The sequence below is a fragment of the Streptomyces sp. NPDC056580 genome, from assembly GCF_042793175.1.
Classification (GTDB): Bacteria; Actinomycetota; Actinomycetes; order Streptomycetales; family Streptomycetaceae; genus Streptomyces.
Genome location: NZ_JBHTVE010000008.1, coordinates 388,300 through 432,734, shown reverse-complemented (window position 1 = coordinate 432,734; position 44,435 = coordinate 388,300). Strand labels below are relative to the sequence as shown.

The following is a 44,435-nucleotide window of genomic DNA, read 5'->3' as shown; positions in this document are numbered from 1 at the left end:
GACGCTCGGCTGGGAAACCCCAGCCGAGCGTCTGTCTAAACTGCTCGCCGCCACACGTCAGTGATCACGTGTTGCGACGACCACTGGAATCCGCCTAGAAGTGCGGGGCCTTCGGTCTCCACCTTGAGATGAGACTCTCTGCCACAGATCGGTGGAGCGGGCGTGGGCCTCGGTGGGCCGGTGCCCGGGTCTATTCGGGTGTGCCGGGAGGCGGGCTCACCAACCGCCGCAGTCGGAGCCGACGTCGGTCCACTGGCCGCCCGGGCTGCCCTCGCCGTTGAACAGGTTGCCGAGCACGCCGTTGCCGAAGCCCACGTTGCCGGCGATGTCGATGTTCATGTCGTGGGACTTACAGCCGCCGCCATGGCCTCCTCCCATGGGCTGGGCGGTCGCCGGGGCGGTTCCCATGAATGCGACGCCGCCGATGATCGCGGCCGCGGCAACGGCCGTGCGGAGCTTGCGCATGCGTCATCCTCCTTCGAAATCACAAGAGCGCACCGTCGGAAGATCCACTCGGCGCTCATCTCGAAGCTAGATCGACTTCTCGCGCGGCGCTCATCGGGGAAGCCATCCGGGGGGCGGCGTGCCCTTCCGGCTCCGGTGACCGGCCCGGTCACCGGCACAGGTCACCGGCCCTGGAGGGAGTCCTCGTCGTCGTTGGTGGCGTACGGGTGGACGGGGCTCTCGGCGTCGTAGGGGGTGAACCAGTTCTCCACTCCGGGCGGGGCGTCGTCCAGGGGATCGTGGGCCGGGTCCTCGTCGAGGGTCTCGGTGAACGTCTCGAAGGCTGTGGTGACCTCGTCGGTGAGGAGGTCGTAGAGGTCGGCCGTGACCTCGGCCTGGGTGAGCAGGACCCGCAGCAGTAGCTCCTCGGCCACGCAGTGGGGGCCGGTGAACCGGGGCTGGGTGAGGCGGGCGGTCAGGGTGACCGCCGTGACGGTGAGGCGGCGGGCGAAGAGGACGGTGTACTCGTCGGCGTACTGCTGGGGCAGGTCGTCCAGCAGCATGAAGGTGGCGTCGCTCTCGGCCACCGTGGGCCCGTCCTCCTCCAGGCCGGCCAGGTCGGTGAAGAGTTCGTCCACCAGGAGGTCGATCGCGAAGACGAGTGCGCCGGCGGCGACCTCGGCGGCTTCGCGGGGCACGGTGCGCTCGTGCTCGTCGTCGCGGTAGCCGAATGTCTCGAGGGGGAAGGCCCTCAGGGCTGGGGCCAGGGTGCGGAGTCTGGTGCGCATGGCCTCGACCTCGGCCCGGTCGAGGCGGCCGTGCGCCGGCGCGGGTTCGGCGGCCGCGTGGCGGCGGGCGCGTTCCGCCGGGTCGGCGGGCGGGGCGTCGGGGCCGTCGGCCGCGTCGAGGCTCTCCTGCAGGAGCGCGGAGTTCAGTTCCACCGCGCAGCGGGTGATCTGCCAGTCGGCGAGCGGTTCGGTGCGTTCGAGCAGTTCGGCCACGACCTCGCGCGCGGCGTCCTCCGCGAACTCCAGCGCCGGTGCGTCCACGAAGAGTTTGAGCAGGGCACCTCCGGGATGGGCGGCGATGACGTCGTCCATCAGCTCGATCTCCATGCCGTCCGGTCCTTCGACCGCTTCGAGCGAGTCGAAGCCCTTCCGCAGCAGGAAGATGACGCCCTCCCGCTGCAGGGGGTCGAGTTCCGAAGCGCCCTTGGCAGGGGCCATGGTCACGGTCACCACGTAAGTCACGCCCACATCGTGCCCGAGTCGTCCCACCTCAGGGGAGGGAATACCGGTCCATCCCCTGCGCCGGGCCCCGACCTCGGCTCACTCCCGCCTTCCGCCCGCCCCGCCCTCAGGCCGGGCGCTTGCGCGACGCCGTCTTCTTCGCCGGGGTCTTCTTCGCCGTCTGCTTGGACGAAGTGGCCGAAGTAGCCGAAGCGGCCGACTTGGACGAAGTGGCCGACTTGGACGAAGGGGGCGACTTCGTCGACTTGGCCGCGGATCCGGCAGTGGAGCCGGCGGTCGACTTGGCGGTGGACCTGGAGTTCGTCCGGGACTGCGTGGTCTTCTTCGCGCTGCGGGTGGTCTTCGCCGTGGATTTCCTGGAGTCGGCGGTCTCCTTGGCGGGTGCCTTCTTCGACGTCGTGGCAGTCGACTTCTTGCCGCCGGTCTCCTTCGGCGCGGAGCGGCGCCGGGTGAGCGGTCTGACCTCGGCGTCCCCGGTCTCCTCCGGCGCCGGTCGCTCGCCCCGCGACTCGCGGGCGACGCGGACGCTGTTCTCCAGGGCCGCCATCAGGTCGAGCACCTTGCCGCCCTCGGCGGGCTCGGGTGTCTCGGGCAGGGTCTCGCCGGCCGCCTTGGCCGCGATGACCTCCTCCAGCGCCTCGCGGTACTCGTCGTGCAGGTCCTCCAGGTCGACCTCGCCGAGGGTGTCCATCAGGGCGTCGGCGAGGTCGAGTTCCTTGTCCCGGACGGTGACGTCGCCGTCCGGTGCGACGCCTTCCGGGGCGCGGACCTCGTCCGGCCAGAGCAGTCCGTGCATGGCGATGGCGTCTCCCACCACCCGCAGCATCCCCAGGCGCTCCCGGCCGCGCAGGGCGTACTTGGCGACGGCGACCTTGTCGCTGCGCTTGAGGGCCTCGCGCAGCAGGGTGTACGGCTTGGCGGCGGGGGCCCCGCCGGCGGCCAGGTAGTAGGCCGAACTCATCTGGAGCGGGTCGATCCGGTCGGCGGGCACGAAGGCGACGATCTCGATCGTCCGGGCGGTCGGGATCGGGAGGTGGGACAGGTCCTCGTCGGAGATCGGGATGATCGTCCCGTCGGCGTCCTCGTAGGCCTTGCCGATCTCCGCCTGGCTGACCTCGTGGTCGTCCAGCTCGCACACCTTGCGGTAGCGGATGCGGCCGCTGTCCTCGGTGTGGATCTGGCGGAAGGAGATCGAGTGGCTCTCGGTGGCGTTCACCAGTTTGACGGGGATGCTGACGAGTCCGAAGGAGATGGCGCCATTCCAGATGGATCGCACGTGCCGCGGCCTCCGTTCCGATCGGGTGTCACATGCACCGCATGGTGAAATGCGGGTGTTTGCCTGATTCTCTGGGATTGTCATCTTATGACTCCAATCACAGAGGTGGAGGGCCGGAGGGTCGCGCTCAGCAACCTGGAGAAGGTGCTGTATCCGGAGACCGGCTTCACCAAGGGGGAGCTGCTGCACTACTACGCGACCGTCGCCGACGTGATGCTGCCGCACCTGCGGGACCGGGCGGTGTCGCTGCTGCGCTACCCGGACGGGCCGGACGGGCAGGTCTTCTTCACCAAGAACGTTCCGCCGGGTACGCCCGACTGGGTCATGACCGCCGAGGTGCCCCGGTCGGAGGGGCCGGCCCGGATGCTGCTGGTGCAGGACCTGCCGAGCCTGATGTGGGCGGCGAACCTGGTGGCCGAGTTCCATACGCACCAGTGGCTGGTGCAGTCGCCCGACGAGGCCGACCGGCTGGTCTTCGACCTGGATCCCGGGGCGCCGGCGACCATCGTCCAGTGCTGCGAGGTCGCGCTGTGGCTGCGGGAGCGGCTGGCGGCGGACGGGATCGAGGCGTACGCGAAGACGGCCGGGTCGAAGGGGCTGCACCTGCTGGCGGCGGTGCGGGGCAGTTCGCCGGAGCGGACGAGCGAGTACGCGAAGGCGCTGGCGGTGGAGGCGGAGAAGGCCATGCCGCGGCTGGTGGTGCACCGGATGACGAAGAGTCTGCGGCCGGGGAAGGTGTTCGTGGACTGGAGCCAGAACGCGGGGCGGAAGACCACGGCGGCGCCGTATACGGTGCGGGCGCGGGTCGCTCCGCTGGTTTCCGCGCCGGTGACGTGGGGGGAGGTGGAGGGGTGTCGGGGGGCGGAGGAGTTGGAGTTCTCGGCGGGGGATGTTCTGGGGCGGGTGCGGGAGGTGGGGGATCTGATGCGGGGGCTGGTGGAGGGGCGGAGGGTCGGGCAGTTGCCCTAGGGGTGGTGCCGGGGCGGGGGGGGTCGGGCGGTTGCCATAGGGGTGGTGCCGGGGCAGGGGTTCGGGCGGTTGCCGTAGGGGCGGTGCCGGGGCTGGTGTGCGGGGGTGGGTGGCTCGGGGGTTGGTTCGCCCCCTCCGCCCCTTCCCGTCCCTGGGAGGGGACTCCGTCCCCTGTGACCCCTGCTGGGGGCTGCCGCCCCCAGGCCCCCGCTTCGGCCCTGGACGGGCCTCGTCCTCAAACGCCGGACGGGCTGACAGCCGGACCCCGTCTTCATGGCGCCGGACGGGCCGATGACGCCGGCCTCGGCGCAAGGTATCCGGACGGGCTGACGGTGCCGGCCCCCGCCTTCCTAGCGCCGGACGGGCTGGCAGTTCTGGAGTCCCTCTACAACCTCGCCCACGTCCCCCGGTCCCGGGCCATCGCGTGGAGGGCCTCGGCGTCTGCCGGCTTCAGTACGGCGCCCAGGTGGGCGAGGGTGGGGAGGTCCGTGGTGGGGAGGATGCGGATGCCGCGGGGCGGAGCTGGGGTGCGTATGTCGGTGGGGTCCAGGAGGGCGAGGAGGGGGTGGACCTCGGCGGTCAGGGCGTAGGAGGCGCGGTCGGCGTTGGCGCGGAGGCGGCGCAGGACGGGCTCGGGGTCGTGGCGGCCCAGGGTGACCATCGGGTCGGCGACCAGGACCCGCTGCCTGCGGGCGTACAGGGCGTGTACGGCGAAGAGGCCGCCGGGGCCGATGAGCAGGTGGTGGACGCGGTCGCCGCCGGGGAGCGGGAGGGAGTGCAGGACGTGCCAGCCGGCCCCCTCCAGGCGGTCGAGGGCCTCGCCGGTGGCCTGCTCGGCGGCCAGGGCGCGGCGGCGCGGGTCGGGGCGGAGGCGGTGGGCGGGGCCGGGGTCGCGGTCGAGGGCGACCAGCAGGGCCTCGCCGGGGCGGTTGGGGGCGAGGTCGTCGTCTGGATGGAGGGCGAGCCGGGCCAGTTCGGCCGGGGTGGGCACCGGGGGCGGGCCCACGGTCACCGGGGCGGTCAGGAACGGCTTGAGGGCGTCGAGCACGTCCGCCTCGCGGCTGGTGGCGATCAGGTTCACCCGGCCGGTGTCACGGTCGTACCAGGCGACGTTCGCTCCGTCGGGGCCGCAGACGTAGAGGCGCTCGTGGCCCTGTTGCCGGGCCGGCACCACCCGCAGTCCGTTCATGCCGCCTTCGCCGCCCATGCTGCTCGCGCCGCCCATGCCGCCATGCCGCTCACGCCGCTCGTGCCGCCCATGCGCGCATCACCCCCTGACCATGGGAACAGGCGGGCGCGGCCACGGCAAGAAGACGGTCGGACTCGGCGGACGGGTCCCGGTCCGAGGGGGCGGGAAGGCGCAAAAAGGACTTTCCTACGAGTTACGCATTAGGGTGTACCGGCCCCGGCGTCCCCGTCGCCCTCGCCGTCCCCCGAAGCGCCAGAAGACCTCAGAAGTCCGAGAAGCAGGAGCCCCGTGTCAGTCCGTAGGCCAGCCGGTCGTACCGCACGTGCCGCGGCCGTCGCCGCCCTGCTGTCGGTGGCGGCGGCCGGCTGCGGGGACCGGGGCGGGCTGGAGGCCGCCGGGGCGACGCCCACCGCGGTGAGCCCGGCACGGCTCTGGCCGGATCTGCGTCCGGCGTCCAGCCCCGCGTACCCGTACGCGGTGGCGACCCGGGAGATCGTCAAGGGCGTCCCGGTACCCGGCGACGACATCCGCAAGGTCGATCCGGTGGACGTCGTGCGGGCGGAGATCGCCGCGCACCCGGACGACTATGGGTCGAAGGGGGCCCACCACGCGACGGTGGACCGGGTGCGGGAGTGCGAGCCGGGCGGGGTGCCGGCGCGGTGTCCGCTGCTCAAGGCGTACTACCGGGATCTGACCGGGGACGGCCGGAACGACATGACGCTCGGGTTCCGGCTCTACCCGACCAACCAGACCGCGGTGCGGGTCTACACGGTGGAGAAGCACCGGCTGGTGCAGGTGCTGAGCGACAACGACGCGATCATCGGGGTGGAGCTGGCCGGCCGGGCCCTGATCGAGCGCTCTCCGGCCGGGACCGCCGGGTACGAGTACCGGACCACCTGGGTCTGGGATCCGGACCGGCGGGCCATGGTGTTCTCCCGGGACGAGTTCCTGCGCACCGGCAGGGTCCCGCACGGCCACAAGCCGTCCCGGTCGCCGGCTCCGTCCGCGCCGGCGTCCGCCCGCGGCTCCGCGAGCGGTGGCTGATGAGGCTCGCGCTGCCCCGGTGGGCCGGGGCGCTGGCGGTGAAGGCGGCCGTGTTCATCACGGTGATGAGCTGTGCGCTGGCCGCGTTGCTCGGGGTGCTGGTGCATGTGTCGGTCACCAACCAGACCGTCGGCCGGGCCCGTGACCTGGCGCTGTCCCGGCTGGACGACGCGACGGCGGCTTACGAGGCCGGGGACGCGCTGCTGCCGGGCGCCGGGCTGGATCCGGAGGGGCTGCCCGGGCGGCTGCGGACGCTGGCGGTGGCCGGGAAGCGCGGCACGATGGTCTCCTCGCACCAGGGGCGGCCGACGATGTGGGCGGCGGGTCCGGCCGACGGCCACCGGGCGCTCGCCGTGGAGGTCGACTACTCGCAGCAGGCCCGGACGATCGCGGGTCTCGACCAGTCGATCCTGTGGTCGTCGGCGCTGGCGATCGGGGCGACGGTGCTGGTCGGCGCGTTCGCGGTGAGCCGGGTGACGCGGCGGCTGCACGGCACCGCGCGGGTGGCCCGGCGGATCAGCGCGGGTGATCTGGACGCCCGGGTGAACGACCCGCGGGCCCAGGATCCGACGCGGCCGCAGGACGAGGTGGCCGCGGTGGCCGCAGCGCTGGACTCCATGGCGTCCTCGCTGCAGGGCAAGCTGCTGAGCGAGCAGCGGTTCACCGCGGACGTGGCGCACGAGCTGCGCACCCCGCTGACCGGGCTGCACGCGGCCGCCGAGCTGCTGCCGCCGGGGCGGCCGACCGAGCTGGTCCAGGACCGGGTGGCGGCGCTGCGCACGCTCACCGAGGACCTGCTGGAGATCTCCCGCCTGGACAGCCGGCGCGAGCGTCTTGAGCTGGACTTCGAGGAGCTGGGCGCGCTGGCCGGGCGGGTGGTCCGGGCGTCGGGGACGGACACCGAGGTGCGGGTCGTGCGGGACGCGCGGGTGGAGACGGACCGGCGGCGGCTGGAGCGGGTGCTGGGCAACCTGGTGGCGAACGCCCACAAACACGGGCGGGCGCCGGTGGTGCTGACGGTGGACGGTCCGGTGGTGACGGTGCGGGATCACGGGGACGGTTATCCGCAGTACCTGGTGGCGCACGGCCCGCAGCGCTTCCGCACCGAGGGCGGCGCCAAGGGCCACGGGCTGGGCCTGACCATCGCGGCCGGGCAGGCGGAGGTGCTGGGCGCCCGGCTGACGTTCGGCAACGCCGTGGACGGGGGCGCGGTGGCGACGCTGACACTGCCGGAGGCGTGAGCCCGGCACGGAACCCAGGCCACGGGTCCGACGCGGGCGGCGGACCGCTGCCGGAGGCGTGAGCCCGGCGAGAACCCGGCACCACCGTTCCCCCACAGGCCGCGGACCACTGCCGCAGGCGTGAGCCCGGCGAGAACCCGGCACCACCGTTCCCCCACAGGGCCGCGAGACCACTGCCGGAGGCGTGAGCCCGGCGAGCACCTGCGACCACGGGTCCTACGCGGGCCGCGGACCACTGCCGCAGGCATGAGGCCCACGAAAACCCGGAACCACCCTTCCCCCGCAGGCCGCCGACCACTGCCGCGGGCGTGAGGCCGGCAAGAACCCGGAACCACCCTTCCCCCCACGGCTGCGGGCGGCCCGGGATTACCGCCGGCCGCGTCGTCCGTGACCGTGACCGGCCGCGCTCGGGCGGCGGAGCCGGTGGTGTCCCGGACCCGTGCACCCGGGCGTTCCGCCGCTCGGGGAGCCTGCCCGGCCGGACTGTCCTGTTTGGGTAAGTTCCGCACATGACCAAGGCCGGAACCGCAGTGGCCGAGCCCCGGGCGCCCGCGCACGGGGTGCGGCTGCCCCGGCGCCGTGGCGTCGAGCTCGCGCTGATCGTGCTGGCCGTGCTGCTGTCCGTGTACGGCTACTGCGCGGTCGGCCTGGCCAGGAGCGGCAGCGTGCCGCCGGGGGCCGCCGGCTACGGCGCCGGGCTGAGCGTGCTCGCACTGTTCGCGCACCTCGTGGTCCGCAAGCGGGCGCCGTACGCCGATCCGCTCCCGCTGCCCATCGGCGTGCTGCTCAACGGGCTCGGCCTGGTGCTGATCTACCGGTTGGACCTGGAGACGCCGGGCGACCGGGCGGCGCCGGCCCAACTGGTGTGGTCGACGCTCGGGGTGGGGCTGTTCATCCTGGTCGTGCTGATGCTGCGCGACCACCGGGTGCTGCAGCGCTACTCCTACGTCTGTGTGGTCGCCGCGCTCGTCGCGCTGCTGCTGCCGATCCTGTTCCCCGCGGTGAACGGCGCGCGGATCTGGATCAGGATCGGCGGATTCTCCATCCAGCCGGGCGAGTTCGCGAAGGTGCTGCTCGCGGTGTTCTTCGCCGCCTATCTGGCCGCCAACCGCAACGCGCTCGCCTACACGGGCCGGCGGCTGTGGCGGCTGCAGTTCCCGACCGGGCGGGTGCTCGGCCCGATCGTGGCGATCTGGCTGCTCAGCGTCGGCGTGCTGATCCTGGAGCGGGACCTCGGCACCTCGCTGCTCTTCTTCGGCCTGTTCGTCGTGCTGCTGTACGTCGCCACCGGCCGCACCGGCTGGATCGCGGTGGGGCTGCTGCTCGCCGTGCTCGGCGCGGTCGCCGTCGGCCGGCTCGAACCGCACGTGGGCGGCCGGATCGAGGACTGGCTGCACCCGTTCGCCACCATCGAGGCCGGGCGGGGCCCCAACCAGCTCTCGCAGTCCCTGTTCGCCTTCGCGGCGGGCGGGGTGCTCGGCACCGGCCTCGGGCTCGGCCACTCGGTGCTCATCGGCTTCGCCGTCAAGTCGGACTTCATCCTGGCGACGGCCGGGGAGGAGCTGGGCCTCGCCGGTCTCGCCGCGATCTTCCTGCTGTACGCCCTGCTCGTGGAGCGCGGCTACCGAGCCGGTCTCGCCCTGCGCGAGCCGTTCGGGCGGCTCCTCGCGGTCGGGCTGGCCTCGCTCCTGGCGCTGCAGGTGTTCGTGATCGCGGGCGGGGTCACCGGGCTGATCCCGCTGACCGGCATGGCGATGCCGTTCCTCGCCCAGGGCGGCTCCTCGGTCGTGACCAACTGGGCGATCGTGGCGCTGCTGATCCGGGTCAGCGACTCGGCCCGCAGCCAGTACGACGGGCGGGAGGCGGCATGAGCGAGGGCCGGGCGGAAGGCCGTCGGGCCGGGCGCGGCCGGCGGGGACCCGCGGCCGGGCGCGAGGGGCGGGCGGCGGCGTGACCGGGTACGGCGGCGGACGGCCCATGACGAGGTACATCCGGCACTCCTCCGCGTTCTGCGCCCTGCTGCTGACGGCGCTGCTGGCCAACGCCGCCCGGGTGCAGGTGTTCCAGGCCGGCGTCTACGAGGGCAACCCGGCCAACCGCCGTGCCACGATCGCCCGTTACCAGCAGCCGCGCGGCGACATCCTGGTCGGCGGTGAGCCGGTCACCGGTTCCACGGACACCGGGGAGCAGCTCCGCTACGAACGCACCTACCGGGACGGCCCGTTGTACGCCCCGGTCACCGGGCACGCCTCGCAGCTGTACGGCACCACGTTCCTGGAGGACGCCGAGGACGGGGTTCTCTCCGGCGCCGATCTGGCGCCGCTGCCGCTGTGGACCGACGTGACGCGGGGGGCCACCTCGGGCGGCGACGTCCTCACCACCCTGTACCCGAAGGCGCAGCGGGCGGCGTTCGACGGGCTGCACGGCCGCAAGGGCGCGGTGGCCGCGATCGAGCCGGCGACGGGGCGGATCCTGGCACTGGTGTCGACGCCGTCGTACGACCCCGCGGAGCTGTCCGGCAACAGCGAGGCGGCTGCGTCGGCGTGGGCCCGGCTCAACCACGACCCGGAGAAGCCGATGCTCAACCGGGCGGTGCGGCAGACGTATCCGCCGGGGTCGACGTTCAAGGTGGTCACCGCGGCGGCGGCGCTGGACGCGGGCGTGGTCCGGGACCTGGACGCGCTCACCCGCTCCCCCGACCCCTACCGGCTGCCCGGCACCAGGACCCGGCTGACCAACGAGGCCGACGGCTGCCGGGACGCCTCGCTGCGGGAGGCGTTCAAGTGGTCCTGCAACACGGTGTTCGCGAAGCTGGGCGTGGACGTCGGGGTGACGGGCATGTCGGGCACGGCAGGGGCGTTCGGCTTCAACGACAGGCGGTTGCGGGTCCCCTTCGCCGTGTCCCCCAGCACCTTCGACACCCATGTGGACAAGGCGCAGCTCGCGCTGTCCTCGATCGGGCAGTACAACACCCGGGCGACTCCGCTGCAGATGGCGATGGTGGCGGCGGCCGTCGCCAACGGCGGACGGCTGCGGACGCCGTACCTGGTGGAGGGGACGTCCCGCCGGGGCGGCGAGGCGCTCTCCGGCAGTGGGATGCGGCCGGACCGGCAGGTGATGCGCCCGTCGACGGCCGCGCTGATGAGGGAGCTGATGACCGACGTGGTGCGGGAGGGCACCGGCACCAACGCGGCTATTCCGGGCGCCGTGGTCGGCGGCAAGACCGGCACCGCGCAGCACGGCCTCGGCAACGCCGGTGTGCCGTACGCCTGGTTCATCTCGTGGGCGCAGGCGGACGGCGACCTGGAGCCGAAGGTCGCGGTGGCGGTGGTGGTCGAGAACGCCTCGGCGGACCGGGGCGAGATCAGCGGTGGCGGGGACGCGGCGCCGATCGCGAAGGACGTGATGCGGGCGGTTCTCGGCTTGTGAGACGGGGGTACCGGTCGCGGCGACGGTCGGCATAACGTCCGGTCATGACGGATTCGGGGGCCGTGCACCAGCTCGCCCAAGTGAACATCGCCCGGCTCAAGTATCCATTGGACTCACCGCAGTTGAAGGACTTCGTCGACGGTCTGGACCCGGTGAACGCGGTGGCGGACGCCGCGGACGGCTTCGTCTGGCGGCTGCAGGGCGACTCGGGCAACGCGACCGACATCGCCTTCATGGGCGACGCCTGGCTGATCGTCAACATGTCGGTGTGGCGGGACACCGACGCGCTGGGCGCGTTCATGTACCGGGGCCTGCACCGGGAGTTGCTGTCCCGGCGCCGGGAGTGGTTCGAGCGTCCCGAGGACGCGGTGACGGCCCTGTGGTGGGTGCCGGAAGGGCACCGTCCCGATGTCGCCGAGGCGGAGGAGCGGCTGCTGCACCTGAGGGCGCACGGCCCGACGCCGTACGCCTTCACGCTGCGTGCCTCGTTCTCCGCCCCGGAGGGGACGGCGGTCAGCCGGCCGGCCTGATCATCTCGGAGCGGATTCTCAGGGCGTTGCGGGCGGCGGTGTCGAGGTCGATGCCGGCGGTGTCCTCGCGCTGCAGGTCGACCTCGCCCACCACGGCCGCCGTGTTGCCGTCCGCCCAGGTGCAGACCGGATAGGTGATCGTCGCCAGGGCCTGCTTCTGGGTGAGCACCTCGCAGGTGACGGTGGTGTCCGCGCCCGCCGGGGTGACGTCCCGCGGGGGCTCGGTGACCGTCACGCCGTCGGCCTCGCCGGCGCCCTTGAGCATGCCGCTGCGGACGTCCGCCTCGTTCTTGAACCTGCCGTACATGCCCGAGACCAGCAGCATGCCCTTGGTGTCGTCGCCGCCCGGGCTGTAGCGGCCGACCACGGCGCTGATGTCCTTCGCGTCCCAGGCGCCGTCGGCCTCGTCCTCGACCTTCTGCCCCTCGGTGCCGGAGAGGTCCTCGGCGAGTCGGTACTTCTCGTCCAGCAGCTTCTGGGGCAGAGCCAGTTCGTGCTCGGCCTCGGGGAAGCCGCTCTCCGACGCCGCTCCGAGCAGCACGAGTCCCGCGATGCCGGCGGCCACGACTCCGCCCACGATCCCGAGCACCAGACCGACCCGGCTCTTCCTGGGAGGCGGGCCCATCGGCGGCACGCCCCACGCCGGGTAGGGCTGCTGCGGCGGGTAGGGGGCGCCGTACGGGCCGGGGGGCGGCGGGACCTGCGGGGGCTGCTGACCGTAGGGGCCCGGAGGCGGCGCAACCTGCGGGGGCTGCTGACCGTAGGGGCCCGGAGGCGGCGCAACCTGCGGGGGCTGCTGACCGTACGGGTGCTGCGGCTGCTGGGGCGGCGGAGGCATGGACACGCCAGAACGGTACTGCACAGGGGTGTGGGGCTCAGGCCTCGGCCGCCCCCGACTCGATGGCCTCCTCCACCTCGGCCACCCGTTCCCGCTCCTCGGCGGCGAAGCGCTCCGCGTCCAGCCGCTCGGCGATCTCCTCGTCCTGCGCCATGAGCAGGTCCAGGCCGGCGTCACCCATCTCCAGGACGCCCATGTCGGCGTAGGCCTGCCGGAGGCGCGGGCCCCACAGGCCGATGTCCTTCACACAGGGCACGATGCGGCTGAACAGCAGCTTGCGGAAGAGCCTGAGGAACTCGCAGTCCTCGCTGATCCGTTCGGCCTCGGCGCGCGGGATGCCGAAGTTCTCCAGCACCTCGACGCCGCGCAGCCGGTCCCGCATCAGGTAGCAGCCCTCGATGACGAACTCCTCGCGCTCGCGCAGTTCGGCGTCGGTGAGCTGCCTGTAGTGGTCGCGCAGCGCCATGCGGCCGAAGGCCACATGCCGGGCCTCGTCCTGCATGACGTAGGCGAGGATCTGCTGGGGCAGCGGCTTGTCCGTGGTGTCCCGGATCATGCCGAAGGCGGCCAGCGCCAGTCCCTCGATGAGGACCTGCATACCGAGGTAGGGCATGTCCCAGCGGCTGTCGCGCAGGGTGTCGCCGAGCAGGGACCGGAGGTTGTCGTCGATCGGGTAGAGCATCCCGATCTTCTCGTGCAGGAAGCGGCCGTAGACCTCGGCGTGCCGGGCCTCGTCCATGGTCTGGGTGGCCGAGTAGAACTTGGCGTCCAGGTCGGGCGCCGACTCCACGATCCGCGCCGCGCAGACCATCGCGCCCTGCTCGCCGTGCAGGAACTGGCTGAACTGCCAGGAGGCGTAGTGCCTGCGCAGCTCGCCCTTGTCCCGGTCGGTGAGCTTCGCCCAGTGCGGGGTGCCGTAGAGGGACATCGCCTCCTCGGGGGTGCCGAGCGGGTCGTACGGATCGACCTCCAGCTCCCAGTCGATGCGCCGCTGCCCGTCCCACTGCTTGTCCTTGCCCTTCTGGTACAGGGCGAGCAGGCGGTCCCGGCCCTCGTCGTACTCCCAGGTGAACCTGGCCGCGCCGCTCGCGGGCACCTGCCAGGGGGAGTCTCCCGGCTCGTCGGTGTACAGGTCGTGCGTCGGCATACTTCGCAGGCTCACACGCGCGGGCCGGGTCAACAAGTCGTGCGCGAGGGATTGACGCGCTTGCTGACAGGCAGTCTTATAAGAAGCCGAACGTACCCCCGGGTAACGAGGTGAGGGAGCCATGACGACCCTGACGGAAGCGGACGCGCTGGACGGACTGCGCGACGCGCTCGGCGTGCTCAAGGACCGCGAACAGGTGGCCGAACGGCTGCTCGCCTCTTCCGCCAAGCACTCCTTCGACCCGGACAAGGAGCTGGACTGGGACGCGCCCTTCGAGGAGGGCAAGTGGTTCTGGCCGCCCGAGCTGGTCTCGCTGTACGACACGCCTCTGTGGAAGCGGATGGGCGAGGAGCAGCGGATCCTGCTCTCGCAGCACGAGGCCGCCGCGCTGGCCTCGCTCGGCATCTGGTTCGAGCTGATCCTCATGCAGCTCCTCGTCCGGCACGTCTACGACAAGGCGGCGACGAGCGCGCACGTGCGGTACGCCCTCACCGAGATCGAGGACGAGTGCCGGCACTCGAAGATGTTCGCGCGGCTGATCTCGCACGGCGGGACTCCCTGGTACCCGGTGAGCCGGGCCCACCAGAACCTGGGCCGGCTGTTCAAGACGATCTCCACCACGCCCGGTTCCTTCACGGCCACGCTGCTCGGCGAGGAGGTGCTGGACTGGATGCAGCGCCTCACCTTCCCGGACGAGCGGGTGCAGCCGCTGATCCGCGGCGTCACGCGCATCCACGTGGTGGAGGAGGCCCGGCACGTGCGGTACGCGCGTGAGGAGCTGCGGCGCCAGATGCTGACGGCGCCGAAGTGGTCGCAGGAGTTCACCCGGGTTACGTCCGGCGAGTTCGCGCGGGTGTTCTCGGTGGCGTTCATCAACCCCGACGTCTACACCAACGTGGGTCTGGACAAGCGGGAGGCGATGGCGCAGGTGAAGGCCAGCGGGCACCGGCGGGAGGTCATGCAGACCGGAGCCAAGCGGCTCACGGACTTCCTGGACGACATCGGCGTGCTGCGGGGCGTGGGCCGCCGGCTGTGGCAGTCCTCCGGGCTGCTGGCCTAGGCGGGCACGGGCGCGGGGGGCACCCCGCGCCCGCTCGCGCGCGGCGTGCGGTGGGCGGGGTGCGAGCGGCGTGCGGGTACGGGCGGGTGTGCCCGTGCCTGCGCGACTTCTTCACGGTCCGATTACGCTGCTTGGCATGACCCCGCAGGCCGCCACCCCCGCCTACCGTCGGCTCAGTGTCGAGGAGCGGCGCAGCCAGCTGCTCGACGCCGCCCTCTCGCTCTTCGCCCACCGTGCGCCGGAGGACGTCTCGCTGGACGACGTGGCCGAGGCGGCCGGGGTCTCCCGTCCCCTGGTGTACCGGTACTTCCCCGGCGGCAAGCAGCAGCTCTACGAGGCCGCGCTCAGGTCGGCCGGCGAAGAGCTCCAGCAGTGCTTCGACGAGCCCCGGAACGGCCCCCTGCTGCCCCGCCTGTCCCGCGCGCTCGACCGCTACCTGGCCTTCGTCGACCAGCACGGCACCGGCTTCAGCGCGCTGCTGCAGGGCGGCAGCGTGGTGGAGACCTCCCGCACCACGGCCATCGTGGACGGCGTACGGCGGGCCGCGGCCGAGCACATCTACAGCCACCTCGGCGTCCGCTCGCCGGGTCCGCGCCTGCGCATGACGGTCCGGACGTGGATCACGGCGGTGGAGGCCGCCTCGCTGATCTGGCTGGACGAGGACAAGCAGCCGCCGGCCGGGGAGCTGCGCGACTGGCTGGTCGAGCAGTTCGTGGCCGTGCTCACGGTGACCGCGGGCCGGGACCCGCAGACGGCGGACGTGGTCGGCGCGCTCGCCGAGGAAGGCTGAGGACGGTCCGTGAAGAGCGAGGACACTCCGTTCGAGGGCGGGCCCCTGGACGGGCGCGTGCTGCCGGTGCTGCTGGGCGTGACCGGCCACCCCCCGAAGACCTACCGCGTCCCGGTGCAGGACGCGGCCGGCGGCCCGCCCGCCGTGCTGGTCTACCGGCGCGAGCCGAGGGGGCACAGCAAGCGGCTCGGCCTGGTGCGGGGCTGGAAGTACCGCTACGACCCGGAGGGCGCGCCCGAGGAGCGGCTCAGGTGGCCCTGGACCAGGCCGGGCGGAGCGCCCTCCCGCAAGCCGGACGACCCGTCCGGGTGAGAGCGTTGGGCCGTCCGGCCCACAATCGGCACACAAGCCCATGAACACGTCTGAATATCACCGTGCGGACGCGGACGGAGGGTCCGTCCGCTCCGTACCGGAGGTGATGACGTGTCAGCAGTGCTCCTGCGCCTGGCCTGTACGGCCGCGATGGCGGCCCAGGCCGCCCTCGCGCCCGCGCCGGCGGTGGCAGCCGCGCCCGTACCGCAGCCGCAGCAGTCGGTGTCCCAGCTGCTGACGGACCTTCAGCGGCTGTACCGGCAAACCGAGGAGGCCACCGAGTCCTACAACGCGACCGCGGAGCGGCTGAAGCGGCAGCGTGCGGAGGTGACCCGCCTCGACGGCGAACTGGCCCGCGCCCGGCTCGCGCTGCGGGGCGGCCAGGGCGACGCGGGGCGCCTGGCCCGGCAGCAGTACCAGAACAGCAGCGACCTCTCCCCCTACCTCCGTCTGCTGCTCGCCCGCGACCCGCAGCACGCGCTGGACGAGGGCCATGTCATCGGCCGGCTCACCCGCGAGCGCGCCGAGACCGTGGACCGGCTCACCGACGCCGAGCGGAAGCGGGACGCGCTGGCCAGGGCGGCCCGCAAGGCGCTGGACGAGCAGCTCACCCTCACCGGGAAGCAGGGCAGGCAGCGCGCCGACGTCACGGCCAGACTCCGCCAGGTCGAGCGGCTCCTCGCCTCACTGACCCCGGAGCGGCTCGCCGCGGTGGCCGCGCTGGAGCGCACCGGGATCGACCAGGCACAGCTGCGGCTCGCGGCCTCCGGCGCCCTCGGCGACGACAGACCGCCGTCCGGCGAGGGCGACCGGGCCGTGCGCTACGCCCTGTCCCAGGTAGGCAAGCCGTACCAGTGGGGAGCGCAGGGCCCGACGTCGTACGACTGCTCGGGTCTCACCTCGCAGGCCTGGGACCACGCCGGCACCCCGATCCCGCGCACCAGCCAGGAGCAGTGGGCCCGGCTGCCGAAGGTCCCGCTGAACCGGCTGCGCCCGGGTGACCTGGTCGTCTACTTCCCCGGCGCGACACACGTGGCGTTGTACGTCGGGGACGGCCGGGTCGTGCAGGCGCCGAGGCCGGGCCGGCGGATCGAGATCTCCCCGCTGGCGTCCGCTCCGGTCCTCGGCGCCGTACGCCCGGACGGTCCCCCGCGGGATCAGGCGACGGAGGCCAGGTAGGCGTTCGTCTTCTCGGGGTCGTAGAAGAAGTTCTCGAAGTCGGCCGGGTCGTTGAAGGCGTTGGCGAACCGGTCCGCGACGGGCTGGAGCTGGCCGGCCGCGCCGATGAGGTTCAGGACGTGCTCCGGCGGCGGGGCCAGCATGGCGTTCGTCCACTTGGTGACGTGCTGGGCGGTGGCCCAGTACCGGTCGAAGGTGGCGCGCATCCAGTCCTCGTCGAACGGCTTGTCGCCCTGCTCCAGGATCGAGGCGAGGTACGCGGCGGCGCACTTGGACGCGGAGTTGGACCCCTGCCCGGTGATCGGGTCGTTGGCGACGACCACGTCGGCCACGCCGAGGACCAGGCCGCCCGAGGGCAGGCGGCCGACGGGGTTGCGCACGGTCGGGGCGTACCGGCCGGCCAGGGTGCCGCCCGCGTCCGTCAGCTCGGCCTTCGTCGCCCGCGCGTACTCCCACGGCGTGAACTTCTCCATGAGACGCAGGGTCAGGGAGAGGTGTTCGGCCGGGTCCTTGACGCCGTTGAAGACGTCGAGCGGGCCGCCGGGGACGCCCTCCCAGAACAGGATGTCGGCGCGGCCGGAGGTGGTGAAGGTCGGCATGATGAACAGCTCGCCGACCCCGGGGACGAGGTTGCAGCGGACCGCGTCGAAGTCCGGGTGCTCCGGACGCGGGCCGAGCCCGTGCACGTAGGCCACCGCGAGGGCGCGCTGCGGCTCGCTGTAGGGGGAGCGCTCCGGGTCGCGGGCGAACATCGAGACCAGCTCGCCCTTGCCCGCGGCGACCAGGACCAGGTCGTAGGCGCGGGAGAAGTAGTCGAGGTCGCCGACGGCCGCGCCGTGGATGACGAGCTGGCCGCCGCGCTGGGCGAAGGTCTCCATCCAGCCGGCCATCTTCACCCGCTGGTCGACGGACTGCGCGTACCCGTCCAGCTTGCCCACCCAGTCGATCGCGCGCTGGGAGGGGCCCGGGTCGAAGGAACCGGGGGCCGCGACCGAGACGCCGAGGCCCTCGATCCGCGGGGCCTGGGTCTCCCAGAAGTTCAGCTTGAGGTCGCGCTCGTGTCCCAGGGCGGTGTCGAACATGCACTGCGTCGACATGACCCGGCCGGAGCGGATCTCGTCCGCGGTCCGGTTCGACATCAGGGTGACCTCGTAGCCGTGCGACTGCAGGCCGAGCGCGAGCTGGAGTCCGGACTGGCCGGCTCCGACGACGAGTATCTTCCGCATGCGGGTGGTGCTCCTAGGTCGGGACTACTCGGGGGTTTCGTCCAGCGCGTGGCCCACCAGGGCCAGGAGGGTCTCGATGGCCGAGATCCGGCGCCGCGCGTCCATGATCATGACAGGGATGTGCGCGGGTATGGTCAGCGCCTCGCGTACGTCCTCCGGCTCGAACAGCTCACTGTCGTCGAAGTGGTTGACCGCGACGACGTACGGCAGTCCGCAGCTCTCGAAGTAGTCCAGTGCGGGGAAGCAGTCCTTCAGGCGGCGGGTGTCGGCCAGCACGACGGCGCCGATCGCACCGCGCACCAGGTCGTCCCACATGAACCAGAACCGCTGCTGGCCCGGCGTGCCGAACAGGTAGAGCACCAGGTCGTCGTCGAGCGTCAGGCGGCCGAAGTCCATGGCCACGGTGGTGGTCGACTTGCCCGGCGTGGCGGTGAGGTCGTCGGTGCCCTCGCTCGCCTCGGTCATCAGCGCCTCGGTCTGCAGCGGCGTGATCTCCGAGACGGCCGTGACCAGCGTGGTCTTGCCGACGCCGAAGCCGCCCGCCACCACTATCTTCGTGGCTATGGGGGCCTGCGTGCGGTCCTGCTGCCAGGCCTTCAGATCCTCGTCGGGTTCGCTGAACCCGGCGACGAGGGGGGCGACGCCCGTGGCGTCAGAGACGGCGGAGTCCACTCAGCACCCTTTCCAGCAGAGCGCGGTCCGGGCGGCCGGTGCCGTGACCGGTGCCGGTGCCGTACACACGGATCTTTCCCTGGTCCGCGAGGTCGCTCAGCAGCACGCGGACCACACCGAGCGGCATCTTCAGCAGCGCGGCGATCTCGGCCACCGTGCGCATACGGCGGCACAGTTCGACGATGGCCCGCATCTCCGGCATGACCCGGGTGGTGAGGGAGCCGTTCGTCAGTTCCTTGCGCTCCTCGGGTGCCTCCAGCGCGGCCACGAAGGTCTCGACGAGGAGGACGTGGCCGAAGCGGGTGCGGCCGCCGGTGAGCGAGTAGGGGCGGACGCGGGCGGGTTTGCGACCGCCGCCGCGCACCGGGAGCTTGTTCGGCGTGCCGCTCATCGGGCGCTCCCCGTCGACTCGGCTTCCAGGGACTTGCGCAGCTCGCTGCGGAGTTCGGGGGTCAGGACGTGGCCGGCCCGGCCGACGAAGAGCGCCATGTGGTACGCCACCACGCTCATGTCGCACTCCGCGGAGCCGTGCACGCCGAGCAGCGAGCCGTCGCTGATGGACATCACGAACAGGCTGCCCTCGTCCATCGCCACCATCGTGTGCTTGACCCCGCCGAACTGCATCAGCTTGGCGGCGCCTACGGTGAGGCTGCCGATGCCGGAGACGATGGTCGCGAGGTCGGCGGCGGAGCCCTTGGGCCCCTTCACCGGGCGGGACCGGCGGGTCTGCTCGGCGTGGCCGGGGTCGGACGACAGGAGCAGCAGGCCGTCCGAGGAGACCACGGCGACGGACTGGATTCCGGGGACTTCCTCGACCAGGTTGGTCAGCAGCCAGTGCAGGTTGCGTGCCTCCCTGCTCAGTCCGAAGGTACTGGGCGCGGTCAACTGCTTGCCTCCTCGACGGTGCCCCCCGTGGTCTCATCGGTACGTTCTGCGATCTCCGCCTCGACGTCCCGGTAGCCGGCCTGCGCTCCCTGGCGGAAGCCGCCGAGCCTGCGGCGGAGGGCTTCGGCGTCGACGGACGTGCCGCGCCGGCGGGGCTGGTCGGCGGCGGGAGCGGTGATCTTGGGTGTGCGCTTGGGCAGGCCCTTGCTGGTGACCGCCTCGTCCTCGGTGGCGGCGGATTCGGTCCCACCCGCACCACGCGTGGTGTTGTCGTCGGCGGGAGCGGGCGGTCCCGGTGGGGCGTCCTCGCCGTCGGCGGCCGCCGGCTGCGTGGCGACCTCCGGGAGCAGCAGCTCCATCGTCGTCTCGGCGAAGGTCTCCGCGGGCTCCTTCGGCCTGGTCACGGCCTCGTCGGCGGTCCGCTCCTCCGCCTCCGCCCGCGTGTGCACCTCGGTGTCCTCGGCCGGACCGGCCCCGGCCTCCGCCTCGGCCCGGGCCTTCGCTTCCGCCTCGGCCTCCCGGGCCGCCTTCTCGGCGAGGGCGACCAGGGGGTCGGTGTCCTTGGTGCGGGCGTGCAGGACGTTGGAGTTGGCCTCGGCGTCGGCGCCGGGGAGGGAGAAGCTCTGGGTGTCCGAGAGGCCGGCCGGGCGCGGGGCCGCCGCCGCGGGGGCCTCGGCGAGCAGGGTCCGGGGCAGGACGACCACCGCCGCGATGCCGCCCTGCTTCTGCTCGCGGAGCTGCACGCGGATGCCGTGGCGGTGGGCGAGGCGGGCCACGACGTAGAGGCCGAGGCCGAGGCCGTCCTCGCCCTCCTGGTCGTAGGGCGACTCGGGGTCGAACTCGGAGAATCGGGTGTTGAGGCGGTCCAGGCGGTCGGTGGCCATGCCGATGCCCTCGTCCTGGACGGACAGCATGACCTCGCCGGACTCCAGCAGCCAGCCTGAGACCTCGACGGACAGGTCCGGCGGGGAGAAGGAGGCGGCGTTCTCCATGAGTTCGGCGAGCAGGTGGGAGAGGTCGTCGGCGACGAAGCCGACCACATGGGCGTGCGGGGGCAGGGCGGCGATGAGGACGCGCTCGTAGCGCTCGATCTCGCTGACCGCCGCGCGGACCACGTCCACCAGCGGGACCGGGCCGTGGTGCTGCTGGACGTGTTCGGTGCCGGCCAGGACCAGGAGGTTCTCGCTGTGCCGGCGCATGACGGTGGCGAAGTGGTCCAGCTTGAAGAGGGTGGAGAGCCGCTCCGGGTCCTGTTCGCGCTCCTCCAGGCCCTCGATGACGGCCAGTTGCCGCTCGACCAGGCCGAGGGTGCGCAGGGCGAGGCTGACGAACGTGCCGCCGATGCTGGTGCGCAGCCGCTCGATCTGGGCCGCGCTGGCGTCGAGTTCGGCGCGCAGTTCCTCGCGGGCGTCGGCCATCTTCTGCCGCTGTCCGACCAGGTGCTTGCGGTCCGTCTCCAGGGTGGCCACCCGCTCCTGCAGGGCGGCGGCGCGCGCGTGCAGGGCGTTGACCGAGCGGACGACCTGGGCGAACTCGTCGTTGCGGCCGGTGAAGGCGACCGGTTCCTGGCCGGCCGCGTCCTCCGCCTCGGCCAGCCGGGCCGAACCGCGGCGCAGCACCGACAGCGGACGGGTGAGGGTGCGGGCCATGGCGGTGGCGACGCCTACGGCGAGCAGCATCAGGGCGCCGAGGACGGCGATGCGGATCTCCAGCGCGGTGACGTCGTCGTCCCGGAGCCGCTCGAGGTCCTCGGTGCGGTGCTCGTAGAGGGCCGACTCGGCGCCGCGCATCAGGTCCACCCGGGCGGACAGGGCCGCGTCCAGCTTCCTGGCGCTGGTGGCGGGCTCGCTGCCGGTGAGGGTGGGCTGGTCGGTGAGTGCGGCGAGGTACTTGTCGGCGGAGTTGACCTCGGGGCCGGTGACCGTGGAGTCGTACGCGGCGACGGACGCCTTGGGGGCGGTCTCCCGGAAGTCGGCGAGGGCCGCGTCGGCGCGCAGCCGGGCCTGCTGGGCGGCGGCGGTGAGGGCGTCGCGCTGCTTGCGGCCGTCCTCGGTGGGCTCGCTCGACGTGGCGGGCAGCCCGGTGACGGGATCGATCACCGTCCGGGTGGTGGACGGGACGCCGAGGGCGGCCAGCAGCAGGCCGCGGGCGGCGGCGGACTGCTGGACGGCGGAGTCCAGTTCGGCGAGCGCGTGGCCGCCGGCGCCGGCCCGCGGCGGCATCCGCTCGGCCAGTTCACCGGCGAGCCGGTGCAGTCCGGTGATGGTGGCGGAGTACGCCTGGTGGGTCTGCAGCGCGTCGGACTTGCCGGTGAGGGCGGCGTGCCGGACGGCGGCGATCCGGTCGAGGTCGGCGCGCAGGCCGGCCGGGGTGTCCGGGTCGGCGCGCAGGTCCTCGGCCTGGCGGTCGACGCGGGCGCTGCGCTGCTCGGTGGGCGCCTTGGACTTGGGGCGGCCCGCGGCTATGTAGGCGGTGACCTCGTCGCGTTCGTCGGCGAGCGAGTGCGCCAGCGCGAGCGCGTCCTGGGTACGGGCGGACAGGGTCACCAGTTCCTGGGAGTCACTGACGTCCTGGGAGGCGGTGAGCAGGGAGGGTGCTCCCGCTCCGGCGATGGCGGCGGCCACCACGGCCACGGCGACGATCAGCCGGGTGCGCACGTGACGGGGGCGGCCGGTGCCCACGGGGGTCTGCTCGACGTCCCCTTCGCCGGCCGTCCGCCTGCCTGTGCGCCGAGGCCACTTCTTCTGCACCGGTGCTCGCATTCCTGAACTCGTCTGCTCAAGGGCCCGGGTGGCGCCCCGTCGTCTCGGGGCCAAGTGGTGCGTATACCCGGTTCATACGGTTTCCGACCCTCCCAGCGCCGGTGGGCAGTGGTCGCGCATCACCTGACCCGCCACTCGAAGGAGTGAACATCGGAGGGGAGTTGGCGGGCAAGTTCCGGCGGCCTGTGCGCCACGCTGGCGCGGCGGGCCGGTTGGACGCGCGCGGCAGGCTTTGGCAATATTCGCCACCACGCGTTGCCGGAGTGCGTCATTTACCCCCAAAGCAGGCGCCTGACCTGCGGGACCGTGCCAATTCGGCGATGGTTGCCAGCCTTTGGCGGAGGCTGTGAAGGGCTGGTGCAGACTGGCCGGATGCGAACCGATCTCGTTTCGGAACCCGGCGACGCGAATCGCCCCAACGAGGACTTCGCGGGCGTCGCACTGCCCGCCTGCGGTCAGGGCGGCTGCGTGATCTTGCTCGACGGAGTGACGCCGCCGCGCGGCGCGACGGGCTGTACGCACTCCGTTCCCTGGTTCACGTCGCGGCTCGGCGGCGCGCTGGCCGAACTGACCGTTTCCGGCCAGGAACTGACACTGCCGGAGATCCTGTCGCGGGCGATCGCCCGGACCGCCGACGCCCACGCGGACACCTGTGACCTTTCTCACCCGCGCACCCCGCAGGCAACCGTGGCGCTCGCCCGCTGGTCCGCCGACCTCGTGGAGTACCTGGTGCTGTCCGACTCGGCGCTGCTCCTGCAGGCCCCCGACGGCACGGTCACCCCGGTGCTGGACGACCGGCTGGCCCGGCTGCCCCGATCCGCGCTGGCCTCCGCCGCGCTGGTCGACGCCGGCCTCCGCAACCGGGAGGGCGGCTTCTTCACGGCCGCGGCCGACCCCTCGGTCGCGGCCCGCGCGGTCGCCGGCGCCCTTCCGCGCGACCGGGTCCGCGCGCTGGCGGCGCTGTCGGACGGCGCGACCCGGTGGACGGAGTGGTTCCGGGCGGGCGACTGGGCGGAGCTGCTCGCCCTCGTCGCCGGGGAGGGCGCCCGCTCGCTGGTGGACCGGGTGCGCAAGCTGGAGTCGGCGGACCGGGAGGAGCGGGCGTTCCTCGGGCGCGGCAAGACGCACGACGACGCGACGGTGGTGTACGCCGAGCTGTGAGCGCGGCCGTTCAGCGCTCCATGACGCCGTTCAGCTCGTGGAGGAGCCGTGCCAGTTCCGCCACCTCGCGGCGGTCCCAGTGGGCGAGCTGGCTGACGTAGCGGGCGCGGCGGGCCTCGCGGACCGTGCCGACGCGGCCGCGGCCCTCGTCGGTGAGGGTGACCAGCCAGGCGCGGCCGTCGGCCGGGTCGGGCTCGCGGGCGATCAGCCCGAGCTCCTCCAGGGCGCGGAGCTGGCGGGACATGGTGGCCTTGCCGACGCCGATGTAGGCGGCGAGTTCGGTGGCGCGCTGGCCGCCGAGCTCGTCGAGGCGGATGAGCAGGCCGTACGCGGAGGACTCCAGGTCGGGGTGCACCTCGCGTGCCATCTCGCCCTGATTGGCCCGGGCCCGCCTGAGCAGCACGGTCAACTCGCGCTCCAGCGCCAGGAATTCCTGGTCTGCACCACTGGGCGTCACCTGGCCGGTGGCACGGCGCGCGTCGCCGTTTGCGTCCTCGTGCACGTCAGCACCCCTGATCGGTTTCGCGGTCCTGAAAGTTTTTGCCAACCGCCGTCATAGCCGCAGCTCTTCAAGTATTTCGCAGGCTTAGACCAACGGCAGCATCCGGATCCCCTTCCCACGGCGTCATCTACGTGCGTAGCTTCTTGGACAGGCAAGCGATGACATGCCCACGCCAGTGGTTCAGCGGTCACCCCACGTTTCCCCCACCTCACTCCCCGGAGGCACGTCATGCCCGTGCACAGACCCGGTTCCCTCCGTCCGCGCCCGCTCACCGTCCTCGTCACGGCCCTGCTCGCGGTGCTCGGCCTCGCCCTTCCGCTCACCTCCGCCCAGGCGGCGACCACCCCCAGCCGCGGTTCGGCGTCCATGGGCATGGGGGTGGCCGCCCACGACGGGCAGCACGGCACCCCCAGCACCGGTGACGCCACCCAGACCGAGGGCGTCGACGTCTCCGGCTACCAGGGCAACGTCGCCTGGTCCACGCTGTGGAACAGCGGCGTCCGCTGGGCCTACACGAAGGCCACGGAGGGCACGTACTACACGAACCCGTACTTCGCCCAGCAGTACAACGGCTCGTACAACGTCGGCATGATCCGCGGCGCGTACCACTTCGCCACCCCGGACACCACCAGCGGCGCCACCCAGGCCAACTACTTCGTCGACCACGGCGGCGGCTGGTCCCGGGACGGCATGACCCTGCCCGGCGTGCTGGACATCGAGTGGAACCCGTACGGCGCCGCCTGCTACGGCAAGACGGCGTCCGGGATGGTCAGCTGGATCGCCGACTTCCTGAACACCTACAAGGCGCGCACCGGCCGCGACGCCGTCATCTACACGGCGACGAGCTGGTGGACCGACTGCACCGGCAACTACGGCGGCTTCGCCGCGAACAACCCGCTGTGGGTCGCCCGCTACGCCTCGACCGTGGGGACGCTGCCGGCGGGCTGGTCGTACTACACGATGTGGCAGTACACCTCCTCCGGACCTACCGTCGGCGACCACGACAGGTTCAACGGCGCACTGGACCGGGTGCAGGCACTGGCCAACGGCTGATCCCGCCCGTCCGCTCCCCGGGTTCCCCGACGCCGGCCGGCCCGTGGGGCGGCAGGGGTCGAGCACCCACCGGTGAAGGCCCGGGTCCCGCGCGGGACCCGGGCCCTCCCTCATCCGGGGGCGTCCGTCACGCCGCCACCGGAATCTCCTGCTCCGCACCCTTCGCCGCGGGCGCGAGAGCCAGCTCCAGGACCTGCCGGACGTCGTTCACGGCGTGGACGTCGAGCCGGTCGAGCACCTCGGCCGGGACGTCGTCCAGGTCGGGCTCGTTGCGCTTGGGGATGATCACGGTGGTCACCCCGGCGCGGTGGGCGGCGAGGAGCTTCTGCTTCACCCCGCCGATGGGCAGCACCCGGCCGGTCAGCGAGACCTCGCCGGTCATCGCCACGTCCGTGCGGACCAGCCGGCCGGAGAGCAGGGACGCGAGGGCGGTGGTCATGGTGATGCCCGCGCTCGGCCCGTCCTTCGGGACCGCGCCCGCCGGGAAGTGGATGTGCACGCCCCGGTCCTTCAGGTCGGCCACCGGCAGTTCCAGTTCGGCGCCGTGGCTGCGCAGGAAGCTCAGCGCGATCTGCGCCGACTCCTTCATCACGTCGCCGAGCTGGCCGGTGAGGGTCAGCCCGGCCGCGCCGGTCTCCGGGTCGGCGAGGGACGCCTCCACGAAGAGCACGTCGCCGCCGGCGCCGGTCACCGCGAGGCCGGTCGCCACGCCCGGGACGGACGTACGGCGCTCGGCCGGGTCCTGGGCCGACTCGGGCACGTGGTGCGGGCGGCCCAGCAGACCGCGCAGGTCCTCGTCGCGGACGGTGAACGGCAGCTCCCGCCGTCCCAGTTCGTGCTGGGCCGCGATCTTGCGCAGCAGCCGGGCGATGGACCGTTCGAGGGTCCGCACGCCCGCCTCACGGGTGTACTCGCCGGCGAGCCTGCGCAGCGCGCTCTCGTCGAGCGTGACCTCGTCCCGGTCCAGGCCGGCCCGCTCGAGCTGGCGCGGGAGCAGGTGGTCACGGGCGATGACGATCTTCTCGTCCTCGGTGTAGCCGTCCAGACGGACGATCTCCATCCGGTCCGCCAGCGCCTCCGGGATGGCCTCCAGGACGTTGGCGGTGGCGAGGAAGACCACGTCGGACAGATCCAGCTCGACCTCCAGGTAGTGGTCCCGGAAGGTGTGGTTCTGCGCCGGGTCGAGGACCTCCAGCAGGGCCGCCGCCGGGTCGCCCCGGAAGTCGGAGCCGACCTTGTCGATCTCGTCGAGCAGCACCACCGGGTTCATGGACCCGGCCTCCTTGACGGCGCGCACGATCCGGCCGGGCAGGGCGCCGACGTACGTGCGCCGGTGGCCGCGGACCTCGGCCTCGTCCCGTACGCCGCCGAGGGCGACCCGGACGAACTTGCGCCCCATGGCGTGCGCGACCGACTCGCCGAGGCTTGTCTTGCCTACGCCGGGCGGACCCACGAGCGCCAGCACGGCACCGCCGCGCCGCCCGCCGATCACGCCGAGCCCGCGCTCACCGCGCCGCTTGCGCACGGCCAGGTACTCGGTGATGCGCTCCTTGACGTCCTCGAGCCCTGCGTGCTCGGCGTCGAGCACGGCCTTGGCGCCCTGGATGTCGTAGGCGTCCTCGGTGCGCACGTTCCACGGCATCTCCAGGACCGTGTCCAGCCAGGTCCTGATCCACGAGCCCTCGGGCGACTGGTCGCTGGACCGCTCCAGCTTGTCGACCTCCTTCAGGGCGGCCTCGCGGACCTTTTCCGGCAGGTCGGCGGCCTCGACGCGGGCGCGGTAGTCGTCCGACTCCTCGCCCTCGCTCTCGCCGTTCAGCTCGCGCAGCTCCTTGCGGACCGCCTCCAGCTGGCGGCGGAGCAGGAACTCGCGCTGCTGCTTGTCGACGCCCTCCTGGACGTCCTTGGCGATGGTCTCGGCGACGTCCTGCTCGGCGAGGTGGTCGCGCAGCTGCCGGGTGGCGAGCTTCAGCCGGGCCACCGGGTCCGCGGTCTCCAGCAGCTCGACCTTCTGCTCGGTGGTCAGGAAGGGCGAGTACCCGGAGTTGTCGGCGAGCGCGGAGACGCCGTCGATGGCCTGGACCCGGTCCACGACCTGCCAGGCGCCGCGCTTGCGCAGCCACGCGGTGGCCAGGGCCTTGTACTCCTTGACCAGGTCGGCGACCTGGCCGGGCAGCGGGTCGGGCACGGTCTCCTCGATCCGCGCACCCTCCACCCACAGGGCCGCGCCGGGGCCCGTCGTACCGGCGCCGATGCGCACCCGGCCGCGGCCGCGGACGAGCGCGCCGGGGTCTCCGTCGGCCAGCCGGCCGACCTGCTCGACGGTGCCCAGCACACCGGTCTTCGCGTAGGTGCCGTCGACGCGCGGCACCAGCAGGACCCTGGGCTTGCCGGGCTCCGAGCGGGCGGCGGCCTGTGCCGCCTCCACCGCGGCCCGGACCTCGGCGTCGCTCAGGTCCAGCGGGACCACCATGCCGGGCAGCACGACCTCGTCGTCGAGCGGCAGCACCGGCAGTACGAGCGTGAACGCCGTGGACTCATCAGCCATGATCTCCCCTTAGGCAGTCAAATTGAGCTATGCCGACTCAATGTCTGGAGCCCCGCGGTTGTTCCCGGCTCCCCGTTCGCTGTGAGCGATCACGGAAATCGCGGTGCCCGAGCGGCCGGTCCGGAGCAGGATGGGCGCATGACTGCCCTGTACGACTCCCCCGTGGTCCTGGACCGCCGCGAAGGCCCGTACGGCGAGGTGGTGCTGCGCCGGCACGGCGCGCTGCTGCAGATCATCGCCAACGGCTGCTTCCTGATGGACACCTCCGACGGCCGCTCGGAGCGGCTGCTGGTGGACGCCGCGTACGACGCGCTGGACGGGCGCCCGGCGCCGGAGGTGCTGATCGGCGGGCTGGGCGTGGGCTTCTCGCTCGCGCACGCCGCGGCCGGCGGACGGTGGGGACGGATCACGGTCGTCGAGCGCGAGCCCGCCGTCGTGGACTGGCACCGCGCCGGGCCGCTGGCGGAGATCTCCGCGAAGGCGCTCGCCGATCCGTGCACCCGGATCGTCGAGGCGGATCTCGTCGCTTATCTCGAAGAGACCTCGGACACGTTCGACGCGCTGTGCCTCGACATCGACAACGGGCCGGGCTGGACCGTCACCGAGAGCAACGACGGCCTCTACTCGCCGGCCGGACTCGCCGCGTGCGCAAGGGCGTTGAGACCCGGCGGGGTGTTCGCAGTATGGTCGGCCGAACCGTCTCCGGAATTTGAAGGAACCTTGCGGAATGCCGGGTTCCGTCAGGTGCGTACCGAAGAGGTCCCCGTTGCCCGGGGCGTTCCGGACGCCGTGCACCTCGCCGTCCGCCCTGGATAGCGACGGCGCGGCCGGTCCCCGTAATGTGCTGCCCTGGCGCGGATCATTCAAGCGTCAATCGCAGTCATGGGATCACCCCACTGATCCCGGAAAGCAACAGGGGCGGGCGATGGAGCAGACACACACCTCCCAGACCGGCGCGGCCACGACCACGCCCGGCGCGCAGCGCCGGGTCCTGGTGGTCGAGGACGATCCCACGATCGTCGACGCCATCGCGGCCCGGCTGCGCGCGGAGGGATTCCTCGTACAGACCGCGGCCGACGGGCCGGCCGCGGTGGACACGGCCGAGGCCTGGCAGCCCGACCTGCTGATCCTCGACATCATGCTGCCCGGCTTCGACGGCCTGGAGGTCTGCCGCCGCGTGCAGGCCCAGCGCCCGGTGCCGGTGCTGATGCTCACCGCGCGCGACGACGAGACCGACATGCTGGTCGGGCTCGGGGTCGGCGCCGACGACTACATGACCAAGCCGTTCTCGATGCGCGAGCTGGCCGCGCGGGTGCACGTCCTGCTGCGGCGGGTGGAGCGGGCGGCCATCGCCGCCTCCACGCCCCGCTCGGGCATCCTGCGGCTCGGCGAGCTGGAGATCGACCACGCGCAGCGCCGGGTGCGGGTCAGGTCCGAGGACGTCCACCTCACGCCCACCGAGTTCGACCTGCTGGTGTGCCTGGCGAACACCCCGCGCGCGGTGCTCTCCCGGGAGCAGCTGCTGGCCGAGGTGTGGGACTGGGCGGACGCCTCCGGCACCCGGACCGTGGACAGCCACATCAAGGCGCTGCGCCGGAAGATCGGCGCGGAGCGGATCCGCACGGTGCACGGTGTCGGGTACGCCCTGGAGACGCCGACGCCATGAGCGCAGGGCGGGAGGCCGCACGGAGGAGCCCCGGGAGCCCGACGGAGGAACCCTGGGGCGGCGTACGCCCGTTCTCGATCAAGACCAAACTGGGCGCGCTGGTCGTCATCTCGGTGCTGATCACCACCGGTCTGTCCATGATCGCGGTGCACACCAAGACGGAGCTGCGCTTCATCACGGTCTTCTCGATGATCGCCACACTGCTGATAACGCAGTTCGTGGCCCATTCGCTCACCGCGCCCCTGGGCGAGATGAACACGGTCGCCCGTTCCATCGCGCAGGGTGACTACACCCGGCGGGTGAGTGAGGGCCGCCGCGACGAGCTGGGCGATCTCGCCGAGACGATCAACGTCATGGCGGACGAGCTGGAGGCCCAGGACCGCCAGCGCAAGGAGCTGGTGGCGAACGTCTCGCACGAGCTGCGCACCCCGATCGCGGGCCTGCGCGCGGTGCTGGAGAACATCGTCGACGGGGTCACCGAGGCCGACCCGGAGACCATGCGGACGGCCCTGAAGCAGACCGACCGGCTCGGCCGGCTGGTGGAGACCCTGCTGGACCTGTCCCGGCTCGACAACGGCGTCGTACCGCTGAAGCTGCGGCGCTTCGAGGTGTGGCCGTACCTGTCGGGCGTGCTGAAGGAGGCCAACATGGTCGCCTCCGCGCGCGCGGGCATCGCCTCCGGGTCCGGCAGCCACACCCGCACGGACGTGCACCTGCACCTCGACGTCTCCCCGCCGGAGCTGACCGCGCACGCGGACCCCGAGCGCATCCACCAGGTGGTCGCCAACCTGATCGACAACGCGGTCAAGCACAGCCCGCCGCACGGCCGGGTGACCGTGAAGGCGCGGCGCGGGCCGCAGCCGGACTCGCTGGAGCTCGAGGTCCTGGACGAGGGTCCGGGCATCCCGCGCTCCGAGTGGCACCGGGTGTTCGAGCGGTTCAACCGCGGCGCCGTGTCCCGGCCGCACGGGCCGGGCAGCGACGGCGGCACCGGCCTCGGGCTGGCCATCGCCCGGTGGGCCGTCGATCTCCACGGCGGCCGGATCGGTGTGGCCGAATCCGTACGGGGCTGCCGGATCATCGTCACTCTTCCGGGACTGACTTCCGTCCAGAGTTGACGTAGGGTCCGGACCGGAACACCAAGATCCACGAGCGTCCGCGCAGCCGGACACGTGTGATCAGGGGCAGGCCCAGGACACGCACGCCGACCGGCGGCGCCGGGCCCGGCTCGGCGATCCCGCACATCGACTCACGCACCCGGAACCACGCTTGTTTCCCGCCATTTCAAGCCCTGAAACAAGATTTTCGATGTGACTTACGCGACGATGAACGGGCCCGACCTGACCTTCGCGGTCTTGGGGGCGTAGCCTTTATTCCCGCTGTCCATAACCTTGTGAAGCGGAAGAGGGCGGTTGCCGCCGTGTCGCCACAGTCCCCCAGTAACTCGAGCATCTCGACCGACGACCAAGCCGGGAAGAACCCCGCTGCCGCGTTCGGTCCCAACGAGTGGCTCGTCGACGAGATCTATCAGCAGTACCTCCAGGACCCGAATTCGGTAGACCGTGCCTGGTGGGACTTCTTCGCCGACTACAAGCCGGGCGCGCCTGCCGCGTCGGCTCCGGCAGGTACTGCGGGCGCGGGGGCCGCAGGGACCACCACCCCGGCTCCCCCGGCCCAGCCCGCCGCTCCGGCCCAGGCCGCTCCCGCTGCGGCGCCTGCGGCCGCCCCGAAGCCCGCCGCGGCCCCGGCCGCCGCTCCGGCTCCCTCCGCTCCCGCCCCCGCGGCGAAGGCGGCGGCCCCCGCCCCGGCCAAGCCGGCGACGCCCGCACAGGCGCCGGCTCAGCCGAAGCCCAAGGCCGCCCCCGCCGCCGAGGCGCCCGAGGGTCCGGAGTACGTGACGCTGCGTGGTCCGTCCGCCGCCGTCGCGAAGAACATGAACGCCTCGCTGGAGCTGCCGACGGCCACCTCGGTCCGCGCGGTCCCGGTGAAGCTGCTGTTCGACAACCGGATCGTCATCAACAACCACCTGAAGCGCGCCCGGGGCGGGAAGATCTCCTTCACGCACCTGATCGGCTTCGCGATGGTGCAGGCCATCAAGGCCATGCCGTCGATGAACCACTCGTTCGGCGAGAAGGACGGCAAGCCGACCCTCGTCAAGCCGCCGCACGTCAACCTCGGCCTGGCCATCGACCTGGTGAAGCCCAACGGCGACCGCCAGCTCGTCGTGGCCGCCATCAAGAAGGCCGAGACGCTGAACTTCTTCGAGTTCTGGCAGGCCTACGAGGACATCGTCCGCCGCGCCCGCGACGGCAAGCTGACGATGGACGACTTCACCGGCGTGACGGTCTCGCTGACCAACCCCGGCGGCCTCGGCACCGTCCACTCCGTGCCGCGCCTCATGCCCGGCCAGTCGGTGATCATGGGCGTCGGCTCCATGGACTACCCGGCCGAGTTCCAGGGCACCAGCCAGGACACGCTGAACAAGCTCGGCATCTCGAAGGTCATGACGCTCACGTCGACCTACGACCACCGGGTGATCCAGGGTGCCGCCTCCGGCGAGTTCCTCCGCCAGGTCGCGAACCTGCTGCTCGGCGAGAACGGCTTCTACGACGACATCTTCGAGGCGCTGCGCATCCCCTACGAGCCGGTCCGCTGGCTCAAGGACATCGACGCCTCGCACGACGACGACGTCACCAAGGCCGCCCGGGTCTTCGAGCTGATCCACTCCTACCGGGTCCGCGGCCACGTCATGGCCGACACCGACCCGCTGGAGTACCAGCAGCGCAAGCACCCCGACCTGGACATCACCGAGCACGGCCTCACCCTGTGGGACCTGGAGCGCGAGTTCGCCGTCGGCGGCTTCGCCGGCAAGTCGATGATGAAGCTGCGCGACATCCTCGGCGTGCTCCGCGACTCGTACTGCCGCACCACCGGCATCGAGTTCATGCACATCCAGGACCCCAAGCAGCGCAAGTGGATCCAGGACCGTGTCGAGCGCCCGCACTCCAAGCCGGAGCGCGAGGAGCAGCTGCGCATCCTGCGCCGCCTGAACGCGGCGGAGGCCTTCGAGACCTTCCTGCAGACGAAGTACGTCGGCCAGAAGCGCTTCTCGCTGGAGGGCGGCGAGTCCGTCATCCCGCTGCTGGACGCGGTCATCGACTCGGCGGCCGAGTCCCGCCTGGACGAGGTCGTCATCGGCATGGCCCACCGCGGCCGCCTGAACGTCCTCGCCAACATCGTCGGCAAGTCGTACGCGCAGATCTTCCGCGAGTTCGAGGGCAACCTCGACCCGAAGTCGATGCACGGCTCCGGCGACGTGAAGTACCACCTCGGCGCCCAGGGCACCTTCACCGGCCTGGACGGCGAGCAGATCACGGTCTCGCTGGCCGCCAACCCGTCCCACCTGGAGACCGTCGACCCGGTCATCGAGGGCATCGCCCGCGCCAAGCAGGACATCATCAACAAGGGCGGCACGGACTTCACGGTCCTGCCGGTGGCGATCCACGGCGACGCGGCCTTCGCGGGCCAGGGCGTGGTGGCCGAGACCCTGAACATGTCGCAGCTGCGCGGCTACCGCACCGGCGGCACGGTCCACATCGTCATCAACAACCAGGTCGGCTTCACCGCGGCCCCCGAGTCCTCGCGTTCCTCCATGTACGCGACGGACGTGGCCCGCATGATCGAGGCCCCGATCTTCCACGTGAACGGCGACGACCCGGAGGCCGTCGTGCGCGTCGCGCGGCTCGCCTTCGAGTTCCGCCAGGCGTTCAACAAGGACGTGGTGATCGACCTCATCTGCTACCGCCGCCGCGGTCACAACGAGTCGGACAACCCGGCCTTCACCCAGCCGCTGATGTACGACCTGATCGACAAGAAGCGCTCGGTGCGCAAGCTCTACACCGAGTCCCTGATCGGTCGCGGCGACATCACCCTGGAAGAGGCCGAGCAGGCCCTGCAGGACTACCAGGGCCAGCTGGAGAAGGTCTTCACGGAGGTCCGCGAGGCCACGTCCCAGCCGGCCTCCGGCCCGGTGCCGGACCCGCAGGCCGACTTCCCGGTCGCCGTGAACACCGCGATCTCCACGGAGGTCGTGAAGCGGATCGCCGAGTCCCAGGTCAACATCCCCGACTCCTTCCACGTCCACCCGCGTCTGCTGCCGCAGCTGCAGCGCCGGGCGGCGATGGTCGAGGACGGCACGATCGACTGGGGCATGGGCGAGACCCTCGCCGTCGGCTCCCTCCTGCTGGAGGGCACCCCGGTCCGCCTGTCCGGCCAGGACTCCCAGCGGGGCACCTTCGGCCAGCGTCACGCGGTCCTCATCGACCGCGAGACGGGCGAGGAGTTCACGCCGCTGATGTACCTCGCCGAGGACCAGGCCCGGTACAACGTCTACAACTCCCTGCTCTCCGAGTACGCGGTCATGGGCTTCGAGTACGGCTACTCGCTGGCCCGCCCCGACGCGCTCGTCATGTGGGAGGCGCAGTTCGGCGACTTCGTCAACGGCGCGCAGACGGTGGTCGACGAGTACATCTCGGCGGCGGAGCAGAAGTGGGGCCAGACGTCCGGGGTCACCCTCCTCCTCCCCCACGGCTACGAGGGCCAGGGCCCGGACCACTCCTCGGCCCGTGTCGAGCGCTTCCTGCAGCTCTGCGCCCAGAACAACATGACGGTCGCCATGCCGACCCTCCCGTCGAACTACTTCCACCTCCTGCGGTGGCAGGTGCACAACCCGCACCACAAGCCGCTGGTGGTCTTCACCCCGAAGTCGATGCTGCGCCTCAAGGCCGCCGCGTCGAAGACGGAGGAGTTCACCTCGGGTCAGTTCCGCCCCGTCATCGGCGACGCCGGCGTGGACCCGTCCGCGGTCCGCAAGGTCGTCTTCGTGGCCGGCAAGCTGTACTACGACCTCGAGGCCGAGCGGGTGAAGCGCGGCGTCACGGACACGGCGATCATCCGCATCGAGCGGCTGTACCCGCTGCCGGGCGCCGAGATCCAGGCGGAGGTCAACAAGTACCCGAACGCCGAGAAGTACCTGTGGGCGCAGGAGGAGCCGGCGAACCAGGGTGCCTGGCCGTTCATCGCGCTCAACCTGATCGACCACCTGGACCTGGCGGTCGGCGCGGACATCCCGGCCGGCGAGCGGCTGCGGCGCATCTCGCGTCCGCACGGCTCGTCCCCGGCGGTGGGCTCCGCGAAGCGGCACCAGGTCGAGCAGGAGCAGCTGGTGCGTGAGGTGTTCGAGGCGTAGGCCTCCGGCGGTTCAGCCGGGTGTCGGGCCCGGCTCCGAGTTCTTGTGGACTCGGGGCCGGGCCCTTCGCCTATGGGGTGGGGCGGTCGGGATGGCTCGCGGGCGCGGGTGGGTGAGGGCTGGTCGCGCGGTTCTCCGCGTCCCTTCGGGGTGCTCCCGGCTGGGGGCGCTGGTCAGCCCAGGTAGGGCTCGAAGTCCCAGTAGGGGCGGGTGCGTTGGCGGGCGGAGATGGTGTGGGGGTGCTGGGCGCCCAGGGTTCGGGTCAGGCCCAGCAGGCCGTCGTCCTCCAGCTTGCCGGCCTCCTCGTGCTCCCGGGCGGCCCGCAGGTCGGCGGCCAGCGCCACCTGGCAGGAGAGCGTGAGCGGGTGCTCGTGCCCCAGCGTGTGCCGGGCCCGGCGCAGGGTCTCCCGGCTCAGCTCCACCGCGTCGGTGATCCGGTCGCCCAGGTTGCGGGCGCTGGCCGCGTTGAGGGCGCAGCCCAGGACCCAGGGGTGGTCGGGGCCGAGGGTGGCGGTGAGGCCCGCGAAGGACGCCTCGAACATGGACAGGGCCTCGGCGCGTTCACCGGCGGCCTGCATGACGAGCCCGGTGTTGGACAGCATGCCGGTGGCGACCGGGTGGGCCGGGCCGAGCAGCGCCCGGTAGCCGGCCTCGGCCCGGTCGATCAGCTCCCGGGCCTGGGCGAGGTCGCCGTGCTCCCGCAGGTAGTTGCCGTAGTTGGTGGTGAAGGCCAGGGTCCGGTAGTGCTCACGGCCGTGCACCTGGGCGAGTTGCTCGAGGAGGTTCGCCATCTCGGGCCCGAGGTCCTGGGTGTGGCCGCCTTCCCGGCGGCGGCACATGACGAGCTGGCCGCGGGCCGAGAGGGTCTGCGGATGCCGTGCGCCGAGCACCTGCAGGCTCAGCCGGACCACGGTCTCCTGACGGGCCAGCGCGTCCCGGTACCGGCCCAGCAGCCGCAGGTCGTGGGCGACGGCGCCGCCCGAGTTGAGGGTGCTGATGTGCCGGGCGCGCAGCACGTTGTCCCGTCTGGCGAGGGTGTCCAGGTCGAGTTCGTACGCCTCCTGGTAGCGGCCGAGCAGGCGCAGTCCGACACCGTGGTTGTGCCGGGCGATCAGGGCGGGGCCCTCGTCCGGGCCGAGCAGTCTGCCGTAGCCGTCGAGGACTTCGCTCTGCAGCTCGTACGCCTCGTCGTAGCGGCCCAGGTGGCGCAGGCTGGCGGCCATGGCGCCCTTGGTGGACAGCTCGGCCAGCTCGGAGCACGGTTCGGCGGCGCCGAGGCGCTGGTGGACGGCGCGGTCCAGCTCGTAGGCGTCGCGGAACCGGCCGCTGGCCCGCAGGATGTTGCTCTCCTGCGTGGTGAGGTCGAGCATGGGCTGGGCCAGCGGGTCCATGATCCGGGACCAGTTGTCGCGGATGCGCCGGGCCAGGTCGAGGCCGCCCTTGTACTCGCCGCTGCGGTAGCAGTAGCGCAGACAGTTCAGCACGGTCTCCTGGACGCGCGGCTGGGCGCTGCTGAGGGCGCCCGAGGGTTCCAGGTGGGGCAGCAGCTCGGCGTACCGGGGCCAGTTGCGGCTGTCCAGCGGGTTGCCGGGGTCGGCCTGGGCCAGCAGGGTGCGGACCGCCTGGCGGTGCACGATCCGGCTGTCCTCGCTGGTCAGCTTGGTGACGATGTCGTGGACCAGCCGGTGCATGTGGACCGACTCCTGGTGCGGGCCCATCTCGACGCCGACCGGGCCGCGGGTCTCCCGGGTCAGCACCGAGTAGTTGACCAGGGTGTCCAGGGCCCGGGTCCAGGCGGTCAGGTCGTTGGACATCCAGCGCAGCTGCTCGGGCAGGTCGGCGTGCGGGTAGGCGCGGATGAGGCCGAGCGGGATGCGTCCGGGGGCGAACGACGTGCACAGGCCGAGGATGTCGATGGTCTGCGGCTGGGCGCCGCGCAGCCGGTTGAGCAGTATCGACCAGGACGTCATCGACGACCGCGGGAAGCCCTCGCCGGTGGCGGGCTCGTCCACCGTGGACAGCCGGCGTTCGCGCACCATGCGCAGGTACTCGGGCACCTCCATGCGTGACTCGCCGAGCCAGGAGGCGGCCTGCACCAGCGGCAGCGCCACGTCGCCGAACTCGGCGGCGACCTCGTCGGCCTCGGCGGCGCTGATGTGCGGCGCGCGGCGCAGCAGGTAGGCGGTGGACTCGGCGCGCAGGAAGGCCGGGATCTCGAGGATGTCGGTGTGCTCGCTCCAGCCGCGGTTGCGGGATGTGACGAGGACGTGGCCCGCGCCCTGTGGGAGCAGGGTGTCGATGCCGTCGGTGTCGTCCCAGCCGTCGAAGATCAGCAGCCAGCGGCCGTAGGGTTCACCGCGGCGCAGGGCCTCGCGGACGGCGCGGATGCGCTCGCCGGGCTCGCTGCCGACCCGCAGGTCGAGTTCCACGGCGAGTTCGCCGAGCCGGTCGCGCTGGATGTTGCGGTCGTCGGAGTTGACCCACCACACCACGTCGTAGTCGGTGCTGAACCGGTGCGCGTACTCAGCGGCGAGCTGGGTCTTGCCGATGCCGGACATGCCGAGCAGCGTGCAGACGGCGGCGCCCCGGCCGGCGTCGGCCAGTTGCTGGTGGAGGCCGGTGAGCAGGTCGTCCCGGCCGGTGAAGCGCGGGTTGCGGCGCGGGACCTCGCCCCAGATCTCGCAGCGGTTCTCCGGGTAGCGGGCCCGGTGGGCGGTCGGCCGCGGGACCCTGCGGCGCTCCAGGCCCAGCCGGCGCAGCAGCCGCTCCTCGGCGGCCTCCTCGCTCAGCCCCCACAGGCTGGCGGGTTCGAGGACCGCGGTGGCCGGCAGCAGTGACCGGTTGGTGAGGTTGACGGCGGCGAACCGGTCGGCGTTGGCCGCGACGAAACCGCGCAGCGCGTCGTTCCACTCCCCCGCCGGGCGCGGGCCGAGTTCGAAGAACCAGTCGTCGAGGACGAGCAGCACCGGTCCGGAGGCCAGCAGCAGGTCGGCGAGGGAGTCCTCCAGCGGGATCTCGCGCGGCGGGTCCCAGCGTTGCAGTGTGGCCTGGTGCCCGTGGCTCTCCAGGCACTGGGCGATCCAGGCCGCCCAGGCGCGGTGGTAGCCGGGGAAGACCACCAGGATGCGTTCGGGTGCCGGGGCCCCGTCCCCGCCCGACCGCCGCAGATCCGCCATCGCACGCTCCCTGTTCCCGCCACCGCACTCTCACGGCACACGCTAACGCACTGAAATTGCGACCTTGCGGAGCGTCACAGCGCATTTTGGGCCGTCACGCCGAGACCGGCGTGGTGGCGCTCCATACCCTGGACGAACTCCCTTCCCGCTGAGGTCAGTTCATCGGATTCCAGGAGGAGGGACAAGGCCTGCCCCACCTCCGCGCGGAGCACCTCGAACCGCTCGGCGGCCCGGCGCCGCCAGGCCGGGGCGGCCCCGGCGCCGGTGCGCACCCTCCACCACAGGTCGGTGAGGGCCAGATGCGCGTAGGCGCCCTGCAGCACGGCCGGGGCCGGACGGAGGTCGGGGCGCCAGCCGACCCGGTGCACCGGGCGACCGCCAGGCGCGCACAGCGGGACCAGTTCGTCCAGGGCCGCCAGCTTGGTGTGGTGGGTCTCGTGCACCAGTGACTCGGCGAGTTCCCGCGCCGTGTCCGGAAGCTGGACCAGCGCGGCACCGGGCGCCGACCTGAGCGTGGCGCTCATCGGGGTGGCGCCCGGCCCGGCCGCGGCCAGCGGGACCACGGCGTGCAGCAGGGCACCGGTCTCGGCGGCGCGCGGCCCGTCGACCGCCGTCAGCAGTTCGCGGGCGCGGCGCCAGGGAGCGGCCCAGGCCTCCCAGGGGGAGTCGGTGCGGTCGGCGGCCCGCAGCTGTCCCGGGACGGTGCCGGGCGGGGGCGCCCGGTACGGATCGAGGTCGTCGAGGCGGACGGTGCCGCCGGGCAGCGTGCGCAGCGCGCTCCAGCCGGTCCCGTCCCCGGCCCCCTGGAGCACGCCGGGCCCGCGCCGCCCCGTGGGGTGCGGCAGGACCGTCCCGGTGTGCCCGTCGCCGTCGGCGATCCGCGTTCCGTCCGGTCCCCCCTCCAGCCGGGCCCGGCCCGAGGGGCAGCGCAGCACGCCGAGGCCGGGCAGCACCAGCAGGCCGGTGGGCACGGTCAGGGTTCCGGCCACCGCGTGGCCCGCTCGGACGGCCGCGGCCGCGGCGACACCGCCCAGGTGGGCCAGCTGCCGTTCGAACGCGGCGCCCCGGGGCGCCGCGAGCGCGGCGGCCAGCCAGGCGCCGGTCGTCGGGTAGTCGAGCACCTCGCGAACGGCGGCCGGGTCGGTCCGCTCCGCGGCCGCCAGCAGCGTCCAGGCCCGCTCGAACTCCCCGTGCGCGGCGGGACCCAGGAGCCGGCGCTGCCGGTCGGTGCGTACCAGGAGGGACTTCAGGAGCAGCATGCGACGCGCGTGGACCGCGGCACGCAGTGTCCGCGTACCCCGGGGGGTGGGGCGGGTTCCGGCGAGCGCCCCGAAGACCTCGGCGGGTATCGGCGCCGAGGTCATTCCCGCTCGTCCGGGAGCCGGCCGGGCTCGCCGAGTCCGGCTGAAAACGTACGTACGCGGGACGGCTGCACCTCGCCCTCGCTGTCACTGAACCAGACCTGCTGGCACTCGGTGGCATCCCGCAGTACGCGGTCGACGGCTGCGGTCAGGGCCGGATCATCGAGGAACCGCAAGGTACGCAGGTCGACGCCGATGAGGTCGGGCAGGCGCGCGGCATGCCCGGCGTCCCGGCCGGGGGCGGCCACCCCGCTCCACTGCTCCGCCACACTCGGCTCCTCCCTGCCCGCGAACGGCCCGCTCCGTCGTCATGGCTGCCCAGTTCTTCCCGACAGCCCGGAATCGGAAACCCTGGCCAGATCAACTCCGGTCAAGTTCTGACCAGTTCGCCCACTCTCCGGTCCAAGGCCACCAGGGCGGAGCGATCCGGTCCCAGTCCTCGTCCGGCAGCTCCCGTGGCGCACGCGCCAGTCCCTCCCCCGCCACCAGCTCCGCCCCGACCCGCCGGGTCAGCTCGACGTCCGCCCAGTCGACCTGGCGCAGCGCCCCGGCCAGCCGCTGCCACTGCTCCCCGGCCGCCCGGCAGGCCTCGCGCGCCGCGCCTGGCCGGCCCATCAGGGCCAGCACCACCGCACTGCCGTGCCGCGCCCGGGCCGAGGTCGCCGAACCCGGGTCCTCCCCGTGCGCGGCCCGCGCCTCCCGTTCCGCGTTCTCGTACGCCTGCAGGGCGTCCGCCAGCACCGGCGCCCCGGCCCGGCGCCAGCCCTCCAGCCGCACCCGCGCCAACTGCAGCCAGGCCTCGGCCCGTACGGCCGCGTCGGCCGCCGCGCGCACCGCCTGGCCGAGCAGGTGCCGGCTCTCGTACAGGTCCGGCAGGAAGCCGAGGTGGCGGAAGCGCTGGGCGAGCGCGCCGCCGACCAGGCCCTGCAGCCGTCCGCGGTGCGCGGACCGGGCGGGCAGCGCCTGCAGCGCCTCGCGCAGTACGTACTCGGCCCGGTCCACGATCCGCGCGCCGTCCCGCGCCGAGGCCCGCCGCAGCAGCGACTCGCCCCAGGATGTCAGGATCCGGCCGCGCAGGGCGCCGTCGGCGGGGGCGAGCAGCGCGGCCCGCTCGTAGGCCTCGTCGGCCTCCGGGGCCTCGCCCGCAGCGTCGTGGAAGGCGGCCAGCGCGGCCAGGCTGGGCAGCAGCAGACCGGGGTCGTCCCCGGCGGCGCCCCTGGCCCGCAGCAGCGCCTGCCGGGTCTCGCCGTCCTCGGCGCCGGCCTCCCGCAGCGCCCGTGCCAGGTCGAGCAGGGCGGGCCCGCGCACGGCGTCGGGGGCGCGCTCCAGGTCCAGCGTCGCGCAGGCCTCGCGGAGTTCGCCGACGGCGGCGACGGGGTGCCGCAGGTCGAGCAGGATCCGGCCGCGCAGCAGCAGCCGGGAGCGGTGGGCGGTGACGGCCCAGGGCGCCTGGTCCGCGCCCGCCGGCACCCGGCGCCGTGCCGCGCTCGCGTCGCGATCCGCCTCGCCCGCGCCGGACCCGGCGGACTCGGCGGACTCGGCGGACCCGGCGGACCCGGCGGACTCGGCGGACCCGGCGGACCCGGCGGACCCGGCGGACCCGGCGGCCGGTCCCGTACCACCGGCCGTTCCGTCGGCCGTCCCGCCGCCGTTGTCCGGGCCGAACCCGGCGGACCCGGCGGCCGGTCCCGTACCACCGGCCGTTCCGTCGCCCGTCCCGTCGGCCGTCCCGCCGCCGTTGTCCGGGCCGGATCCGGCGCCCTCCCGGGCGCCGTCCGGCCGCGCGGAGGCGCCCTGGTCGTCCTGGTGTCCGGCCCGGGACCAGTGCTGTGCCCGTTCGGCCAGCGACGGCCAGGGAGCGCTCTCGGGGTCCAGGACGTCCAGGGCGGCGGTGAGCTGGCCGCCCTCCGCCGTCAGGTGCCACAGCTCACGGCGGCAGGAGGCGAGTTCCAGGGCGGCCTGGGCGCGCTCGCGGCCGCCGGGGCCGGCCGCTGCGTGGGCCGCGGCGAGTTCGGCCGCGGCCTCCCGCAGCAGTTCGGTCCGGCGTCCCGTCGTGCGCGCGGCCGCCGTGCCCGCCTCGGCGCGCAGGATACGGCCGAGGACGAGGTGGGGCCGGACGGCGGCACCGGTGTCCGCAAGCGACGCCGGCGCCGGGGCGGTCGCGGCGAGTGCCTGTTCCCGGGCCCGGCGCAGCACCTCCGGGTCGGCCAGGTGGCGCCACTGGTCCAGCAGGCGCTCGGCCTCGGTCAGCGGGTCGGGCGTGACGAGGTCCGGCAGGTAGAAGCGCAGGACGCGGGCCGGGATGCGGGCGAACAGTTCGGCCTCCACGCTGCCGCCGTCCTCCGGCGGGACACCTTCCGGCGGGAGCCGGCCGGCGTCGGCGGACGCGTCGTGGTCGGCGAGCCGGGCCGCGGCGAGGGCGGCGAAGTTGCGGGTGCCCCGGCCGAAGTGCCGCTCCACGTAGGCCGAGCAGTGCTTGAGGACCAGTCCGGCGGTGTCCTGGTCGAGGGAGGACAGCAGCAGGTTCTGGACCCGGCCCGAGTAGGCGAAGCAGGGCTGCTCCCCGGTGCCCGGGAGCTGCCTGAGCAGCCCGCCGAGCAGCACCTCGGCCAGCTCCATGGGCCCGGTGTCCGGCAGCATCGCCCGCTGGACCAGTTGCATCACGGGCAGGGTGAGCGGGGCCGCGGCCAGGTAGACCGCCAGCCGCACGGCACCGGGCGAGGCTCCGGCGCGGAAGGCCCGCAGCAACTCGTCGTCGCTGCGCGGCTCGCGGACGTACGCCTCGCCGTCGGCCCGCGGTACGCCGTCGTGCGGAACGTCGTCGTGGGGCGGGTCCTCGCCGTGCCGGGCCGGACCGGCGGGCGCCGTCGGCGCCGGGGCGGTGAGCGCCGCCCACGCCCGCTCGCTGACGGGACCGCTGCCGCCGAGCAGCCGGGCGAAGACCTCGAACGCCTCCGGAGTTGGCTGCAGCACCGGCACCGGCCGGGCGCCCGGCGCCGGTTCCTCCCAGGGCTCGTCGTCGGGCACGAAGGCCAGCCGCCCGGCCACCTCGGCGGGGCGCACCAGCAGGCCGGGCTCGGCGGGCAGCGCGGTGCGGCCCCAGAGCCGGGGCGGCAACGGCTGGACGACGGCCAGCGGGGCCGTGCGCGGCCACTGGTGCAGCAGCCGCTGCGCGCCGCCGTTCTGCCACAGCGGGCCCACGCAGTCGCTGATCACGAAGGTGATCCGGCGGCCGGTGGGGTCGTGCAGTTCGTCGGCCGGGCGCAGCCGGGTGTGCCGTCCCGGGCCGGCGGTGGTGCCGACGAGCGGGGCGCCGGAGTCGTCGGCGTACAGGTGGTGGACGCGGACGGAGGCGAACGCGCCGGACTGCTGGCAGGCCTGCCGCAGTTCTTCGACGAGCTGTCCCCAGACGGCCATGTTCGGCCCGGTGTCCATCAGCAACTGGACATCGCAGCGCCGTCGGCGGCCGGGCCGGGTGACCGGGAGCAGGATGCCGCTGGCGGCGGCCCGCTCGGCGGTGGCCTCCTCGTCGATCCGCTCGTCCCGGGGCGGGGCGGCGGCGACCCGGTAGCGGCCGAGGGCGCGCAGCGCCTTCTCCAGGCCGAGCAGCCCGGGCAGGGCGCCGGCGGCGGGCGCCCGGACGGGGAAGGCGGCGGGGGCGCCGGCGTCGCCGTGCGGGCGCGCCGGAAGGCCCGGGGTGAGCAGCGGCACCGGGGCGGCGGGGGCGTCCGCCCAGGGCCGGGGCGTTTCGGCGTCCGGCGTCCTGGCGCCGGCGTCGGTGTCGGCCTGGACGTCGGCCTCGACGTCGGTGTGTGCGGGGTCCGGTCCCGTGGCGGGCGGGTCCGCCGGGCCGGTGCCGGGCGGCTGTCCGGGCGCGTCGCCGGGCGGCGCGGCGCCGAGCCGACGGGCCAGCCAGACCGCGTCGGCCACGTCCTCCGCGGTGAGGTCGAGCCCGCCCTGGCGCAGCTTGCCGATCAGCTCGTCCAGGCGCATCCCGGGCATCCGTCCCTCACCTCGTACGGTCGAGCGGCTGCATGAGCATCTCGGCGATCCGCTCCCGGGTGAGGCTCTGCGCACGCGGGTCGTGCCGGGTGAGGAAGAGGGCGTTGAGGAGCTGGTCGGCGGCGAGCACCTCGCCGGGTTCGCGCTCCAGGAACCTGCGGATGAGGTCCGCGCCGCCGGCGACACCGTCCGCGCCGAGGTGCGCCTCGACCATCGCGGTGAGCTGCTCCTCGCCGGGCGGGTCGAGCTCGAGCTGGACGCAGCGCCGCAGCAGCGGGGCGGGGAAGTCGCGTTCGCCGTTGGAGGTCAGGACGATCACCGGGAAGGCGGTGCAGGCGATGCGCCCGCCGTGCACGGCCACTCGCTGGCCGTCGTGGGTGAGCACCTCGACGACGGGTTCACGGTCGGCCAGCCGCTCCAGCTCGGGAATGGAGAACTCGCCTTCCTCCAGGGTGTTGAGCAGGTCGTTGGGCAGGTCGAGGTCGCTCTTGTCGAGTTCGTCGATGAGCAGTACGCGGGGCTGCTCGGCGGGCAGCAGCGCGGTGCCGAGCGGGCCGAGCCGGACGTAGGAACCGATGCCGGGCGCGGCCGTCTCGCCCTCGGCGCCGCGGGCCCGTTCGAGCTGGACGTCCTGGAGCCGGCCTATGGCGTCGTACCGGTAGAGCCCGTCCTGGAGGGTGGTGCGGCTGACGATGGGCCAGCGCAGCACCTTGCCGAGCCCGAGCTCATGGGCGATGGCGTACGCCAGGGTCGACTTGCCGGTGCCCGGGTTGCCGGTGACCAGCAGCGGCCGGCGCAGGTACAGGGCCGCGTTGACCGCGTCCACCTCGGCCGGCCGGGGCGCGTAGCTCTCCACCAGACGGCGGCGGACGCCGAGCCTGCGGGCGCTGCTGGGGTCCTCGGAGCCGGCCTCCGCATCCCCGCGGGAGGCCGTGAAGTCGCGCCAGGGCGGCGGGGGCGGCAACCGCCGCATGCCGTCGTGCGGCTGACCCACTCCGCTGTAGATCCGCCAGTCGTTCACCTTGGGCTCCTCCCAGATCCGGTGATCGTGCAGCGGGCCCGGCCATTCGACGTACGAGGCTACCTTCAGGCGGCGGTGTATGCCGAGATTCGGACGGCCCGGCGTTCACTTCCGGCCTCCGAACAGCCGTGCGCCGACCGGGGTTTGACGGTGCGTTCGGGGGCGCTGAACGGATCGGTCGCGGGTTCGGCCGGCGGCTCGACGCGAGACCGGCGGCCTGATCGGCTCGGGGGCGCCGCGGGATCGGCTGCCGGGTCGGCTCCGAGGCGCTGCGGGATCGGCTGCCGGGTCGGCCGCAGATCGACGCCGGACGACCGCCGGACCGGCTGCCGCGTCGGCCGCAGATCGACGCCGGACGGCTGCCGCGTCGGCTGCGGATCGGGACTCCGCTCGGCCCTGGATCGGGACTCCGCTCGGCCGTGGGCCGGCCGACGAGTCGGCGAGTCGGCGAGTC

General features: G+C 73.0%; 34 protein-coding genes. 16 read left to right on the top strand and 18 right to left on the bottom strand.

Annotated features, from left to right (window positions below):
• Positions 1-216: 216 nt before the first annotated feature.
• From ACFQ9Z_RS20765 to ACFQ9Z_RS20755, 3 genes are all read right to left on the bottom strand, one after another.
• A complete protein-coding gene (locus ACFQ9Z_RS20765; RefSeq protein ID WP_383019866.1) occupies positions 217-465 on the bottom strand; it encodes a hypothetical protein in 249 nt (82 codons plus the stop codon).
• Positions 466-626: 161 nt separating this feature from the next.
• Positions 627-1,694 carry a hypothetical protein gene (locus ACFQ9Z_RS20760; protein ID WP_383019863.1) on the bottom strand — a complete coding sequence of 356 codons (1,068 nt, stop codon included), beginning with the start codon at positions 1,692-1,694 and terminating at the stop codon, positions 627-629.
• Between the two features lie 106 nt (positions 1,695-1,800).
• Entirely contained in the window at positions 1,801-2,970 is a 1,170-nt protein-coding gene (locus ACFQ9Z_RS20755) for a Ku protein (protein WP_383019859.1), read from the bottom strand.
• A gap of 87 nt (positions 2,971-3,057) precedes the next feature.
• Here ACFQ9Z_RS20755 and ligD point away from each other — a divergent pair, with 87 nt between their 5' ends.
• Positions 3,058-3,939: a non-homologous end-joining DNA ligase gene (gene ligD / locus ACFQ9Z_RS20750; RefSeq protein ID WP_383019852.1), complete on the top strand. Its 882-nt coding sequence runs from the start codon at positions 3,058-3,060 to the stop codon at positions 3,937-3,939.
• Between the two features lie 385 nt (positions 3,940-4,324).
• On the opposite strand, the gene ACFQ9Z_RS20745 is transcribed toward ligD, so the two are convergent.
• Complete coding sequence (locus tag ACFQ9Z_RS20745; protein WP_383019943.1) at positions 4,325-5,128, bottom strand: nuclease-related domain-containing protein; 804 nt, start codon at positions 5,126-5,128, stop codon at positions 4,325-4,327.
• 288 nt (positions 5,129-5,416) lie between these two features.
• Between ACFQ9Z_RS20745 and ACFQ9Z_RS20740 the strand changes: the two genes are divergently transcribed.
• The 5 genes from ACFQ9Z_RS20740 to ACFQ9Z_RS20720 all read left to right on the top strand — a co-directional run bounded on the left by ACFQ9Z_RS20740 (position 5,417) and on the right by ACFQ9Z_RS20720 (position 11,372).
• Complete coding sequence (locus ACFQ9Z_RS20740) at positions 5,417-6,172, top strand: hypothetical protein (RefSeq protein WP_383019849.1); 756 nt, start codon at positions 5,417-5,419, stop codon at positions 6,170-6,172.
• Positions 6,172-7,413: an ATP-binding protein gene (locus ACFQ9Z_RS20735; RefSeq protein WP_383019844.1), complete on the top strand. Its 1,242-nt coding sequence runs from the start codon at positions 6,172-6,174 to the stop codon at positions 7,411-7,413. Before ACFQ9Z_RS20740 ends, ACFQ9Z_RS20735 begins: the two co-directional genes overlap by 1 nt.
• A gap of 509 nt (positions 7,414-7,922) precedes the next feature.
• Positions 7,923-9,284, top strand: coding sequence for an FtsW/RodA/SpoVE family cell cycle protein (locus tag ACFQ9Z_RS20730; protein WP_383019839.1), 1,362 nt, complete (start codon positions 7,923-7,925; stop codon positions 9,282-9,284).
• A gap of 106 nt (positions 9,285-9,390) precedes the next feature.
• On the top strand, positions 9,391-10,842 hold the full coding sequence (locus ACFQ9Z_RS20725) for a penicillin-binding transpeptidase domain-containing protein (protein ID WP_383019836.1): 1,452 nt from the start codon (positions 9,391-9,393) through the stop codon (positions 10,840-10,842).
• 44 nt (positions 10,843-10,886) lie between these two features.
• Positions 10,887-11,372: a DUF3291 domain-containing protein gene (locus tag ACFQ9Z_RS20720; protein ID WP_383019831.1), complete on the top strand. Its 486-nt coding sequence runs from the start codon at positions 10,887-10,889 to the stop codon at positions 11,370-11,372.
• On the opposite strand, the gene ACFQ9Z_RS20715 is transcribed toward ACFQ9Z_RS20720, so the two are convergent.
• Both ACFQ9Z_RS20715 and ACFQ9Z_RS20710 read right to left on the bottom strand, forming a co-directional pair.
• Complete coding sequence (locus tag ACFQ9Z_RS20715) at positions 11,356-12,210, bottom strand: hypothetical protein (RefSeq protein ID WP_383019937.1); 855 nt, start codon at positions 12,208-12,210, stop codon at positions 11,356-11,358. The two genes, ACFQ9Z_RS20720 and ACFQ9Z_RS20715, sit on opposite strands and share 17 nt — an antisense overlap.
• A gap of 37 nt (positions 12,211-12,247) precedes the next feature.
• The gene (locus ACFQ9Z_RS20710; protein WP_383019827.1) at positions 12,248-13,357 is read right to left on the bottom strand and encodes a ferritin-like domain-containing protein; all 1,110 of its coding nucleotides are present in this window, start codon (positions 13,355-13,357) and stop codon (positions 12,248-12,250) included.
• 121 nt (positions 13,358-13,478) lie between these two features.
• Here ACFQ9Z_RS20710 and ACFQ9Z_RS20705 point away from each other — a divergent pair, with 121 nt between their 5' ends.
• The 4 genes from ACFQ9Z_RS20705 to ACFQ9Z_RS20690 all read left to right on the top strand — a co-directional run bounded on the left by ACFQ9Z_RS20705 (position 13,479) and on the right by ACFQ9Z_RS20690 (position 16,698).
• Positions 13,479-14,417 carry a diiron oxygenase gene (locus ACFQ9Z_RS20705; RefSeq protein WP_383019824.1) on the top strand — a complete coding sequence of 313 codons (939 nt, stop codon included), beginning with the start codon at positions 13,479-13,481 and terminating at the stop codon, positions 14,415-14,417.
• 136 nt (positions 14,418-14,553) lie between these two features.
• On the top strand, positions 14,554-15,207 hold the full coding sequence (locus ACFQ9Z_RS20700) for a TetR/AcrR family transcriptional regulator (RefSeq protein WP_383019820.1): 654 nt from the start codon (positions 14,554-14,556) through the stop codon (positions 15,205-15,207).
• Positions 15,208-15,216: 9 nt separating this feature from the next.
• The gene (locus ACFQ9Z_RS20695; protein ID WP_383019815.1) at positions 15,217-15,519 is read left to right on the top strand and encodes a hypothetical protein; all 303 of its coding nucleotides are present in this window, start codon (positions 15,217-15,219) and stop codon (positions 15,517-15,519) included.
• 111 nt (positions 15,520-15,630) lie between these two features.
• Positions 15,631-16,698, top strand: coding sequence for a C40 family peptidase (locus ACFQ9Z_RS20690; protein WP_383019812.1), 1,068 nt, complete (start codon positions 15,631-15,633; stop codon positions 16,696-16,698).
• Here ACFQ9Z_RS20690 and ACFQ9Z_RS20685 read toward each other — a convergent pair.
• Genes ACFQ9Z_RS20685 through ACFQ9Z_RS20665 form a run of 5 tightly spaced genes read right to left on the bottom strand, consistent with a single transcriptional unit; the run spans position 16,677 to position 22,231 of the window.
• On the bottom strand, positions 16,677-17,924 hold the full coding sequence (locus ACFQ9Z_RS20685; protein WP_383019806.1) for a styrene monooxygenase/indole monooxygenase family protein: 1,248 nt from the start codon (positions 17,922-17,924) through the stop codon (positions 16,677-16,679). The two genes, ACFQ9Z_RS20690 and ACFQ9Z_RS20685, sit on opposite strands and share 22 nt — an antisense overlap.
• Before the next feature lie 24 nt (positions 17,925-17,948).
• On the bottom strand, positions 17,949-18,596 hold the full coding sequence (locus ACFQ9Z_RS20680) for an ATP/GTP-binding protein (RefSeq protein WP_143626995.1): 648 nt from the start codon (positions 18,594-18,596) through the stop codon (positions 17,949-17,951).
• Positions 18,577-18,987 (bottom strand): DUF742 domain-containing protein, encoded by a 411-nt coding sequence (locus ACFQ9Z_RS20675; RefSeq protein ID WP_143626997.1) that lies wholly within the window; start codon positions 18,985-18,987, stop codon positions 18,577-18,579. The genes ACFQ9Z_RS20680 and ACFQ9Z_RS20675 overlap by 20 nt, the downstream gene beginning before the upstream one ends.
• Positions 18,984-19,481 carry a roadblock/LC7 domain-containing protein gene (locus ACFQ9Z_RS20670; protein WP_383019799.1) on the bottom strand — a complete coding sequence of 166 codons (498 nt, stop codon included), beginning with the start codon at positions 19,479-19,481 and terminating at the stop codon, positions 18,984-18,986. Before ACFQ9Z_RS20670 ends, ACFQ9Z_RS20675 begins: the two co-directional genes overlap by 4 nt.
• The gene (locus ACFQ9Z_RS20665; protein WP_383019796.1) at positions 19,478-22,231 is read right to left on the bottom strand and encodes a nitrate- and nitrite sensing domain-containing protein; all 2,754 of its coding nucleotides are present in this window, start codon (positions 22,229-22,231) and stop codon (positions 19,478-19,480) included. Before ACFQ9Z_RS20665 ends, ACFQ9Z_RS20670 begins: the two co-directional genes overlap by 4 nt.
• 384 nt (positions 22,232-22,615) lie before the next feature.
• On the opposite strand from ACFQ9Z_RS20665, the gene ACFQ9Z_RS20660 reads away from it, so the two are divergent.
• Entirely contained in the window at positions 22,616-23,404 is a 789-nt protein-coding gene (locus tag ACFQ9Z_RS20660; RefSeq protein WP_383019791.1) for a hypothetical protein, read from the top strand.
• Between the two features lie 10 nt (positions 23,405-23,414).
• Here the strand turns inward: ACFQ9Z_RS20660 and ACFQ9Z_RS20655 are convergent, their stop codons facing one another.
• Positions 23,415-23,906, bottom strand: a complete 492-nt coding sequence (locus ACFQ9Z_RS20655) for a MarR family winged helix-turn-helix transcriptional regulator (protein ID WP_383019788.1) — start codon at positions 23,904-23,906, stop codon at positions 23,415-23,417.
• Positions 23,907-24,134: 228 nt separating this feature from the next.
• Between ACFQ9Z_RS20655 and ACFQ9Z_RS20650 the strand changes: the two genes are divergently transcribed.
• Positions 24,135-24,959, top strand: coding sequence for a lysozyme (locus ACFQ9Z_RS20650; protein WP_383019782.1), 825 nt, complete (start codon positions 24,135-24,137; stop codon positions 24,957-24,959).
• Positions 24,960-25,086: 127 nt separating this feature from the next.
• Here the strand turns inward: ACFQ9Z_RS20650 and lon are convergent, their stop codons facing one another.
• A complete protein-coding gene (gene lon / locus ACFQ9Z_RS20645) occupies positions 25,087-27,507 on the bottom strand; it encodes an endopeptidase La (RefSeq protein ID WP_383019779.1) in 2,421 nt (806 codons plus the stop codon).
• A gap of 138 nt (positions 27,508-27,645) precedes the next feature.
• Between lon and ACFQ9Z_RS20640 the strand changes: the two genes are divergently transcribed.
• The 4 genes from ACFQ9Z_RS20640 (at position 27,646) to ACFQ9Z_RS20625 (ending at position 34,421) form a co-directional block, all read left to right on the top strand.
• Positions 27,646-28,323 carry a spermidine synthase gene (locus ACFQ9Z_RS20640; protein WP_383019775.1) on the top strand — a complete coding sequence of 226 codons (678 nt, stop codon included), beginning with the start codon at positions 27,646-27,648 and terminating at the stop codon, positions 28,321-28,323.
• A 109-nt stretch (positions 28,324-28,432) separates the two neighbouring features.
• A complete protein-coding gene (locus ACFQ9Z_RS20635; protein WP_143627012.1) occupies positions 28,433-29,173 on the top strand; it encodes a response regulator transcription factor in 741 nt (246 codons plus the stop codon).
• Positions 29,170-30,291, top strand: a complete 1,122-nt coding sequence (locus ACFQ9Z_RS20630; RefSeq protein ID WP_383019767.1) for a sensor histidine kinase — start codon at positions 29,170-29,172, stop codon at positions 30,289-30,291. The genes ACFQ9Z_RS20635 and ACFQ9Z_RS20630 overlap by 4 nt, the downstream gene beginning before the upstream one ends.
• 302 nt (positions 30,292-30,593) lie before the next feature.
• Complete coding sequence (locus ACFQ9Z_RS20625) at positions 30,594-34,421, top strand: multifunctional oxoglutarate decarboxylase/oxoglutarate dehydrogenase thiamine pyrophosphate-binding subunit/dihydrolipoyllysine-residue succinyltransferase subunit (protein WP_383019763.1); 3,828 nt, start codon at positions 30,594-30,596, stop codon at positions 34,419-34,421.
• Positions 34,422-34,594: 173 nt separating this feature from the next.
• Here ACFQ9Z_RS20625 and fxsT read toward each other — a convergent pair whose 3' ends face one another.
• From fxsT to ACFQ9Z_RS20600, 5 genes are all read right to left on the bottom strand, one after another.
• Positions 34,595-37,597: an FxSxx-COOH system tetratricopeptide repeat protein gene (fxsT, locus tag ACFQ9Z_RS20620; RefSeq protein WP_383019759.1), complete on the bottom strand. Its 3,003-nt coding sequence runs from the start codon at positions 37,595-37,597 to the stop codon at positions 34,595-34,597.
• A gap of 74 nt (positions 37,598-37,671) precedes the next feature.
• Complete coding sequence (locus ACFQ9Z_RS20615; protein ID WP_383019754.1) at positions 37,672-38,856, bottom strand: aKG-HExxH-type peptide beta-hydroxylase; 1,185 nt, start codon at positions 38,854-38,856, stop codon at positions 37,672-37,674.
• A 101-nt stretch (positions 38,857-38,957) separates the two neighbouring features.
• Positions 38,958-39,227, bottom strand: a complete 270-nt coding sequence (locus ACFQ9Z_RS20610) for a hypothetical protein (protein WP_235902243.1) — start codon at positions 39,225-39,227, stop codon at positions 38,958-38,960.
• A 91-nt stretch (positions 39,228-39,318) separates the two neighbouring features.
• Positions 39,319-42,960: an SAV_2336 N-terminal domain-related protein gene (locus ACFQ9Z_RS20605; protein ID WP_383019749.1), complete on the bottom strand. Its 3,642-nt coding sequence runs from the start codon at positions 42,958-42,960 to the stop codon at positions 39,319-39,321.
• A 7-nt stretch (positions 42,961-42,967) separates the two neighbouring features.
• A complete protein-coding gene (locus tag ACFQ9Z_RS20600) occupies positions 42,968-43,981 on the bottom strand; it encodes an AAA family ATPase (RefSeq protein WP_383019744.1) in 1,014 nt (337 codons plus the stop codon).
• Positions 43,982-44,435: the final 454 nt, after the last annotated feature.

Bases quoted from the DNA above. Each gene is read 5' to 3' on its own strand.
- ACFQ9Z_RS20765 (WP_383019866.1), bottom strand. From the start codon at position 465: ATGCGCAAGCTCCGCACGGCCGTTGCCGCGGCCGCGATCATCGGCGGC.
- ligD (WP_383019852.1), top strand. From the start codon at position 3,058: ATGACTCCAATCACAGAGGTGGAGGGCCGGAGGGTCGCGCTCAGCAAC.
- ACFQ9Z_RS20745 (WP_383019943.1), bottom strand. From the start codon at position 5,128: ATGAACGGACTGCGGGTGGTGCCGGCCCGGCAACAGGGCCACGAGCGC.
- ACFQ9Z_RS20735 (WP_383019844.1), top strand. From the start codon at position 6,172: ATGAGGCTCGCGCTGCCCCGGTGGGCCGGGGCGCTGGCGGTGAAGGCG.
- ACFQ9Z_RS20730 (WP_383019839.1), top strand. From the start codon at position 7,923: ATGACCAAGGCCGGAACCGCAGTGGCCGAGCCCCGGGCGCCCGCGCAC.
- ACFQ9Z_RS20725 (WP_383019836.1), top strand. From the start codon at position 9,391: ATGACGAGGTACATCCGGCACTCCTCCGCGTTCTGCGCCCTGCTGCTG.
- ACFQ9Z_RS20720 (WP_383019831.1), top strand. From the start codon at position 10,887: ATGACGGATTCGGGGGCCGTGCACCAGCTCGCCCAAGTGAACATCGCC.
- ACFQ9Z_RS20715 (WP_383019937.1), bottom strand. From the start codon at position 12,210: ATGCCTCCGCCGCCCCAGCAGCCGCAGCACCCGTACGGTCAGCAGCCC.
- ACFQ9Z_RS20710 (WP_383019827.1), bottom strand. From the start codon at position 13,357: ATGCCGACGCACGACCTGTACACCGACGAGCCGGGAGACTCCCCCTGG.
- ACFQ9Z_RS20705 (WP_383019824.1), top strand. From the start codon at position 13,479: ATGACGACCCTGACGGAAGCGGACGCGCTGGACGGACTGCGCGACGCG.
- ACFQ9Z_RS20700 (WP_383019820.1), top strand. From the start codon at position 14,554: ATGACCCCGCAGGCCGCCACCCCCGCCTACCGTCGGCTCAGTGTCGAG.
- ACFQ9Z_RS20685 (WP_383019806.1), bottom strand. From the start codon at position 17,924: ATGCGGAAGATACTCGTCGTCGGAGCCGGCCAGTCCGGACTCCAGCTC.
- ACFQ9Z_RS20675 (WP_143626997.1), bottom strand. From the start codon at position 18,987: ATGAGCGGCACGCCGAACAAGCTCCCGGTGCGCGGCGGCGGTCGCAAA.
- ACFQ9Z_RS20660 (WP_383019791.1), top strand. From the start codon at position 22,616: ATGCGAACCGATCTCGTTTCGGAACCCGGCGACGCGAATCGCCCCAAC.
- ACFQ9Z_RS20650 (WP_383019782.1), top strand. From the start codon at position 24,135: ATGCCCGTGCACAGACCCGGTTCCCTCCGTCCGCGCCCGCTCACCGTC.
- lon (WP_383019779.1), bottom strand. From the start codon at position 27,507: ATGGCTGATGAGTCCACGGCGTTCACGCTCGTACTGCCGGTGCTGCCG.
- ACFQ9Z_RS20640 (WP_383019775.1), top strand. From the start codon at position 27,646: ATGACTGCCCTGTACGACTCCCCCGTGGTCCTGGACCGCCGCGAAGGC.
- ACFQ9Z_RS20635 (WP_143627012.1), top strand. From the start codon at position 28,433: ATGGAGCAGACACACACCTCCCAGACCGGCGCGGCCACGACCACGCCC.
- ACFQ9Z_RS20630 (WP_383019767.1), top strand. From the start codon at position 29,170: ATGAGCGCAGGGCGGGAGGCCGCACGGAGGAGCCCCGGGAGCCCGACG.
- fxsT (WP_383019759.1), bottom strand. From the start codon at position 37,597: ATGGCGGATCTGCGGCGGTCGGGCGGGGACGGGGCCCCGGCACCCGAA.
- ACFQ9Z_RS20615 (WP_383019754.1), bottom strand. From the start codon at position 38,856: ATGCTGCTCCTGAAGTCCCTCCTGGTACGCACCGACCGGCAGCGCCGG.
- ACFQ9Z_RS20605 (WP_383019749.1), bottom strand. From the start codon at position 42,960: ATGCCCGGGATGCGCCTGGACGAGCTGATCGGCAAGCTGCGCCAGGGC.